The organism is Nonomuraea sp. NPDC049695 (assembly GCF_040674955.1).
In the GTDB taxonomy this organism is placed as follows: Bacteria; Actinomycetota; Actinomycetes; order Streptosporangiales; family Streptosporangiaceae; genus Nonomuraea; species Nonomuraea helvata.
This window is the reverse complement of sequence record NZ_JBFANV010000070.1, coordinates 1-55,071: the sequence shown is the minus strand read 5'-3', so window position 1 is coordinate 55,071 and position 55,071 is coordinate 1. Positions and strand designations below refer to the sequence as shown.

At 70.5% G+C, this 55,071-nt stretch carries 56 protein-coding genes and 1 pseudogene; 25 read left to right on the top strand and 32 right to left on the bottom strand.

Annotated elements, in window-relative coordinates; genetic code table 11:
• Positions 1–464: 464 nt before the first annotated feature.
• The 4 genes from AB0J64_RS41440 to AB0J64_RS41425 form a co-directional block, all read right to left on the bottom strand.
• The gene (locus tag AB0J64_RS41440) at positions 465–1,298 is read right to left on the bottom strand and encodes an alpha/beta hydrolase (protein ID WP_364040391.1); all 834 of its coding nucleotides are present in this window, start codon (positions 1,296–1,298) and stop codon (positions 465–467) included.
• Positions 1,299–1,345: 47 nt separating this feature from the next.
• Positions 1,346–1,684, bottom strand: coding sequence for a hypothetical protein (locus AB0J64_RS41435; RefSeq protein WP_364040388.1), 339 nt, complete (start codon positions 1,682–1,684; stop codon positions 1,346–1,348).
• Positions 1,685–1,730: 46 nt separating this feature from the next.
• The gene (locus AB0J64_RS41430; RefSeq protein WP_364040385.1) at positions 1,731–2,585 is read right to left on the bottom strand and encodes an NAD(P)H-binding protein; all 855 of its coding nucleotides are present in this window, start codon (positions 2,583–2,585) and stop codon (positions 1,731–1,733) included.
• A gap of 74 nt (positions 2,586–2,659) precedes the next feature.
• Positions 2,660–3,559, bottom strand: coding sequence for an AraC family transcriptional regulator (locus tag AB0J64_RS41425; RefSeq protein ID WP_364040382.1), 900 nt, complete (start codon positions 3,557–3,559; stop codon positions 2,660–2,662).
• Positions 3,560–3,632: 73 nt separating this feature from the next.
• Between AB0J64_RS41425 and AB0J64_RS41420 the strand changes: the two genes are divergently transcribed.
• Positions 3,633–4,175, top strand: coding sequence for an IS3 family transposase (locus AB0J64_RS41420; RefSeq protein ID WP_364040379.1), 543 nt, complete (start codon positions 3,633–3,635; stop codon positions 4,173–4,175).
• Positions 4,176–4,207: 32 nt separating this feature from the next.
• Here the strand turns inward: AB0J64_RS41420 and AB0J64_RS41415 are convergent, their stop codons facing one another.
• Positions 4,208–4,423, bottom strand: coding sequence for a hypothetical protein (locus AB0J64_RS41415; RefSeq protein WP_364040376.1), 216 nt, complete (start codon positions 4,421–4,423; stop codon positions 4,208–4,210).
• A gap of 1,154 nt (positions 4,424–5,577) precedes the next feature.
• Here AB0J64_RS41415 and AB0J64_RS41410 point away from each other — a divergent pair.
• Entirely contained in the window at positions 5,578–6,024 is a 447-nt protein-coding gene (locus AB0J64_RS41410; protein WP_364040373.1) for a hypothetical protein, read from the top strand.
• Positions 6,025–6,193: 169 nt separating this feature from the next.
• Here AB0J64_RS41410 and AB0J64_RS41405 read toward each other — a convergent pair whose 3' ends face one another.
• From AB0J64_RS41405 to AB0J64_RS41390, 4 genes are all read right to left on the bottom strand, one after another.
• Positions 6,194–6,538, bottom strand: coding sequence for a nuclear transport factor 2 family protein (locus AB0J64_RS41405; RefSeq protein WP_364040370.1), 345 nt, complete (start codon positions 6,536–6,538; stop codon positions 6,194–6,196).
• Positions 6,535–6,969: a MarR family winged helix-turn-helix transcriptional regulator gene (locus tag AB0J64_RS41400; RefSeq protein ID WP_364040367.1), complete on the bottom strand. Its 435-nt coding sequence runs from the start codon at positions 6,967–6,969 to the stop codon at positions 6,535–6,537. The genes AB0J64_RS41405 and AB0J64_RS41400 overlap by 4 nt, the downstream gene beginning before the upstream one ends.
• A gap of 160 nt (positions 6,970–7,129) precedes the next feature.
• Positions 7,130–7,723: a histidine phosphatase family protein gene (locus tag AB0J64_RS41395; protein WP_364040364.1), complete on the bottom strand. Its 594-nt coding sequence runs from the start codon at positions 7,721–7,723 to the stop codon at positions 7,130–7,132.
• Between the two features lie 51 nt (positions 7,724–7,774).
• Positions 7,775–8,986: a PEP/pyruvate-binding domain-containing protein gene (locus AB0J64_RS41390; RefSeq protein WP_364040361.1), complete on the bottom strand. Its 1,212-nt coding sequence runs from the start codon at positions 8,984–8,986 to the stop codon at positions 7,775–7,777.
• 60 nt (positions 8,987–9,046) lie between these two features.
• Here AB0J64_RS41390 and AB0J64_RS41385 point away from each other — a divergent pair, with 60 nt between their 5' ends.
• From AB0J64_RS41385 to AB0J64_RS41375, 3 genes are all read left to right on the top strand, one after another.
• On the top strand, positions 9,047–9,442 hold the full coding sequence (locus AB0J64_RS41385; RefSeq protein WP_364040358.1) for a DNA-binding protein: 396 nt from the start codon (positions 9,047–9,049) through the stop codon (positions 9,440–9,442).
• On the top strand, positions 9,439–10,074 hold the full coding sequence (locus AB0J64_RS41380) for a transcriptional regulator (protein ID WP_364040355.1): 636 nt from the start codon (positions 9,439–9,441) through the stop codon (positions 10,072–10,074). Before AB0J64_RS41385 ends, AB0J64_RS41380 begins: the two co-directional genes overlap by 4 nt.
• 154 nt (positions 10,075–10,228) lie before the next feature.
• Positions 10,229–10,780: an HAD domain-containing protein gene (locus AB0J64_RS41375; protein ID WP_364040352.1), complete on the top strand. Its 552-nt coding sequence runs from the start codon at positions 10,229–10,231 to the stop codon at positions 10,778–10,780.
• A 157-nt stretch (positions 10,781–10,937) separates the two neighbouring features.
• Here the strand turns inward: AB0J64_RS41375 and AB0J64_RS41370 are convergent, their stop codons facing one another.
• The 3 genes from AB0J64_RS41370 to AB0J64_RS41360 all read right to left on the bottom strand — a co-directional run bounded on the left by AB0J64_RS41370 (position 10,938) and on the right by AB0J64_RS41360 (position 14,234).
• Positions 10,938–11,708: a DeoR/GlpR family DNA-binding transcription regulator gene (locus tag AB0J64_RS41370; protein WP_364040349.1), complete on the bottom strand. Its 771-nt coding sequence runs from the start codon at positions 11,706–11,708 to the stop codon at positions 10,938–10,940.
• A 16-nt stretch (positions 11,709–11,724) separates the two neighbouring features.
• Positions 11,725–12,729: a 4-hydroxythreonine-4-phosphate dehydrogenase PdxA gene (gene pdxA, locus AB0J64_RS41365; RefSeq protein ID WP_364040346.1), complete on the bottom strand. Its 1,005-nt coding sequence runs from the start codon at positions 12,727–12,729 to the stop codon at positions 11,725–11,727.
• A 302-nt stretch (positions 12,730–13,031) separates the two neighbouring features.
• Complete coding sequence (locus tag AB0J64_RS41360) at positions 13,032–14,234, bottom strand: four-carbon acid sugar kinase family protein (protein ID WP_364040343.1); 1,203 nt, start codon at positions 14,232–14,234, stop codon at positions 13,032–13,034.
• Positions 14,235–14,358: 124 nt separating this feature from the next.
• Here AB0J64_RS41360 and AB0J64_RS41355 point away from each other — a divergent pair, with 124 nt between their 5' ends.
• A complete protein-coding gene (locus tag AB0J64_RS41355; protein ID WP_364040340.1) occupies positions 14,359–15,132 on the top strand; it encodes an aldolase/citrate lyase family protein in 774 nt (257 codons plus the stop codon).
• Positions 15,133–15,149: 17 nt separating this feature from the next.
• On the opposite strand, the gene AB0J64_RS41350 is transcribed toward AB0J64_RS41355, so the two are convergent.
• From AB0J64_RS41350 to AB0J64_RS41340, 3 genes are all read right to left on the bottom strand, one after another.
• Positions 15,150–15,506, bottom strand: coding sequence for a DoxX family protein (locus AB0J64_RS41350; protein ID WP_364040337.1), 357 nt, complete (start codon positions 15,504–15,506; stop codon positions 15,150–15,152).
• A 94-nt stretch (positions 15,507–15,600) separates the two neighbouring features.
• Positions 15,601–16,500, bottom strand: coding sequence for an RNA polymerase sigma-70 factor (locus tag AB0J64_RS41345; RefSeq protein ID WP_364040334.1), 900 nt, complete (start codon positions 16,498–16,500; stop codon positions 15,601–15,603).
• Between the two features lie 58 nt (positions 16,501–16,558).
• A complete protein-coding gene (locus AB0J64_RS41340) occupies positions 16,559–16,933 on the bottom strand; it encodes a VOC family protein (RefSeq protein ID WP_364040331.1) in 375 nt (124 codons plus the stop codon).
• 123 nt (positions 16,934–17,056) lie between these two features.
• On the opposite strand from AB0J64_RS41340, the gene AB0J64_RS41335 reads away from it, so the two are divergent.
• A complete protein-coding gene (locus AB0J64_RS41335) occupies positions 17,057–17,905 on the top strand; it encodes a hypothetical protein (protein ID WP_364040328.1) in 849 nt (282 codons plus the stop codon).
• Positions 17,906–17,960: 55 nt separating this feature from the next.
• Here AB0J64_RS41335 and AB0J64_RS41330 read toward each other — a convergent pair whose 3' ends face one another.
• The 4 genes from AB0J64_RS41330 to pobA are packed head-to-tail and all read right to left on the bottom strand — an operon-like array spanning position 17,961 to position 21,849.
• Positions 17,961–18,272, bottom strand: a complete 312-nt coding sequence (locus tag AB0J64_RS41330; RefSeq protein ID WP_364040325.1) for a DUF6401 family natural product biosynthesis protein — start codon at positions 18,270–18,272, stop codon at positions 17,961–17,963.
• Between the two features lie 27 nt (positions 18,273–18,299).
• Entirely contained in the window at positions 18,300–19,427 is a 1,128-nt protein-coding gene (gene pcaC / locus AB0J64_RS41325; RefSeq protein ID WP_364040322.1) for a 4-carboxymuconolactone decarboxylase, read from the bottom strand.
• Positions 19,424–20,683 carry a lyase family protein gene (locus AB0J64_RS41320; RefSeq protein WP_364040319.1) on the bottom strand — a complete coding sequence of 420 codons (1,260 nt, stop codon included), beginning with the start codon at positions 20,681–20,683 and terminating at the stop codon, positions 19,424–19,426. Before AB0J64_RS41320 ends, pcaC begins: the two co-directional genes overlap by 4 nt.
• Positions 20,684–20,694: 11 nt before the next feature.
• The gene (gene pobA / locus AB0J64_RS41315) at positions 20,695–21,849 is read right to left on the bottom strand and encodes a 4-hydroxybenzoate 3-monooxygenase (RefSeq protein ID WP_364040316.1); all 1,155 of its coding nucleotides are present in this window, start codon (positions 21,847–21,849) and stop codon (positions 20,695–20,697) included.
• 69 nt (positions 21,850–21,918) lie between these two features.
• On the opposite strand from pobA, the gene AB0J64_RS41310 reads away from it, so the two are divergent.
• Entirely contained in the window at positions 21,919–22,686 is a 768-nt protein-coding gene (locus tag AB0J64_RS41310; protein ID WP_364040313.1) for an IclR family transcriptional regulator, read from the top strand.
• Here the strand turns inward: AB0J64_RS41310 and AB0J64_RS41305 are convergent.
• On the bottom strand, positions 22,655–24,415 hold the full coding sequence (locus AB0J64_RS41305; protein WP_364040311.1) for a thiamine pyrophosphate-binding protein: 1,761 nt from the start codon (positions 24,413–24,415) through the stop codon (positions 22,655–22,657). The two genes, AB0J64_RS41310 and AB0J64_RS41305, sit on opposite strands and share 32 nt — an antisense overlap.
• Before the next feature lie 106 nt (positions 24,416–24,521).
• Here AB0J64_RS41305 and AB0J64_RS41300 point away from each other — a divergent pair, with 106 nt between their 5' ends.
• The 3 genes from AB0J64_RS41300 to AB0J64_RS41290 all read left to right on the top strand — a co-directional run bounded on the left by AB0J64_RS41300 (position 24,522) and on the right by AB0J64_RS41290 (position 27,543).
• The gene (locus AB0J64_RS41300; RefSeq protein ID WP_364040308.1) at positions 24,522–25,415 is read left to right on the top strand and encodes an NAD(P)H-binding protein; all 894 of its coding nucleotides are present in this window, start codon (positions 24,522–24,524) and stop codon (positions 25,413–25,415) included.
• 100 nt (positions 25,416–25,515) lie between these two features.
• Positions 25,516–26,094, top strand: coding sequence for a cupin domain-containing protein (locus tag AB0J64_RS41295; protein WP_364040305.1), 579 nt, complete (start codon positions 25,516–25,518; stop codon positions 26,092–26,094).
• A gap of 30 nt (positions 26,095–26,124) precedes the next feature.
• On the top strand, positions 26,125–27,543 hold the full coding sequence (locus AB0J64_RS41290) for an FAD-binding oxidoreductase (protein WP_364040302.1): 1,419 nt from the start codon (positions 26,125–26,127) through the stop codon (positions 27,541–27,543).
• A 9-nt stretch (positions 27,544–27,552) separates the two neighbouring features.
• Here the strand turns inward: AB0J64_RS41290 and AB0J64_RS41285 are convergent, their stop codons facing one another.
• Positions 27,553–28,440, bottom strand: coding sequence for an SDR family NAD(P)-dependent oxidoreductase (locus AB0J64_RS41285; RefSeq protein ID WP_364040299.1), 888 nt, complete (start codon positions 28,438–28,440; stop codon positions 27,553–27,555).
• Between the two features lie 71 nt (positions 28,441–28,511).
• On the opposite strand from AB0J64_RS41285, the gene AB0J64_RS41280 reads away from it, so the two are divergent.
• Positions 28,512–29,432: a LysR family transcriptional regulator gene (locus tag AB0J64_RS41280; protein ID WP_364040296.1), complete on the top strand. Its 921-nt coding sequence runs from the start codon at positions 28,512–28,514 to the stop codon at positions 29,430–29,432.
• 24 nt (positions 29,433–29,456) lie between these two features.
• Here AB0J64_RS41280 and AB0J64_RS41275 read toward each other — a convergent pair whose 3' ends face one another.
• Positions 29,457–30,107: a helix-turn-helix domain-containing protein gene (locus AB0J64_RS41275; protein WP_364040293.1), complete on the bottom strand. Its 651-nt coding sequence runs from the start codon at positions 30,105–30,107 to the stop codon at positions 29,457–29,459.
• A gap of 65 nt (positions 30,108–30,172) precedes the next feature.
• Here AB0J64_RS41275 and AB0J64_RS41270 point away from each other — a divergent pair, with 65 nt between their 5' ends.
• A complete protein-coding gene (locus AB0J64_RS41270; RefSeq protein WP_364040413.1) occupies positions 30,173–31,147 on the top strand; it encodes an NAD(P)-dependent alcohol dehydrogenase in 975 nt (324 codons plus the stop codon).
• Positions 31,148–31,206: 59 nt separating this feature from the next.
• The gene (locus AB0J64_RS41265; RefSeq protein ID WP_364040290.1) at positions 31,207–32,079 is read left to right on the top strand and encodes a class I SAM-dependent methyltransferase; all 873 of its coding nucleotides are present in this window, start codon (positions 31,207–31,209) and stop codon (positions 32,077–32,079) included.
• 7 nt (positions 32,080–32,086) lie between these two features.
• Here the strand turns inward: AB0J64_RS41265 and ligD are convergent, their stop codons facing one another.
• Both ligD and AB0J64_RS41255 read right to left on the bottom strand, forming a co-directional pair.
• Positions 32,087–33,286, bottom strand: coding sequence for a non-homologous end-joining DNA ligase (ligD, locus tag AB0J64_RS41260; protein WP_364040287.1), 1,200 nt, complete (start codon positions 33,284–33,286; stop codon positions 32,087–32,089).
• A 43-nt stretch (positions 33,287–33,329) separates the two neighbouring features.
• Positions 33,330–36,521: a BTAD domain-containing putative transcriptional regulator gene (locus tag AB0J64_RS41255; protein WP_364040284.1), complete on the bottom strand. Its 3,192-nt coding sequence runs from the start codon at positions 36,519–36,521 to the stop codon at positions 33,330–33,332.
• Positions 36,522–36,575: 54 nt separating this feature from the next.
• Between AB0J64_RS41255 and AB0J64_RS41250 the strand changes: the two genes are divergently transcribed.
• The 3 genes from AB0J64_RS41250 (at position 36,576) to AB0J64_RS41240 (ending at position 41,328) form a co-directional block, all read left to right on the top strand.
• Positions 36,576–37,856, top strand: a complete 1,281-nt coding sequence (locus AB0J64_RS41250) for an FAD-binding oxidoreductase (RefSeq protein WP_364040281.1) — start codon at positions 36,576–36,578, stop codon at positions 37,854–37,856.
• A gap of 102 nt (positions 37,857–37,958) precedes the next feature.
• A complete protein-coding gene (locus AB0J64_RS41245) occupies positions 37,959–40,256 on the top strand; it encodes a DUF4132 domain-containing protein (protein WP_364040278.1) in 2,298 nt (765 codons plus the stop codon).
• A 517-nt stretch (positions 40,257–40,773) separates the two neighbouring features.
• Positions 40,774–41,328 carry a hypothetical protein gene (locus tag AB0J64_RS41240; RefSeq protein ID WP_364040275.1) on the top strand — a complete coding sequence of 185 codons (555 nt, stop codon included), beginning with the start codon at positions 40,774–40,776 and terminating at the stop codon, positions 41,326–41,328.
• Between the two features lie 374 nt (positions 41,329–41,702).
• On the opposite strand, the gene AB0J64_RS41235 is transcribed toward AB0J64_RS41240, so the two are convergent.
• A complete protein-coding gene (locus AB0J64_RS41235; protein WP_364040272.1) occupies positions 41,703–42,167 on the bottom strand; it encodes an alcohol dehydrogenase catalytic domain-containing protein in 465 nt (154 codons plus the stop codon).
• Between the two features lie 311 nt (positions 42,168–42,478).
• Here AB0J64_RS41235 and AB0J64_RS41230 point away from each other — a divergent pair, with 311 nt between their 5' ends.
• The 5 genes from AB0J64_RS41230 to AB0J64_RS41210 all read left to right on the top strand — a co-directional run bounded on the left by AB0J64_RS41230 (position 42,479) and on the right by AB0J64_RS41210 (position 47,852).
• Complete coding sequence (locus AB0J64_RS41230) at positions 42,479–45,625, top strand: AAA family ATPase (RefSeq protein WP_364040269.1); 3,147 nt, start codon at positions 42,479–42,481, stop codon at positions 45,623–45,625.
• Between the two features lie 141 nt (positions 45,626–45,766).
• Positions 45,767–46,453, top strand: a complete 687-nt coding sequence (locus AB0J64_RS41225) for a type 1 glutamine amidotransferase domain-containing protein (RefSeq protein WP_364040266.1) — start codon at positions 45,767–45,769, stop codon at positions 46,451–46,453.
• Positions 46,454–46,495: 42 nt separating this feature from the next.
• Entirely contained in the window at positions 46,496–46,930 is a 435-nt protein-coding gene (locus AB0J64_RS41220) for a VOC family protein (protein ID WP_364040263.1), read from the top strand.
• A 103-nt stretch (positions 46,931–47,033) separates the two neighbouring features.
• Entirely contained in the window at positions 47,034–47,291 is a 258-nt protein-coding gene (locus tag AB0J64_RS41215; protein ID WP_364040260.1) for a hypothetical protein, read from the top strand.
• 33 nt (positions 47,292–47,324) lie between these two features.
• Positions 47,325–47,852 carry an N-acetyltransferase family protein gene (locus AB0J64_RS41210; protein WP_364040257.1) on the top strand — a complete coding sequence of 176 codons (528 nt, stop codon included), beginning with the start codon at positions 47,325–47,327 and terminating at the stop codon, positions 47,850–47,852.
• A 226-nt stretch (positions 47,853–48,078) separates the two neighbouring features.
• On the opposite strand, the gene AB0J64_RS41205 is transcribed toward AB0J64_RS41210, so the two are convergent.
• Positions 48,079–48,663, bottom strand: coding sequence for a site-specific integrase (locus AB0J64_RS41205; RefSeq protein WP_364040254.1), 585 nt, complete (start codon positions 48,661–48,663; stop codon positions 48,079–48,081).
• Positions 48,664–48,912: 249 nt separating this feature from the next.
• Positions 48,913–49,521, bottom strand: coding sequence for a TetR/AcrR family transcriptional regulator (locus AB0J64_RS41200; RefSeq protein ID WP_364040251.1), 609 nt, complete (start codon positions 49,519–49,521; stop codon positions 48,913–48,915).
• Between the two features lie 191 nt (positions 49,522–49,712).
• Between AB0J64_RS41200 and AB0J64_RS41195 the strand changes: the two genes are divergently transcribed.
• The 3 genes from AB0J64_RS41195 (at position 49,713) to AB0J64_RS41185 (ending at position 51,239) form a co-directional block, all read left to right on the top strand.
• Positions 49,713–50,273 (top strand): hypothetical protein, encoded by a 561-nt coding sequence (locus tag AB0J64_RS41195; protein WP_364040248.1) that lies wholly within the window; start codon positions 49,713–49,715, stop codon positions 50,271–50,273.
• A 1-nt stretch (position 50,274) separates the two neighbouring features.
• Positions 50,275–50,397, top strand: coding sequence for a hypothetical protein (locus AB0J64_RS41190; protein ID WP_364040245.1), 123 nt, complete (start codon positions 50,275–50,277; stop codon positions 50,395–50,397).
• Positions 50,398–50,852: 455 nt separating this feature from the next.
• Positions 50,853–51,239, top strand: coding sequence for a helix-turn-helix transcriptional regulator (locus AB0J64_RS41185; RefSeq protein ID WP_364040242.1), 387 nt, complete (start codon positions 50,853–50,855; stop codon positions 51,237–51,239).
• A gap of 25 nt (positions 51,240–51,264) precedes the next feature.
• On the opposite strand, the gene AB0J64_RS41180 is transcribed toward AB0J64_RS41185, so the two are convergent.
• The 5 genes and pseudogenes from AB0J64_RS41180 to AB0J64_RS41160 all read right to left on the bottom strand — a co-directional run.
• Complete coding sequence (locus AB0J64_RS41180) at positions 51,265–51,855, bottom strand: ATP-dependent Clp protease proteolytic subunit (protein ID WP_091081201.1); 591 nt, start codon at positions 51,853–51,855, stop codon at positions 51,265–51,267.
• A complete protein-coding gene (locus AB0J64_RS41175; RefSeq protein ID WP_364040238.1) occupies positions 51,852–52,478 on the bottom strand; it encodes an ATP-dependent Clp protease proteolytic subunit in 627 nt (208 codons plus the stop codon). The genes AB0J64_RS41180 and AB0J64_RS41175 overlap by 4 nt, the downstream gene beginning before the upstream one ends.
• 151 nt (positions 52,479–52,629) lie before the next feature.
• Positions 52,630–53,814 carry a sialidase family protein gene (locus AB0J64_RS41170; RefSeq protein WP_364040235.1) on the bottom strand — a complete coding sequence of 395 codons (1,185 nt, stop codon included), beginning with the start codon at positions 53,812–53,814 and terminating at the stop codon, positions 52,630–52,632.
• A 171-nt stretch (positions 53,815–53,985) separates the two neighbouring features.
• Positions 53,986–54,735, bottom strand: a complete 750-nt coding sequence (locus tag AB0J64_RS41165) for a crotonase/enoyl-CoA hydratase family protein (RefSeq protein ID WP_364040232.1) — start codon at positions 54,733–54,735, stop codon at positions 53,986–53,988.
• Positions 54,736–54,803: 68 nt separating this feature from the next.
• Positions 54,804–55,071, bottom strand: a pseudogene (locus AB0J64_RS41160) (ATP-dependent helicase); the annotation flags it as partial.

Here is a 55,071-nt window from a genome sequence, read left to right as displayed (position 1 = left end):
CCGGGCGGCCCGGCCGGGCCTCAAAGGTCGCGAGGTGTTTGATCAGGCCAGTCGAGGCTCGCTGAATCTCGATTCTGACAGTTTGAGGCTGAGTGCCCCCGATTTCAATATGTGCTGTCGTTCCTCCCCTGATCCAAGGGGTTCTCGAGGCACCCAAAGCGAACCGCATGTTCAGGCCGTTGTTACGTGACCTGTTGTGAGCAGCAATTGTTCCGGCCGCTTCGACCGACTGATCGACTGACGGTCCGGTCGATGCCGCTTGAGAGGGGGCGCTCATCACTCCCATTGTCCCCATGAGGACTACTACGGCAGCCAGGACGCCTGACAGGCGCCTAAGCGGTGATCTTTTAAGCATTTCATCTCCTCGTTCGGATGGATGGCAAGGCCAGGCGTCGGCCTCGACCACTTCGAAGGCCGCTCCTGGATCGGCTGGCAGCGGACAACAGCCCGGTGCCGATGTGGTCCTACTTGCTCAGGAAAGTGAGCAGGGCCTGGTTGACCTCGGCGGCGTGGGTCCAGAGCAGGCCGTGCGGGGCGCCCTCGATCTCGACGTAGTCGGCCTGCGGGACGCGCTTGTGGAACTCGCGGGCGGTGGCGTCGATCGGGAGGATCCGGTCGCCGGTGCCGTGCAGGATCAGCGCCGGGACGTCGATGGCGGCCAGGTCGCCGCGGAAGTCGGTGAGCCAGGTCGGCACGACGGCGCTGGAGGCGTACCAGGAGGCTCCGGCGGCGACGTTCCAGCTGTTGCGCAGCGCTTCCTCGGACAGGCGGCTGCCCAGGGTCTCGTCGGTGTTGTAGAAGTTGGTGTAGAAGTCGGTGAAGTAGGCGTACCGGTCGGCGGTGACCGCAGCCGTGATGCCGTCGAAGACCTCCTGCGGCACCCCGGTGGGGTTGTCGCCGGTCTGCAGCAGGAAGGGCTCGAGCGAGGCCAGGAAGGCGGCCTTGGCGACCCGGCCGGAGCCGTAGCGGCCGAGGTAGCGGCCGACCTCGCCGGTGCCCATGCTGAACCCGACGAGCACCACGTCGTTGAGGTCGAGGCTCTCGAGCACGGTGTTCAGGTCGGCGGCGAACGTGTCATAGTCGTAGCCGGTGGTGGGCTGGCTGGACCGGCCGAAGCCGCGGCGGTCGTAGGTGATGACGCGGTAGCCGGCCTTGAGCAGCGCCGCGCTCTGCCGCTCCCAGGAGTGGCCGTCGAGCGGGTAACCGTGGATGAGCACGACCGGCTGGCCCTCACCGTGATCCTCGTAGTACAGCTCGACATCGGTGCTGTTCTCGGTTCCGACCTTGATATACGACATGAGCAACTCCTGTCAGATGTGATGTTCGGTACGAGCGATTCCTGGATTCAGGCGGCGGCGTCCCAGGAGAGCAGCAATTCACCGACGGTGGCACTGAATCCGAAAGAACTGAATCGGGGTGACCACCACCGGGTGAAGTCGGATTCGTAGGTGAGCAGCCGTTGGGCAAGCGTCGGCAGATCGACGCCATCGTCGAGCTCGAGATGGACGATGAGCTGCGCGCTGCCGTCGGAGTTCGGCTGCAACCACATCCGCTCGCGGTGGTACCCCGCGTGCCGGGCCCGGTCGGCGAGACCGGAAAGATCGCCGTTCAGGTCCGCGAGAAGGTCACGAAACTCTTGCACTCGCTGCGCCGGAATCATGAGGGTCCACGCTGCGCTGGTCATACGATCTCCTTTCATAACGCGGCATACCTGTGCCACATGGGAACGATCACCGCAGGTCCGCCTTTGCCAGTGCTTCGTCCAACGTCTGAGTGGGACGGCCGATGAGACGCGACAGATCGCCGGTGTCCACGAACATCTCGCCGCGGGCGATGCCGAGCTGGGTGTCGGCGAAGAGCTCGGCCATCCGCTCGGGCACGCCCTGCCCGAGCAGCACGTCCTTGAACTCCCCGGCGGAGACGTCGCGGTACTCGACGGCCGTGCCGAAACGGTCGGCGATGGCGGCCGCCACCTCATCCATCGTGTACGAGCGTTGCCCTCCGAGCTCGTAGACAGCGCCGGCATGACCCTCCCCGGTCAGCACCTCGGCTGCCGCGTCGCCCAGATCGTCTCGGCTCGCGGGACTGATCCGGCCTTTGCCCGAGGCGCCGACGATCACGCCGCGGGTCACCGCTACCGGAACCGTCTGCTCGACGAACAGGTCCAGGTACATGGAATTGCGCAGGATCACGAACGGAATCCCGGAGTCGCGTAGCAATGCTTCGGTGGCGGCGTGGTCCTCGGCCATGCTCATCGCCGCACCGGTCGCGTTTGGCGTGCTCGTCAGCGCCAGCAGTCCCACGCCGGCCTGGTGAGCCGCGTCGATGGCCGCGGCGTGCTGCGTGACCCGGCGGCCGGGCTCGGTACCCGAGATGAGCAGCGCCCGATCGGCGCCGCGCAACGCCACGCGCAGCGAAGCAGGATCGTCATAGTCGACCCGCACCGCCCGCGAATCCTGATCGCTGAGTTTCGCCAGGTCCCGGCCGGCGGCGATGATCTCCGACCCGGCTGCGCCACGGTTCCAGAGCCGGCGAAGGACCTGCCGTCCCAGCTTGCCTGTAGCGCCCAGTACGACGATCGTCATGAGATGACTGAATCATCCGGCGGGCGACGCCACCATGATCAACTGTGCCCGGCCCATGCGCGATCGTGATGCGCTCAGGGCCGGGACACCACCTGAGGCTCCGACCGGAAGCGGCCGGGAGCGATGCCGTACTCACGGCGGAAGGCGTGCGCGAAGGCGAATCCCGTTGAATAGCCGACCTTGCGGGCGATTGCGTCCAGCGGCTCCTCGGTCTGCCGCAGCAGACGCGCGCCGGCGGCCAGCCGGAGCTGTCGCAGATAGGTCATCGGAGGCTCGCCGACCATGGACGCGAACCGGCGGCTGAACGCCTCACGCGACAGGTTGCAGACCGCGCCAAGCTGCTCGGCGGTCCAGGCCCGCTGGGGTGCCTCGTGCATGGCGCGCAGCGCCGGGCTCAGAAACGGATCGGCGGCAGCCGGCCAGGCAGTCATCCGCTGCTCCACCGCTACCTGACGGAGCAAGTGCACCACCATCAGGTCGACCAGGGCTGCCCGGCTCACCCTGCTGCCACCCCGGGACCGCCTGACGTCGTGGTCGAGGGCGCTCGCGAGTGCCCCGAGCTCGGCCCGGTCGTCGTCACCGCGCGGATGGACGACGACGACATCCGGCAGCTGGCCGAGAAACGGGTGGGGCGGCGTCTGGCTCAGCCGGTAAGCGCCGCACAGAAACTCGAAGTCGTACGGCTGATCATCGGTGTCGGCGACCGTCGTCACGTCGGAGAGTAGCGCGGCGTACCCCCGGGTGTGGGTCAGAGCGTGCCCGGCACCATGCGGGACCAGTACGACGTCGCCGGGACCGATCGGTATCGGATTCATGGCCCCGGCCGCGACCCAACCCGTACCGGCGAGCACGACATGAAAGCCGGCGCCGTCGAAACGAGAGAAACGCAGGCCCCACTCTCCACGCTGGCCGACCCGCCGCCCGTAGGCGTCTCCCACGCGCAGGCTGCCGACAACGGCGTCGATGACGTCCATGGGATGAACAATATCCACGAGCACCCCGAAAGCGGCTGGGGCAGGAACCGTCACCGTCGAGTGCGCTGAGGGCGTGTCGCGCTCGGGCTTCTACGAGTGGCGTGAGCGGCCGGCCTCGGCCACCGCGCAACGCCGGGCCCTGCTGGCCGCGTCGGTCGCTGAGATCTTCGCCGGCTCGCACGAGACTTATGGCTACCGGGGGGTGCATGCCGCCCTGGCCCGCCGTGGCGAGCATTGCTCGGCCGAGCTGGTGCGCGCCCTGATGCGCGAGCAGGGCCTGGTTCCGGCTCAGGTGCGGGCGTTTCGGCCGGCCACCACCATCCAGGGTGACTACCGTGGCATCCCCGACCTGGTCGGCCGCGACTTCACCGCCGAGCGGCCGGGCACCAAGCTGGTCGGCGACGTCACCTACATCCGCACGTGGGAGGGCTTCCTCTACCTGGCCACAGTGATCGACTGCCACAGCAAGGCGGTGCTGGGCTGGGCGATGGCCGACCACTACCGCACCGAGCTGGTCAAGGACGCGATCCTGATGGCCGCCGGCACCGGCCTGCTCCAGCCCGGCGCCGTGTTCCACACCGACCGTGGCTCGAACACCTCAGAGGGCGTTCTGTGAGCCTCCGTCCGGTCTGACTTGGGCAGCGGCTGCTATGCGTCGTGACCCGGTCTGGGCAGTATGAATAAGCCGGGTTCGGGTTCGGTGAGGACGCCACGGGCGACCATGCGTTTGAGCTTGGCGCGCAGGCTCTCGGTGTGGGTGTGATCGGTTCCGGTGTTCAACAGGCGGCAGATGTCCTTGACCCGCAGGCCGTCCGGCGCCTGCTTCGGCCTGGGCGGCGGCTTGGCGCTCGGCCAGGCGCTCAAGGAACTCCCGCATCGACGCCCCCGCTCGCTAGGCCGGCGCCGGGACGGGGTCGCGCCAGGTCGAGGTGGCCGTGCCGGTCAGCCGGCGGGTCATGTTGTCGGCCATCGACCAATAGCCTAGCAATTCATCCCGCATCGCCCTGTTCGACACGCGAAGCACCGCCCGGCGATCGCCCTGCGATGGCACAGCTCCCGACAGGGCTGGGGCGATCGGCGCCGCACGACCTCCTTCGTCGGCCGCACGGCAACGGTTTGCCTTTTCATCTCTCCTGATCAAGCCGAGGCAATCGAAGCCCCAAGCACAGTGCCGAACTCACAGGAATACCGTCACAACGGAAGATATTGGGCATCGGCTCCAAACGGGTCAGCGTCTTCAGTGGCTCAATTCCGTGATCGTTGCCCGGCTCAATTAGACGATCGCTGACAGCTGGACGCTCAGCTTCGAGTCGAGCGGGGTCTCGTCACCCTCTGGAACCTCGGATAGAAGCTGCGCGGCGTACGACGCGTCTTGCCTGGCGCGGGCGATCTGCTGTTCAGTGACACTTCGGAAGGTTGCTGTAACACCCACGAGGTGACCCCTTTTCGTATTTCGATGGGAACGCGCGCTAGGACGAATAGAAGATCAACTGATCGTACGGTACATCGCTTGCGTCCCGTCGCCCCGACCAGGAGCACTACACCCGTGCAGGGCTCTCGCGTCCTGCCGATGGCCGCGTACGTCTGCCAGTTCACGTACCAGTCTCCGGGATGCGGGATGCGTGCCGACGAACAGTCCCCAGCCCGAAAGCCCGGGGGCTGTTCTGGCCGATAGCTAGGCTGCTACCTCAGGCGTCGGGAAGAGCGTCGCAGCGTCGCTCTTAGCGCGGTTCCTGCGCTGAGTCTTGACCTTGGTCTGCCTTGTCCTCCTGGGGCACGCTGGCACGCGGAACACGCTGGCGCGGCTGGTCAGAGCCGCCGAGCGGGAACACGGCTGGCCGCGCCTATCACTGGTGATGCCGTCTCTCGGCTGACGGGCATGCCGCCAAGGCTCGGCACAACCGGCCCTCGCCACAGACTGAGGCGCCGTCAGCGATCTATGTGGTGTGACGTGAACGACTATCTTGGCTGCACCGAGCCCGCCGGCTCGGAGCGGCGACGGGAGCGTTGGTGTCCGGATGACAGAGCAGACGGCAAAGATCGAATCGCGTTGTGATGGTTGCGGGGGCACCTTGGTCCGCCAGGTGAACCAGTTCATCCACCGCAACCAACTGTGGTGGGATGCCGAGTTCTCCTGCGCGTCCTGCGGTGATGGCGGGTGTGAGCACTCGGGCCCAGGTCAGGCGCCGGAGGACGTCCGCAACGCCCTGCTGGCAAAGCATGGGCCGAGCCGACTGTGTGTGGTGGGTCAGGTGTCGAGCCTGGTCTCGGTTATGAAGGTTGTGCGGGAGGTCTCGCAGGTGTCGCTCCCCCGGGCTCGTGAACTGGCCGACGAGCTCACTGACACCGGCTTGGTCGGGACTCTGGCGGAGATGGAGTTTCTGAAGACCCGGCTGCGAAGCCGTGGCGTCACAGCCGAGGTGAGGTCCGATGTCGGCGCGGAGAGTAGGCCAATTCCTTCATAGCCAGTCTTTGATCAGTTTGCCAACAGTGTCAGACCGTGCGGTGGGGCCGTCTTCATGACCGCGCGGGCTGGTGCCCGCGTACGTCTCCAATGTCACGTACGCCTTGGGCAAGGGTGACGTACCAACGAACAGGCCCCGAGCTCCTGGGCATGCCGGCAGCGGCCTGGCCCTAAGAGTCGCGTCGCAGCGACGACAGCCCCCACAGCTCAGCGATACGCCCGTCGCGCACCCGGAACATCTCCAGCATGGTCGGCGGCTGCGTATCGGGAATGCCGTGCACACTCGTACGGACGGCGACCGTGTCCCCCTCGACGATCATGTCCTCGACCACGACTCGGGCCTCAGGGAACGTTTCGTGGAACCGCTGCCACGACCGGGTGACGCTTTCCGGCCCGGTCGTGTCCATGGGGTGGCTGTAGAAGTCCGCCGTGAAGATCTCCGCCGCGGCCGCGTGGTCGTGGGTGTTGAACGCGTCGTACATGCGCCGGGCAGCGGCCCGCAAGTCCTCGATCATGGCCTCTCCTGTTCGATGATGTTCGCGCGGACACGGCGTAGCACACTCAGCACGATCTCCCGCTGCTCCGGGGCGACGCCGTGCAGCAGCCGCTCCTGGTACACCTGGTGCGATCGCTCCAGATCGGCCGCGGCCCGCTCGCCCGCGGTGGTCAGCGCGGCCAGGGTGTAGCGGTTGTCCGCCGGGTCCAGACGCCGGCCGACCAGCCCTTCGGCCTCGAACTCCTTCACCAGCCGGGTGACGCTCGCACCGTCGATGCCCAGCGTCCGGCGCAGGTCGCTGTGGCTGGTCTCGCCGTCGCGCCACAGACGGATGAGGAGCTGTACCCGGTGGGGGCTCATACCCACATGCCTGGCGAATGCCTGCCGCAGCTCGGCGCAGGCGCCGCCGAGCTCGCGGAAGAACGCGTCCTCAGGGGTCTCCTCACGCACCACCATCTCTTTATATCTTCAACTCTTGACACAATCAAGAGATCGCCGTTACCGCTGCCGCCACGACGGTCTGGCCGCTCTGGTCGCACAGCAGCCAGGGTTGGGCGACAAGGTCGCCACCTACCGCAGGCCTCCGAAGCGACGGTGACGGCGACCTACCTCACGGCCTCCTGCTTTCGGGGAAGCCGGTCCAGCGCAGGTCGGCCGGGAGGTGGCTCATGTCGTTGAACATCACGACCGTGGGCGGCAGGCCGTCGCGGTACTCGATGACCGTCAGCGCGGTGTTGGCGCTGTTCAGCCCGAGCCACCGGGCGGGCGGCGCGTCGAGCGCGTGCCGCAGGAGCCACGCGATCGGGTAGGCGTGCGTCACCAGCACCTCATGGCTGTCGGCGTCGGGGACGTTCGCGAACCGGGCGACCAGCTCCTCGGCCTGCTTGTGGCCCGCGGCGGCCTCGGCGGGGTCGTAGCCGTCGAAGAAGCCGAGCCAGGACGGGGGCGTTTCCGCCGCGCCGGGAACGTAGGGCACGTGGTCGACGAGTTCGGCGGCCTCGGCCACGGGCACGTTCGGCAGCTGCCGGGCGAGTTCGCGCGCGCTTGCGACGGCGCGTGGCAGCGGGGAGTGCCACACGGCGTCGACGCGCCCGCCGGCGAGCCGTTCGCCCAGCAGGCTCGACTGCCGGTGCCCGACGTCGGTGAGGTTCCCGAACGCGTCGGCCGCGCCATGGCGTGCGAGGTAGAGGTATCGAGTTGCCATGAGTGATGAGGGACGAGGCGCCGTCCCATCTCCTTCCAGGGGTGTGATCGGTTACGCGTTCGCCGCCGTGACGGTGCCTGCGGCACCGTCGACGGTGATGACGGTGTCGTCGCGGAGCCTGGCGGTCGCGTTCGGGACGCCGAGGACCGCGGGGATGCCGTGCTCGCGGGCGACGATCGCGGCGTGGGAGAGCACGCCTCCGATCTCGGTGACGACGCCGGCGGCGATGCGCAGCAGCGGCGTCCAGGCGGGGTCGGTGAAGGGGCAGACGAGGATGTCGCCCGGACGCACGCGCGCGAAGTCGCCGGGACCGCGGACGATCCTCGCGGTGCCGGTCACGGTCCCGCGGCTGCCCGGTGTCCCGGTGAGCGCGCCGGCCGCGCCGTGCGCGGTGGCGGAAGGCGGTGGGGGCGCGGCGGTGACCGGCCGGGCCTGCAGGATCCAGACGTGGCCGTCGACGATCGACCACTCGATGTCCTGCGCTCCGCCGAATGCGGCGGCGATCTCCTTGCCCAGCCTGGCGAGCTGTACGGCGGTCGCGTCGTCGATCGCCGGCTGGTCCCGCGCGGGGGCGGGCACGTCGCGAGCGACGAGCTGCGTGCCGCGCCGGTCAAGGCGGATCCGTTTGTCGGCGATGGTGCGGGTGACCGACCCGTCCTCGGCGACGCGGTAGGCGTCAGGGGTGACCGTGCCCCCGACGACGCTGGGGCCGAGACCCCAGGACGCCTCGATCTCAGTCGGGTCGTCCGGGTCCGCGGGCGTGAACATCACCCCGGACACCTCGGCATCCAGATGGCGCTGGACGATGACGGCCATCGCGAGATCGTCGTGGCCGGAGGCGCCGTGGTAGTCGACGGCGCGGGGCGTGAACAGCGAGGCCCAGCAGGCGCGTACGGCATCGGCGACCTCGCCGACTCCGCGTACCGCGAGGAAGCTCTCGTGCTGACCGGCCGCCGACGCCTGACCGGTGTCCTCGTTCGCGGCCGACGATCTCACCGCCACGGGCGGATCGCCGAGCTCGTCGAGCGCGCGTCCCAGCGCGTCGACCACGGCGGCGTGGACCGGGCGGGCCTCGATCGCCCGCCGCGCCGCGTCAGGATCGTCCGGCCCGCCGAGGTCCAGGTCGCGAACGGCGGCGGCGTACACGGCGAACGGGAGGACGAAACCGTCGGGCACCGGCAGCCCCGCGCGGAGCAACGCGCCGAGTGCGCCGGCCTTGCCCCCGCAGGTGTCGGGGACGGCCTCCGCCAAGGCTACGATCACGTGCCCCTGCCTTTCAACATTTTATTGACAACGTTCTGTTGATTCTGCATCATGAGTGACATGCCACGCAAGCAGGAGATCTCACACGCAGCGCACGCTGAACATGACCAGGCTCACCGTGAGCGGCAGGCGCGCGAGCGTCTGCTGAGCCGAGGCGCGGATGCGCTCGACGCCCGCCCCTGGCGGCCCCCGCCCGTCCCACCGTCGGCGGTCGACCTCGTGCAGTTCGCCGTCTGGCGCCACGCCGACCTGGGTTCAGAGGATGTCCTGAGCGCGCTCGCCCTCCTGCCCGCCGCCCGCGCCGAGGTCGAAGGGCTCGAGTCCGGCCTGCTGTTCATGGCCCGCAGCGCGGGGCTGACCTGGGCGCAGATGGCGCAGGCGATGGGGTTCAACTCGCCGCAGGCGTGCCAGCAGCACTTCAACCGCCTCACGGCACGACAGGAGGCCGACTCGTGACGCGGGACTCCGCACTCGACCTCCTGGCCTTGCACGCCGTACGCATCACCGGGTTCGTGGACACCCCTGTGCTCGCCGATCGGTACGGGCTCGACCCGGCCGAGACGAAAGAGGCGCTGTACGACGCCGAGGCGCGCGGCTGGGTCCAGTACACGTCCTTCGCCGGCAGCGGAGGCTGGTCGTTGACCGAATCGGGCCGAGCCGAGAACGAGCGCCGGCTCGCGGCCGAGCTTGCCCTCGTCGGCGGTGCAGAGGAGGTCCGTGACGTCTACCGCGAGTTCCTCCCGCTGAACGCCGTCCTGCAACGGGCCTGCACCGACTGGCAGCTCCGGCCCACCGGCGGCGATCGGCTCGCCACCAACGACCACTCCGACCCCGCCTGGGACGCCAGGATCCTCTACGAGCTCGCCGGCGTCGGCCACGCGCTCACGCCACTCGCAGGCCGGCTCGCGAGCGTCCTCACCCGGTTCCGCGGATACGACACGCGGTTCGCCGCGGCTCTGGCGCGCGTACAGGACGGGGAGGGCGCCTGGGTCGACCGTACCGACGTCGACTCCTGCCATCGGGTCTGGTTCGAGCTGCACGAGGACCTCATCGCCACGCTCGGCATCGACCGGCGCACGGAACCCTGACCATTGGCGCTGACGCGATCGGATCTTCCCTCATAGCAGCGGGCTGTCGAGCTTGCCTGTCAATGGTCGTCAGTTCGGCGAGCCGGTCTGGCTGGCGGCGGCTGTGTTCGGTCACCTTGCCGCTTTCCTATGTGCTAGCCGCTATCGTGCAGCCGTGACCGGTCCTGCCCAGCGCCCGCTGCTCTTCCTCGATGTCGACGGACCACTCATTCCCTTCGGCGCCGCACCGGAGCAGTGCCCGGACGGGCACCCGACCTATCAGACGAGTCACGAACCACGAGGAACCGCCTCGAATCCGCTTCTGGCCAGGGTCGATCCCGCGCACGGGCCCCGATTGACGGCACTGCCGTGCGATCTGGTCTGGGCCACGACATGGATGAACGATGCCAACGAGTGCATCGCACCACGGCTCGGCCTGCCGCCGTTGCCAGTGGTGGTCTGGCCGGAGCCGTCCGACGTCGATGAAGAGGACGAGCGGCACGGGATGCACTGGAAGACCCGTGCTCTCGTCGGCTGGGCAGCGGGACGCTCATTCGCCTGGGTCGACGATGAGATCACCGACGTCGATCGAGTCTGGGTATCCGCACACCATCGAGGACATGCCCTACTCCATCGTGTCGACGCCCGTCGAGGTCTCGGCGACGCCGACTACGCCGCCCTGGCTGAATGGCTACAGAGGATGCACGGGAACCCCGTCGTCGCATGATGCGACGTGAAGGTGCCCAAGTCGTCGCCGGTCACTGAGTTCACCTGTGTGGATGTCTGAGGGCTGGCGAAAGCGTCTTGGGAAAGCGCCCGAGCCGGAGCGGGTGTCGGTCGCATGACCACCCAGTAGGGCAAGGGGTGGGTGGATTCTGGCCCGCCTACGGGGTGGCGAGGATGGTTTGCACGCCCATCGCCCTGAAGGGGGCCAAGGACTCAGGGGTGGCGGTGGCGTCCGTTACCAGGGTCCAGGTCTCGGGCATGCGGGCCCAGGCGTGGAAGGGGCGGCGGCCCAGTTTCGCGGCGTGGACCAGCAGGTAGACGTGGCGGGAGCGGGCCATCATCAGCTCCTTCAAGTGGGTCTGCTGCAGGCTCGCCTCGCAGATGCCGTCCTCCGCCGTCACCCCGTCGGCGCCCAGGAACACGCGGTCGAACGTCATCCTGCTCAGCGCCGCCTCCGTGAGCGGGCCGATGAAGCCCTGGCTCACGTGGCGCAGTGTGCCGCCCAGGCATTCGACGTGGACGCCCGTCGCCCCGGCCAGTTCCTGGAGGGCGTTCAGGCCCGTCGTGGCAACCGTCAGGTCCACGGCCTGTCTCAGCTCGTGGGCCAGGGCGCCCGTGGTCGAGCCGGCGTCCAGGAGGATCGTCTCGCCGGGGCGGATCTGGGTGGCGGCCCAGGCCGCGATGGCCCGCTTCGCCTCGAAGGCCTCGCCCACGCGCTGTCTGAGCGAGGCCTCCGGGTGGGTGACCACGGCCATGGCGCCGCCGTACGTGCGGGCCAGCAGACCCGCGGCCTTGAGGTGGGCCAGATCGCGGCGGATGGTGGAGGCCGTCACGCCCAGCTGGGCCGACAGCTCCTCGACGCTGGCCAGGCCCGTGGTGGTGGCCAGGCGGACGATCTCGTCCCGGCGAGCCTGTGCTGCGCGGCCCATCGACGGTCCCTCTCCCTCACACGCCCTGCGCGGACGACAGCTCTGCCGCCTGGCGGAGGGCCTCCATCATGCTACCGGCGTCCGCCACGCCCTTCCCCGCGATGTCGAACGCGGTGCCGTGGTCCACGGAGGTCCTGATCACCGGCAGGCCGACCGTGATGTTGACGCCCGCCTCCAGCCCCAGGATCTTCACCGGGCCGTGACCCTGGTCGTGGTACATCGCGACGATCAGGTCGTAGTCGCCGCGGCCCGCCAGGAAGAACGCCGTGTCGGCGGGCAGCGGGCCATGGACGTCCATGCCCTCGGCCTTGAGGCGCTCGACCGCGGGGACGATCTTCTCCTCCTCCTCGCCGTACCCGAACAGGCCGTTCTCCCCCGCGTGCGGGTTGATGCCGCAGACGCCGATCTTGGGGCGGGCGACGCCGGAGCCGCGCATGGCCGCCTCGCCCCGCCGGATCGTCCGCTCCACCAGCCCCGGCTCGATCCGGGCGACCGCGTCGATCAGGCCGACGTGGGTGGTGACGTGGATGACCTTGACCTTGGGGGTGGAGAGCATCATCGACACCTCCTCGGTCCCCGTGAGGTGGGCGAGCAGCTCGGTGTGGCCGGGGTAGACGTGCCCGGCCGCGTGCAGGGCCTCCTTGTTCAGCGGGGCCGTGCAGATCGCCTGTACGTCGCCGGACATCGCCAGCTCGCCGGCCAGCCGTACGTACTCGTAGGCCGCGTGGCCCGCGACCGGCGACACCGCGCCCCACGGCAGGTCGTCGGGGAGCAGGCCGGGGTCCATGACGTTGATGCGCCCCTTCCGGAACTCCGCGTCCCCCACCTCGGACACGGTGACCACCTCAGGTCGCACGCCGAGGAAACCGGCGGCCTTGCGCAGGCGCGCGGCGTCGCCGATGACCACCGGGCGGCAGAACGTGGCGGTCCCGGGGGCGAGGAGCGCGCCGACGATCACCTCCGGGCCCACGCCGGCGCCGTCCCCCATGGTGAGGGCGATGAGAGGGGTACTGCTGCTCATATCAGCGTCTTCAGCTCTCTGTGTTTACATGAGTAAAACGGACATCAGCGTGGCCTCGTCGCTTGCCGGCCGAGGCCAGGATGCGATCTGGTGGAAGCCGATGCCGCGTCCGTCCGGCGAGCCGGGCGGACCGTGGGTGAGAGCCGCGTTGTCGGGGCCTGACTCTGCATTCCTGGAGGGAGTGCGGCTCTTGGGCCACCGCCCCGCCGGACGCTGTCCCGTTGGTGCGAACACCAATGGGGGCGGGGACCGGGCGCCAGTCAGGCACCCGGCTGTTACTGAACATTACCATCTGATTACCTTCAGTCGCGGTCGATCGGCCCAGAAAACCAATAACAGTTCGTCGGGCAACCACAGGTACACGTAGCGAGCGCCGGCAACGGTTCATACCCTTTCGATTTCGGGTGGAGGAGGTGCGGGTCGAGATGGGCTGCTATGCGGAGGAGGCTGTCGACGTCCCCGAAGCTGCCCGGCCTGGTGACCACCGAGTGGCCCTCAGGAGTGCGGCTGTGAACGGCGCCGTGGTGGACCTGGTCCACGGGGATCAGCTCACGTACACCCAGCGCGTCCAGGACCCGCCTGGCCGTCTCCCCACCGGTCAGGACCAGATCGGCCGGGACTCCGCCGAGCGCCTCGCGCACGAGCTCGCCGAGCGTGCGGGTGAGGGTGGAGGGGGCCGGTCCTCGCACGGTCAGGACGGCCGGTCCTGCCGCCAGGGCATCTCGTACGCGTCTCGCCGCGGGGGTGAGCGCGGCTCCCGTGGCACCGTCGAGCGCGACGTTCCTGAAACCGTGTTCGATCAGCAATCCGACCTGCTCGGCCGCCGCCGGCTCCGCCGTGCCCACCACCGCCAGCAGCCGTCCGTCCCCACGCGGCACCTCACAACGACCGGGCCGCCCGCCCAGCGCGCGGCCGAGGGCGGCGGCGAGGCCGCCCGCCCCCACCAGGCGCGTACGGGCCGGGCCCCGGAGCGCGGCGGCCACGATGGCGTCCAGGTCGGCGTCCGTCTCCGCGTCGCACACGGCCACCCGCCCGGCCGCCACGACCCCCGACAGGTCGGCGCCCACGGGCACGTGGACCCATGGGACGTCGCCCAGCGCCTCGGCCACGGAGGCGGGTGCGGGGCGGCGTTCTGCGCGCCAGGCGCGCGTTTCGCGCAGGGGAACCCCTTGGATGTACGGCACTCCGTCCACGACGGTGCGACCGGCGGACGGCAGGGCCGGGGCGAGGACGACCGGGGCGTCGAGGCAGGCGGAGACCGTGGCGGCCACGTTGCCCCGCAGCAGCGAGTCGACCTTGACGAAGACCTGCCGGTCGCCCGCCTGCCGGAGCGCCTCCCGTACCAGGTCGAATGCCCTCGGGTGGTGGCGGCTGTCGAGGTCGGCGACCACGGCGGGAGCCGCCGGCGCCGGGCCGGACAGCGCGATGCGCGCGGGACGGGCGGGCGACATGAGGGCCGCCGCCGTCTCCGCCGCGCCGGTGAGGTCATCCGCCAGGACGAACACGCCGCTCACCATTGATTGCGCAGATCACGCGGCGAGTATTGCACGAATCACGCAGCATATGCCACAGTTGCCAGCAAGTAACGCGAACGTGTCGCACACCCTCTCAAGAGGAGATCGATCACGCATGACCGCGGCCGAGCTGGCCAGGAAGATCCGCAATCGCGAACAGTGCGTCGGCTACTGGGTGGTGCTCGACGCCCCGGTCGCCACCGAGCGCCTGGCCAGGCTGGGGTACGACTACGTCGCGCTGGACGCCCAGCACGGGCTGATCGGCAACGCGGGGCTGCTGTCCAACCTCATGGCGATCGACGCGGGCGGCCGCTCGGTCGGCCTGGTGCGCGTCGAGTCCGGCGCGCCGGCGGCCATCGGCCGGGCGCTCGACTTCGGCGCGGGCGGCGTGATCGTGCCACTGGTGGACAGCGCCGAGGACGCGGCCCGCGCCGTGTCCGCCGCCCGCTATCCCGCCGAGGGCCGCCGCTCGTACGGCCCCATGCGCTCCATGCTGAGGATCGGCCCCACCCCCGCGGAGGCCGACGAGAGCGTGCTGGTCCTGGCCATGATCGAGACGCCGGACGGGCTGGCGGACATCGAGGCGATCTGCGCCACGCCGGGCCTCGACGGCGTGTACGTGGGCCCGTCCGACCTGTGCCTGGCCGTGGGCGGCAGGTTCCCGAACGACCCCGAGGTCGCCGACGTGTTCGAGGCCGCGCTGGTGAAGATCGGCACGGCCGCCAGGGACGCCGGGATCGCGGCCGGGATCCACAACCCGTCCGGCGAACTGGCGGCCCGGCGGCTGGCCGAGGGGTTCACGTTCGCCACCGTCGCCTCCGACCTCGTCCATCTCGAGCAGGCCGCGGCCGCGCACCTGAAGGCCGCGAGGGGCGAACAAGGGTCCTGATCACGACGCCCGCGGAATCACCAGGGGCCGTGATAGGCCAGGTTCACGGCCAGGGCGGCCACCGCCGCGGAGAAGAACAGCGCCCAGGGGCCGAAGTGGTACTGGCGGGCCCGCAGGTGGGCGGCGAACGCCCCGATGAAGTACAGCACCAGGCCACCGGCGGCGAGCGTGCCCAGCGCCGGCACGGCGAACCCGGCCAGCAGCCCCAGCGCGCCCGCCCCCAGCAGCAGGCCCAACGGGAGCATCCAGGACCGGGGCACGCGCATGCTGTCCGCCTGGCGTCCGGGGTAGTCGTGGCCGATGAGGTTGGCGATGGCGGCCAGGCCGTTGATCGCCGAGGCGAGGAGCGTGACTGCAAGGTAGACGGCGAACACGAAGGTCTCCTTCTCCGTGAGGACGACGGCTGATCGGTCGCCTCACGGACGGGGCGGCGCCCCGGGGAGTGACAACGTGCTCATGTGACATAGGTCATGGCGCCACGCCGGCAAGCTTCTCCGGGTTGCTGACCACGTGCACCGTCTTGATCGCCCCGTCCAGCGACTGCAGAGTGATCGCCAATACCGGCGTGGGTCCCGAGCGGACGACGATCCCCGGGCCGCCGTTGACCTGGAGCACCTGAGCGTGCGAGTCGTCAGGCATGCGCTTGGAGAGAACGACGATCGCGCGGGCCACGTACTCATGTCCGTGGATCGCCTTTCGGGGCGCGCCGGTGAGGCCGCCGCCGTCGCTCAGCATCGTCACGTCCGGTGCCAGCACCTCGATCAGGGCCTTCAGGTCGCCGCCGAGGCAGGCGGCCAGGAACCGCTCGGTGGCCTCCTGCCTGGTCGCCTGGTCGGTGTCGTAGCGGTGGCGCCGTTCATCGACCGCCTTCTTGGCGCGGTGCGCGATCTGCCGCACCGCCGCGTGGCTACGCCCGACGAACCGCGCTATCTCGGCGTGGCTGTAGCCGAAGGCCTCGCTCAGCACGAACACCGCACGCTCCATCGGCGAAAGGATCTCCAGCACGAGCAGCATCGCCGTCGACACCGAGTCGGCGAGCACCACGTCCTCGGCGACATCCGGGCGCGTGAGCATCGGCTCGGGCAGCCACGGCCCGACATAGGACTCGCGCCGTACGCGTGCGCTGCGCAGCCGGTCGATCGCCAGCCGGATGACGACCCGCACCAGATAGCCTTCGGCGTCCGCGACGGCGGCCACGTCCACGCGGCTCCAGCGCAGCCAGGCGTCCTGCACCACGTCCTCGGCCTCGGTGACGCTGCCCAGCACCCGGTAGGCCACGGCATTCAGCAGAGCGCGGTGCTCGGTGAACGTCCGCTCGGCCTCATGAAGGGGAGCCGGCGGCCCGCCGCCTGGCCGAACGTTCGCCACCGTCGCCTCCGACCTTGTCCACCTCGAGCGGGCCTGAACCCGTGCTGACCTCCGGGGCTCAGGGCCAGGTCTTGGCCTCCGCCTCGAACCGGTCGCTCTCCGCGGGCAGCACGCAGAGCACGTGCCCGCCGGGCGCCCGCAGGATGCGGCACTCCTGCCACCGCGACACCTCCGCCGCCCCGAGCGCCACCAGCCGACGGGTCTCGGCCTCGACGTCGTCCGTCTCGATGTCGACGTGGAAGCGGGGCGCGTCGTCCACCGCCTGGACGGCCACGTCGAGGCCGGGAACGGCCCCGTGCAGGGAGGTGAACTGCTCATATCCGGTGAGCGGGCTCGCGGTGGCCCCGAGCGCCCCCGCCCAGAACGTCGCCGCCTGCTCGGCCTCGGCCGCGGGGGTGTCGATGAGGAGGGCGTACATCCGGCTGCGGTGCATGACGATCACCCTAGCGGCCGCCCCGGTGCGATGTCGCCTTGTGCGAAGTTTCGACTGCGCTGCGTGCATACACCGATTCGGTACGGGTAGCGCCGTTGCATTGGCTCCTCAGAGGAGGAAACCGTGGACATCAACATAGGCCAAGGCATTTCAGACGCCTGGCGGTCGATCGCGACGTTCGTTCCGAAGCTGGTCGCGATGCTGGTGATTCTCGTCATCGGCTACCTCGTGGCCAAGGCGCTGGAGAAGATCGTCGACAAGATCCTCGAACGTGTCGGCTTCGACCGGGCGGTGGAGCGCAGCGGTGTGCAGCGGTGGCTGGAGCGCAGTAAGTACGACGCCAGCAGCCTGCTCGCGAAGATCGTCTTCTACGCGATCCTGTTGGTCACCCTGCAGCTGGCTTTCAGCGTGTTCGGGCCCAACCCGATCTCGTCGTTGCTGAACGGCGTGGTCGCCTGGCTGCCGCTGGCACTGGTGGCCATCGTGATCATCGTGGTCGCGGGTGCGGTGGCCAAGGGCGTCAGGGACATCGTCGAGGGGATGCTCGGCGGGCTCTCGTACGGCCGCTGGCTGGCGTCGGCCGCCGCGGTCTTCATCTGGGCGCTGGGCATCATCGCGGCGCTCAACCAGATCGGCGTGGCCACGACCGTCACGACGCCGGTGCTGATCACGGTGCTCGCCACCCTCGGCGCGATCGCGGCGATCGGCTTCGGCGGCGGGCTCGTCCGGCCGATGCAGCAGCGCTGGGAGCGCTGGCTGGGCCGCATCGAGCGGGAGGCGCCGCAGGCGAGGGCGCACGCGGAGGCGTACCAGCGGGGCCGCGAGGACGCGCGGGCGATGTCGGAGGAGACCACCCCCATCCGCACGGGCCCGGCGGCCACGACCACCCCGCCGCGCACGGACATGCCGCCGCGCTCCGAGATGCCGCCGCGTACGGACATGCCGCCGCGTTCGGAGATGCCTCCGGAGTGACCGCGTCCGGCGGGCGCCCCGCTCGGGGAGGACGGCGTCCGCCGTGCCGTGCGGATCAGGCGGGGAGGCCGTCTTCCAGGAAGCCCTGTTCGCGCGCCAGCCAGCAGACGGCCGTCAGCCGGAGCGCGGCCGCGTCCGGCTCGCCGGTGAAGATCCAGCCGCGCTGCCGCAGCTCGTCGAGGAAGCCGAGCAGGTAGTCGCCCAGCGTCTCCCGGTCGAGCGGGATCGCGTCACGCAGCACGGCGGCGTGCTGGTCGACCGCGGCCACCAGCCCCGGGTCGCGGTCCATCCGGGCGAACTGTGCGTCGCCCAGCGTGTTCATCAGCCAGCGCAGGGGCGTAGCCGCCCACCCTTCCTCAAAGACCACCAACCAACTGTAAAGCATCTCCCAAGGTCAACGGCCCTCCGCGTCGATTTCCGCGAGGGTGCGGCGGGCCACCGCGAAGGCGGCGTTGGCGGCCGGGACCCCGCAGTAGACGGCCGTCTGGAGCAGCACCTCCTTGATCTCGTCCCGCGTGAGCCCGTTGCGTAAAGCCGCGCGGACGTGCATGGCGAGCTCGTCCAGGTGGCCCCGCGCCACCAGCGCGGTGAGCGTGACGCAGCTGCGGGTGCGCCGGTCGAGGCCGGGCCGGTTCCAGATCTCGTTCCACGCGTAGCGGGTGATCAGCTCCTGGAAGTCCTGGGTGAAGTCCGTGGTGGCGGCGACCGCCCGATCGACGTGTGCGTCCCCGAGCACCTCGCGCCTGGTACGCATTCCCGCCGCCAGGCCGTCCTCCGCGGGAGGCGGTTGGTCGCCGGACAGATGGCCGACGATGGCGGCGGTGACCGCCTTGGGGCGTTCCACGTTGGCCAGGTGCGAGGCACGCGGCACCACCGTCAGGGACGCTCCCGGGATGCTGTTGGCCAGCGTGAGCGCCTGGTCGAGCGGCGTGGCCGGGTCCTGGGCGCCGGCGATGACCAGCGTGTGCGCGGTGATCTCCCCCAGGCGGCGCGTCAGGTCGAAGGCGGCGATGGCCTCGCAGCAGGCGGCGTACGACTTGGCGTCCACCCCCACCAGCTGGTCGAACACCCACTGTCCTTCGAAGTCGGGCGTGAACCAGCGGGCCTTGAGCGTCGGCACGAGGGCCGCCACCCCCTTGCCGCGCACCAGCGCCGCCCGCCCCAGCCACGGCCCCGGCTCGCCGAACCTGGCCGACGTGCAGCAGAGCACCAGCTTGCGCACCCGGTGCCGGGCGCGCGTCGCGATGGTCGTGGCGATCGCGCCGCCGACCGAGATGCCGCCGACCGCGAACCGCTCGGGCTCTACGAGATCGAGTACGGCCCGCGCCAGGTCGTCGATCGTGAACCCGGCCGCGACCGCCGGCGAGCCGCCATGGCCCGGCAGGTCGTACCTGAGGACCCGCCAGGAGTCGGTGAGCGCGGGCAGCTGGGGCTCCCAGACCTCCATCGTGGTGCCGAGCGAGGGCCCGAGCACCAGCAGCGGCGCGTCGGACGGGCCGTCGATGCGGTGGTGGAGTTTCACGGTTGCTCCCGATAGGTGGCGAGAATGCGGTCAACCAGCTCAGCAGCCGCGCCGAGGTAGGCCTCCGGATCGAGCAGCTCATCGGGGAGAGGAAGCCGTGAGTCCTCCGTGGCCAGGACCTGCTTGAGTGTCCGCGGGTCGAGGTGGGCGGAGAGGCGTTCGGCGACCAGGCGGCCGCCGGTCAGCTCGGCGTTGGCGCGCATCCGGTCGGGGAACACCCGCAGCCCGGCCACCAGCTCCGCCGCGGTCTCGGCCGCGCCGCCCGTGAGCCGGAGCGCCTCGCGCAGCGGCAGCCACTCCGCCTGCCAGGCCCCCGCTGCCCGCTCATGCTCGCCGACCTGTCCCAGCACCTGCGCGTACGCGGGCACCTGGAGCGCGGCCGACCGCACGAGAACGGAGAGCGCCGGGTTGCGCTTCTGCGGCATGGCCGACGAACCGCCGGTGGACGACTCTGCCACCTCCCCGACCTCGGTCTGCGCCATGAGCACGATGTCGGTGGCCGGCTTGCCGAGCGCCCTGGCCGTGCCGGCGAGCGCGGCGCCCAGTTCGGTGACGGCGGAGCGCTCGGCGTGCCACGGGATCGCGGGCGCCGCCAGCCCGATCTCCTCGGCGAACACCTCGACGAGCATCAGAGCGGTGACGGGACCGGCCTGCGCCCGTTCGGCGACGGCGGCCAGGGTGCCGGCCGCGCCGCCCAGCTGGGCCGGCAGGCGCAGCTCGCGGAGCCGGGCACGGGCGCGCAGGAGCCCGGCCAGCCACCCCGCCGCCTTCAGCCCGAACGTGGTCGGCACCGCCTGCTGCCCCAGCGTCCGCGCGGCCATCACCGTGCCCCTGTGCCGCTCGGCCAGCTCGCACAGCTCCCGCATGATCGCGCTCAGATCGCCCACGATGGCGCGTACCGCCCGCGTGGCCACGAGCATGGCCGCGCTGTCCAGGATGTCCTGGCTGGTCGCCCCCAGGTGCGCGTACGAGGCCGCCCCCGGCACGGCCCGCCGCAGGTCCGAGACCAGCGGCACGACCGGGTTGGCCGACTGGCGGGCGCGTCTGGCCAGGTCGGCGGGGTCGAGGACGAGCGCGGCCGCCGTCCTGTCGATGGCCGCGGCCGCCTCGGCGGGGATGAGCTCCAGCCGGGCCTGCGCGCGGGCGAGCGCCGCCTCGGCCTCCAGCATGGCCCGCAGCCAGGCCGCGTCCGAGGTGATCTCCTCCGCTCGAGTGCCTGCCCAGACCGGGGCGAGCAGGCCGCCGTCAGAACTCACGGAACCATCCTTCATGGCAGTCCGACGTAATTCTCCGCCAGGGTGGTCGCCGCCGCCTCCGACGAGGTGACGTAGTCGAGGTACGACAGCTGCAGCCGCCGCGCGTACGGGTCGTCGTCCTCGAACGTGTGCAGCAGCGTCGTCATCCACCACGAGAAGTGCTGTGCCCGCCACACCCGCTTCAGGCACGCGGCGGAGTAGCCGTCGAGCAGCTCGGTCGAGCCGTCCGCGAAGTACGCGGCCAGCGCCTCGGTCAGCACGCGGACGTCCGCGACGGCCAGGTTGAGCCCCTTGGCGCCGGTCGGCGGCACGATGTGCGCGGCGTCCCCGGCCAGGTAGAGCCGCCCGTACTGCATGGGCTCGGCCACGAACGCCCGCATCGGCGTGACGCCCTTCTCCATGATCTCGCCGGTCGCCAGCGTGAAGCCGGGCACGCTCTCCAGCCGCGCCTTCAGCTCGGCCCAGATCCGCTCGTCCGGCCAGTCTTCTACGTGGGCGTCGGCCGGCACCTGGAGGTAGAAGCGGCTGACGGTGGGCGAGCGCATGCTGTGCAGCGCGAAGCCGCGCTCGGTCCTGGTGTAGATGAGCTCCTCCGACGAGGGCGCGACCCTGGCCAGGATGCCCAGCCAGGCGAAGGGATAGTCCCGCTCGAAAACGCTCAGAACCCCCTCGGGGACGGCCGGCCTGGACACGCCGTGGAAGCCGTCGCAGCCGGCGATCACGTCGCAGTCGAGCCGCTCGCCGCCGAAGGTGAGGTAAGGCTCCGACTCCAGCGAGTGCAGGGCCACGTCCTCGACCTCGAAGCGCACGTCGCCGCCCGCCGCGAGCCTGGCCGCGATCAGGTCCTTGACCACTTCCTGCTGGCCGTACACGGTGATGGACCTGCCCGGCACGAGCTTCTCGAACGCGATGCGGTGGCCCGCGCCGCCGTACCTGAGCTCGATGCCGTGGTGCGGCAGCCCCTCGCGCAGCATCCGCTCGCCGACACCCGCCTCGACCAGCGTGTCCACCGTGCCCTGCTCGAGCACCCCGGCCCGCACCCGCCGCTCGACGTACTCGCGGCTGCGCTTCTCCAGCACCACGGAGGAGATGCCGCGCAGGTGGAGCAGATGAGACAGGAGCAGGCCGGCGGGCCCCGCGCCGATGATTCCGACCTGAGTTCGCATGAGGGAAGCATCCTGCCTCGACCGCGCTTTGGCCGAGATCTCCCTTCCGCTCAGTGGAAGAATGGCGCCATGGCAGGCGGATCGCGCGACCCCGGGCGTTCGGTGACGTCCAAGGTGCTGAGCGTCCTGGGCGCGTTCGACCCGGCGCATCCGCAGCTCACGCTGACCGAGGTGGCCAGGCGCAGCGGGCTGCCGCTGAGCACGGCGCACCGGCTGGTCGCCGAGCTGGAGGGCTGGCAGGCGCTGAGCCGCGCGCCCGACGGGCGGCTGCGGGTGGGCCTGCGGCTGTGGGAGCTGGGCCAGCTCGCGCCCCCGCCGCTCCACGAGCTGGCGCATCCGTGGCTGCAGGAGCTGTTCACGAGCACGGGCGAGAACGTGCACCTGGCCGTGCGCGACGGGCTCGAGGTGCTGTACGTGGACAAGGTGTACGGCAGGCGGGCGGTGCCCATCGTCTCCAGGACCGGCGGCCGGCTGCCGATGCACCCGACGGGCGTGGGCAGGGCGCTGCTGGCGTACGAGCCGGACTGGTTCGTGAAGTCCTACCTCGCGCGGCGGCTCGAACGCCCGACCCCGCACACGATCACCGAGCCGGGGCGGCTGGCCAGGGAGCTGGCGGCGGTGCGCGCCCAGGGGTACGCGCTGACGTACGAGGAGATGACCTTGGGCACCTGCTCGGCCGCGGCGCCGATCCTCGTGGAGGGGCGGCCCGTGGCGGCCGTGGGCATCGTGGTGTCGTCCCGGCGCGCCCGCGAGCTGCCCCGCCTGATCGATCCGCTGCTGAACGCGGCGACGGGCATCGCGAAGACTAGTCCCCCATCTTCTGGATCCGGTCCTTGAACAGGGTGGTGGCGATGGCGGCCTTGTGCGGCTGCCCCTTGAGGAACGCCTGCGCGAAGTTCTTCGCCTGCTCGTAGGAGACCTTGCCGGGCATGGGCGGCTCGTTCGGGTTGACGTCCACGTCCACCAGCGCCGGGCCGTCGTACGCGAGCGCCTGCCCGATCGTCAGGGCCACGTCCTCCGCCTTGACGACCTTGGCCGCGAACCCGCCGCACGACCGGGCCCAGGCCGAGAAGTCGGCTTCGGGCTCTCCGAAGCGCACGCCGTGCTCCGGATAGCCGAGCACCATCTGCTCCCACAGGATCTGGCCGAGCGAGTTGTTGTTGTTGATGATCACCTTGACCGGCAGCCGGTGCTGCACCGCCGTCAGGAACTCGGCCATCAGCATCGAGAAGCCGCCGTCGCCGACGTACGCGATGACCTGGCGGCCCGGGAAGGCGTGCTGCATGGCGATGGCGTACGGCAGCCCCGGCGCCATCGTGGCGAGCGTGCCCGACAGGTAGAACTGGCGCCCGCCCCGGATCGTCCAGTGCCTGGCGGCCCAGGTGGCGATGGTGCCGCTGTCGCAGGTCAGGATGGCGTCGTCGGTCGCGAGCTCGTCGAGGACCGACACGACGTACTGCGGCGCGATGGGATCCCGGTCCGGGTTCTCCAGCGTGTCCATCTCGGCCCGCCACTTGCCCATCTTCGTCTGATATTTCGACAGATGAGCGTGACGGTCCCGGTGCGTCAGCAGCGGCAGCAGCGCCTGCAGCCCCTCCTTGGCGTCGCACACGACGGGCACGTCGGTCGCGATCCGGGCCCCCGCCCTGGTGGGCTCCGCCTCGAACTGCACCACGCGCGCCGCCTCCGGCAGGAACTTCGTGTACGGGAAGTTCGTCCCCACCATGAACAGCACGTCGGTCTCGTCCATCAGCTCCTCGCTCGGCCGGGTGCCGAGCAGCCCGATCCCGCCGGTCGTGTACGGCGAGTCGTCCGGGATGACCGCCTTGCCGGGCAGCGTCTTGACCACGGGCGCCCCGAGTGCCTCGGCCACGGCCAGCACCTCCGGCCCGGCGTGCAGCGCTCCCTGCCCGACGAGCATGGCGGGGCGCTCGGCCTCGTTGAGCACGTCGGCCGCGCGCCGGAGGTCCTCGTGCCGCGGGATGCCCGCCGGCTGCAGGTAGATGGGCGCGGTCTCGGGCGCACGCGTGGGCGCCACGGTCTTGTACGGCTCCGCTCCCGCCTCGGCCACCTGGATGTCGTTGGGCACCGTGAGATGGGAGACCCCGCGCCGCGCGTAGGAGGTCCTGATCGCCAGGTCCACCAGCGAGGGCAGCTGCGCCGGGTTGGTGATCATCATGTTGTACTCGGTCACGTCGGCGAAGAGCCGGTCCAGGTGCACCTCCTGCTGGTAGCCGGTGCCCAGCACGGACGTCTCCTGCATGCCGGTGATCGCCAGCACCGGGACGTGGTCCAGCTTGGCGTCGTACAGGCCGTTGAGCAGGTGGATGCCGCCGGGCCCCGAGGTGGCCAGGCACACGCCGATCCGCCCGGTGGCCTTGGCGTAACCGGTGGCCATGAAGGCGGCCGCCTCCTCATGGTGGACGAGGACGAAGCGCACCCGGTCACGGTGGCGCCGCAGCCCCTCCATGATGCCGTTGATGCCGTCGCCCGGCAGGCCGAAGACGGTGTCGACGCCCCACTCGGCGAGCCGTTCTATCAGGGATTCCGCTGCGATTCGAGCCATGTGAGGCGCACTACCCTGCTCGCCCACTGACAGACGCTTTTACCAGATTCCTTGTCATTTCCAGAGATTCTTGTCATTTCCTGAGATTCACGGGTAGGGGGGCGGCATGCGCATTCTGGTCACGGGAGCCACGGGCACGCTGGGCGGCGCGCTGGTGCCCGCCCTGCTCAGAGCGGGCCATCAGGTGCGGGCGCTGAGCCGTACGAAGCGGGAGAGCCGCGGGAACGTCGAGTGGAGGTGGGGCGACCTCGTCTCCGGCAACGGCGTCGCGGACGCCGTGCGGGACGTCGACGTGATCGCGCACCTCGCCACGGGCGGCCGCAAGGGCCGCGGCGCCGTGGACGTGACCGGCACGCGCAAGCTGATCGCCGCCGCCCGCGAGTCGGGGTACGCGCACCTGCTCTACACCTCGGTCGTCGGCGCCGACCGCGTCGCCATCGGCCATCTCCGGCACAAGCTGGAGGCCGAGCGCCTGGTCTGCGAGAGCGACCTGGGCTGGACGATTCTCCGCGCCACCCCCTTCCATCAGTCGCTCGACCGGCGGCTGAGCGACTTCGAGTCGCTCCCCGTGCTCACCGTGGACCGCACGGTGCCCTGGCAGCCGGTCCACGCCGGCGAGGTGGCCACCCGCATCACCGAGCTGATCGCCGCGGGCCCCGCGCTGGACGAGATCGAGTACGGCGGCCCCCAGGTGCTCAGCACGGAGGAACTGGTCAAGACGTGGCTGCAGGCCAGGAACCTGCACCGCCCCTGCCTGCCCGTCCGCTTCCCCGGCAGCCTGTACGCGGCCCAGCGCGCCGGCGACCTCCTGACGGATGCCGAGCCCAAGGGGCGGATCACCTGGCAGGGCTACCTCTTCCCGCCGCCGCCCGAGCCCTCCGACGACTTCGCCGCCGAGCACACCGCCTCGCCCACCAGCCCGGCCAACCAGCCGGAGCAGGACCCGGACCTGCACGTCTACGGGGGCGACGAAGGCTACGAGCGCCCGACCCGCGGCTGAGCCCCTTTACGCACTCGTTACTTGATGGGATTCCCGCGCCTCTGTACGGTGCTTCAGTGCGACTTAACAACCTGTTCAGTAGCGCCACGGGAACGATGTGATGACGGAGCCGGAGAACGCCCGCTTGGGCGCCCGGATCCGGGCCTACCGGACCATGCGCCACATGACCGTGCGTGCTCTCGCGGTCCAGGCCAAGGCGAGCGCAAGCTTCATCAGCCAATTGGAGCGCGGGCAGACCAGCTCAAGCATCGGTATGCTCCGGCGCATCGCCTCGGCGCTCGGGCTCACTGTCGCGGATCTTTTCAACGAGGAGGACGAGATCGGCCACCGCGTGGTGCGCCGAGAAGCACGTCCGGAGTTGCACACCGCCCCCGGCACACGCAAGTTTCTGATCTCCCAGCGTCCGCTCCAGAACGTGGAAGTCTACGCCGCGGAGTTCGATCCGGGCTCGTCCACCGGGGACGAACCGTACACCCACGGCGACGCCCAGGAGATCCTCCTGGTGCTTCGCGGGCAGGTCACGCTCTGGCTCGGTTCAGACGGCTCCGCCACCGCGCACTTACTGAAGCCTGGGGACAGCGTGGAGTACCGCACCTCGGTCCCCCATCGGGTCGCCAACGAGTGTGACGAAACCGCCGAGGTCCTCTGGGTTGTCTCCCCGCCCACCACATCCGCCTGAACAGGCTTCACCCCTCCTCAAGGAAGTTCGATGAGAGATATCCCGCTGACCGGGGACTTCGCCAACGGCGGGGTCTCCTTCTGGTACCGCCAGATCGGCCTGCCGGAAAGGCGTCCCGCGCTGCCGGGGCCGCGCTCGTACGACGTGGCCATCGTCGGCGGCGGCTACACCGGCCTCTGGACCGCGTACTACCTGAAGAAGGCCGAGCCGGGGCTGCGGATCGCGATCCTGGAGAAGGAGTTCGCCGGGTTCGGGGCGTCGGGGCGGAACGGCGGCTGGCTGTCGGCCGAGTTCGCCGGGTCGCGCAAGCGGCACGCCAAGGCGCGCGGGCGGCAGGCCATGATCGACCTCCAGCACGCCATGTTCAGCTCCGTGGACGAGGTCATCGAGGTGACCCGCCAGGAGGGCATCGACGCCGACATCCACAAGGGCGGGCTCATCCACGTCGCGACGAACCCGGCCCAGCGGCGCAGGCTCCGCGCGGAGCTCGAGGACCTGCGCGCCTGGGGGTACGGCGAGGAGGACATGCGCCTGCTGGACCGCGACGAGCAGCGCGAACGCGTGCAGGTCGCGGGCGCGCTCGAGGCCACCTACTCGCCGCACTGCGCCCGCATCCAGCCCGCCAAGCTGGCCGTCGGCCTGGCCGAGGCGGTGGCCCGGCTGGGCGTGGACATCTTCGAGAACACCACGGTGACCGCGATCCGGCCGCGGCGCGACAACGCCCAGGCGGCGGCGATCACCCCGCGCGGGGCGGTCTCGGCGGACTACGTCATCCGCGCCACCGAGGGCTTCACCGCCTCGCTGGCGGGGCAGCACCGCCAGTGGCTGCCGATGAACAGCTCCATGATCGTCACCGAGCCGCTGCCCTCCGAGGTGTGGAAGCACATCGGGTGGCAGGGCAACGAACTGCTCGGGGACGAGGCGCACGCCTACATCTACGCGCAGCGCACGGCCGACGACCGCATCGCGATCGGCGGGCGCGGGGTGCCCTACCGGTACGGCTCGCGTACCGACGTCCGGGGCGCCACGCAGCCGCAGACGGTGGCGCTGCTCTGGCGGATGCTGGTCAAGCTCTTCCCCGCGGCCGCGGACGCGCGCATCCAGCACTCCTGGTGCGGCGTGCTGGGCGTGCCGCGCGACTGGTGCTCGACGGTCCACCTCGACCACGCGACGGGGCTCGGCTGGGCGGGCGGCTACGTCGGCAGCGGCGTCACGACGACCAACCTGGCCGGGCGTACGCTCCGCGACCTGGTGCTGCGCCACGACACCGAGCTCACGGCCCTGCCGTGGGTGGGCCGCCAGGTGCGCCAGTGGGAGCCGGAGCCGCTGCGGTGGACGGGGGTCCAGCTGATCTACGCGCTGTTCCGGGCCGCCGACCGCCGGGAGAACGACCACGGCACCACGACGTCGCCGTACGCCCGCCTGGCGAACCTGATCTCGGGCCGCTGAGCCGGGGCGTCAGGGGACGACGATGCGCTCCTGCTCTGTCGGCGGCGTCCCGCCGTACCAGGGCAGGGGTTTGCCGAAGCGGACCAGCTCCCCGTACAGGGCGGGGTCGGCGCCCTCGCCGAGCACCAGGTCGAGCACGGCCCACGCGGCCTGGGCCGGCGTCTGAGCGTGGCCGTACTCGCTGAACCAGGGCCGCGAGGCCCGGGTGTCGACCATGCCGGGGCAGACGGCGGCGATCAACGTGCCGGTGGCGAGGTCGCGCTCGCGGCGCCCGGCCGCGAGCGCCCGCACGGCGGCCACCTGCGCCACCTTGGAGGGCACGTTCAGCCAGCGCGGCCAGCCGGCTTCGTCGAGCGTCCCGGCGTGAATGGCGTCGCGCCAGGATTCGACGGCCTGCTCGACCTGGTCGAGCGAGGCGCCGTCGAACAGGTGGTGCAGCCGGGGATCGAGGTGGCCGAGGGTGCCCAGGCTGCTGGCCACGACGATGAGCCGCCCGCCGGGCCTCAGTATCGGGCTGTACGCGCGCAGGATCGTGTGGGTGGCGACGTTGGCGACGTCGATGAACTCGTCGGCCTGCTCGGCCTGTGACCTGTCGGGAAGGTTCGGGGCGATGGCGTTGGAGATCACCACGTCCACCCCTCCGTGGCGCTCGCGCAGCTCATCGGCGAGCCCGGTCACGGCGCCGGCGTCGGCGACGTCGAGGACCCGGCCCTCCACCCGGCTGCGCGTGCCGGGTGAGCGCATGACCTCGCGGGCGGCGTCCGAGACCCGCCGGGCGTCGCGGCCGGTGAGCAGGACCAGGTCGTCCGGGGCCATCCGGGCGGCCAGCCCTTCGACGAGGGCGCGGCCGAGGCCCTGGTTCGCCCCGGTCACCAAGGCGATGCGTGGATCGTTCATGCCGCCACGCTAGGAGGCGGCTCGATCATGAGTCCAACGAAAGTTACGCACACCTGGTATGCGTAGACGTCATGGATTTCAGCGACGTGTCGCTGACCGCGCTGCGGGTCTTTCGCACCGTGGCCGAGCAGGGCACCTTCACCGCCGCCGCGTCCGCGCTGGGCTACACGCAGTCGGCGGTGTCCCGGCAGATCGCTTCCCTGGAACGGGCCGCGGGGGCGGACCTGCTGGAGAGGCGGCGCGACGGCGCCCGGCTGACCGCCGCCGGCCGCGTCGTGCTGCGCCGGGCCACCATCGTGCTGGACGAGATCGACGCGACCGCGCGGGAGCTGTCCGGCCTGCCGGCCCGGGCCGGGGTCGTGCGGGTGGGCTGGTTCCCCAGCGCGGGCGCCGTCCTGCTGACCAGGGCTCTCGTCGAGCTGCGCCGTACGGACCCCGCCATCACGGTCGTCACCCGGGAAGGCAGCACCCCGGCGCTCGTCCGCGCGCTGCGCGCCGGCAGCCTGGACCTGGCCGTGCTGGCGTCGGCGCCACCGTTCCGGCCGCCGGACGCCGAGTCGCCGCCGCTGGCCGTCCAGACGCTCGCCGAACGTGGCCTGCGCCTGGCCGTGCCCGCCGCCCACCCGCTCGCCCACGGCGACTACATCGACGTCGCCGACCTGCGCGGGCAGCGCTGGATCGCCGGCCCGGCGGGTGACGACCTGGTGATGGGAGTGTGGCCCGGCCTGGACGAGAAGCCCGAGATCGCCCATACCGCCCGCGACTGGCTCGCCAAGCTTCACCTCGTCGCGTCCGGCTGCGGGCTGACCACCGTCTCCGCCCTGCTGGTCCCGGCCGCGCCGCCGGGCGTACGCATCCTGCCGGTGAGGGGCGGCCCGCAGGAGCACCGCCGCCTGCTCCTCGCCCGCCTGCCGCACCCGCCGGCGGAGCCGGTCGCCCGCGTCGCGGACGCCCTGCGCACCGCCGCACTCAACACCGAGACGCCGCCGTAACTCCTGCGACCCAGGCCGCGGGAGTCAGCTTGCCGGCCCGTGCAGGGAGCCGAGGGTGAGCGGCGGCGCCGGCGGCAGGGGCTCGGCGTGCTCGGCCCGGAAGGACTGCAGCAGGTAGGCCACCAGCCGCCGCGACGACGCCGCCGCGGCCTGGCTCGTTCCGGTGGCGACGCCGAAGTTGGCCTTGAGCACCAGCGTCAGGTCGGCCAGGTCGAAGTCGGCCCGCAGCCGCCCCGCGGCCTTGGCCCGCCGCATCACCTCGGCGAGGCCCCGCTCGGCCCGCACCCGCGTACGCTCGTAGTCGATCGCGTCGGGGAACGCCGTCAGGAACGCGTCGGTGAACCCCCGATCGGCGGCCTGCATCGCGCACACCTTCTCGATCAACGAGCAGAACCCCCGCCACGGGTCCGGATCGGCCAGCGCCTCGTCCACGACCGACGCGCACGTGGCCAGCTCGTCGCCGAACACCTCCGTGATCAGCGACTCCCGCGACGGGAACCGCCGATAGAGCGTGGCCACACCCACCCCGGCGCGCCGCGCGATGGCCGCCATGGGCACGTCCAGCCCGCGCGTGGCGAACGAGTCCCGCGCGGCCTCGAGGATGCGCACGCGGTTGTGCCGCGCGTCGGCCCGCAGCGCCTGCGCGGGCTCCATCTGAGAGGGATGACCAGGCATATTTCTCACATTAACGTAAATGGAGGGCCCCATCCGGTTAGCCGATTAACGTCACTCACGTGGAGATGAATGCGACTGAGATGCGCGCGGCCCTGTTCGACCGGTACGGGCCACCGGAGGTGCTGTATGTGGGCACGGTGCCGAAGCCGGTCCCCGGACCCGGCGAGGTGCTGGTGCGCGTGCACGCCGCCAGCGTGAACGGCGGCGAGCTGCACGGCCGGGCGGGCAAGATGCGGCCCGTGACCGCGCTGATGCAGCGGGGCTTCCCGAAACGCATGGGGCTCGACTTCACCGGCGAGGTCGTCGCCCTGGGCCCCGACCCGGCCGAACCCGGCCCCCGCCTGGGCGACCGGGTGTGGGGTGTGCTGGACCGCACGTTCGGCAGCGTCGCCGAGTACCTGGCCGTCCGCCCCCGTCACCTGTCCCTCGTCCCGGCGGGCCTCGACCTGGTGGAGGCCGCGGCGCTCCCGGTGGGCACGACGGCGATCACGGCACTGCGCGACAAGGCGCGACTGCGGCCGGGCGAGCGCCTGCTCGTACGCGGCGGCAGCGGCGGCGTCGGGGTCACGGCGGTGCAGCTCGGCAGGGCGCTCGGCGCCCACGTCACCGCCCTGGCCGGGGCACGCCACCTCGACCTCGTCCGCGACCTCGGCGCCCACGAGGTCTATGACTACGCCACCACGCGGCCTGCGGATCTGCCGCAGTTCGACGTGGTCATGGACACCGTCGGCTCCCACCACCCCGCCTACCGGCGCCTCCTGACGCCGTCGGGTCGCATGGTGGCGATCGCCTTCGACGTCGACCGGATCGCCGCGTCCCTGTCGTACATCGCCGCCTCCACCGTGTACGGCCGGCGGCGCGTGCGCTTCTTCAGCGGCCGGCCCACCCACCGCCTCTTCGCCGACCTCACCCGGTACGTGGAGACCGGCGCCCTCCGCCCGGTCGTGGACACCGTGTTCCCCCTGGAAGAGATCGCCAAGGCGCACCGGACCCTGGAGGCGGGCGGCGTGAGCGGCAAGATCATCGTCCGCGTCGTCTGAGACCCGGGGCCGCCGAAAACCGGTCGCTTCCGCGCGGCGGTCGTCGTTAGCGTGTCACGGTGATCTACGAGCATCCTCTGGCGTACGTGCTGGGCCTGGAGGGCATCGCTCTGATGCGCTCCTTCACCGGCGAGCACGACCGCGCGTTCGTCGAGGCCCGCCTGGCCGAGATCCGCAAGTTCCTCGACGACGACTCCCTGGCCGACGCCGCCGTCGAGGTGGCTCGCGTGGACACCGTGGAGGGTTACCGGATCTGGTCGCGGACCTACGACGGGCCCAACAGCGCGTTCGACCTCGACGAGCCGTTCATCAGGGAGATCGTCGACGCGTTACCGGCCGGCGACGCGCTGGACGTGGCGTGCGGCACCGGCAGGATGGCGGCCTACCTGGCCGGTCGCGGCCATCGGGTGCGCGGCGTGGACAGCTCGCCCGACATGCTGGAGCGGGCGCGCCGGCGGGTGCCGCAGGCGGAGTTCCTGGCGGGCGAGCTGTCCTCGCTGCCGGTGCCCGGCGAGTCCGTCGACCTGGTGGTCTGCTCGCTGGCGTTGACGCATGTGCCCGTGCTGGACCCGGTGCTGGCCGAGTTCGCCCGGGTGTTGCGGCCCGGCGGGCATGTGGTGATCGCCGACATCCATCCCGAGGGCGTGGCGCAGGGGGTGGTCCCGCCCGTACGGCTGCCGGACGGCCGGCCGGCGAGGGTGGCCACCTACCGTCACCTGGTCGGGGACTACGTACGAGCCGCGCTGGCGGCGGGGCTCCAGGTGCGGCGCTGCGAGGAGCCCCGGCACCCGGCAGGGGAGCCACGCGAGCGAACCGACGTCCTGGAGGCGTGGGACGTGTGGCCGTGGGCCCTGTGCGACCTCGCGCCCGAGGCGGCGCACGCGGCCATCGCCGGGAGGCCGTCCATGCTGTTCTGGCACTTTCAGCGCTAGCCGATCCTCAGCCGGGGCCTCCGGCGCCGCGCCAGGGGTCGTAGTCGACCTCCAGCGGCTCCTGCTCCGGCCGCTGCTCCTCCGGCACGTGCTGGAGGTTGACCCGGACGCGATACCACACGCTGCTGCGCCCCCGCATGCCGTCGACCAGCACGTCGGCGGGCTCCAGCCGGGCCGCGACCTCCGGATGGCGGCCCTTCCACCGCTCGAACCCGGCCAGCGCCTCGTCCTTGTGCTCAGCCCGCGCGATCTCGATGACGGGCATGGTCTGCTGCCGGCGCCCCGCGCCCTTGGGCGGCTTGGGCGCGGGCCCGAGCTCGTCGGCCAGCCGCAGCAGCCCGTCGAGCGAGCCCGGGTGCAGGTCCATGTCCTCCCACGGGTCGCCGGCCGCGGCCAGGCGCTTGGGCACGGTGTCGATCGTGTACGCCTCGGGGTGGCAGCCCGGCACCTCGTCCCAGGTCAGAGGGGTCGAGACGCGCGCATCGGGGACGGCGCGCACGGAGTAGGAGGAGGCCACCGTGCGGTCGTAGGCGTTCTGGTTGAAGTCGACGAAGACGCCGTGCCGCTCCTCCTTCCACCACCGGCTGGTGGCCAGGTCGGGAGCCCGCCGCTCCACCTCGCGGGCCACCGTCTCGGCGGCCTTGCGCACCTTGGCGAACGGCCAGCGCCGCTCGATCCGGGCGTACACATGGAACCCTCGCGACCCGGACGTCTTGGGCCAGGCGACCAGCCCGTGGTCGGCCAGCACCTCGCGCGCCACCTGCGCGGTCGCCAGCACGTCGGACCACGGGACGCCGGGCACCGGGTCGAGGTCGATGCGGAGCTCGTCGGGCCTGGACAGGTCGTCGGAGCGCACCGGATGGGGGTTGAGGTCGACGCACCCCAGATTGACCACCCAGAGCAGCTGGGCCAGGTCGGTGCAGACGACCTCCTCGGCGCCGAGCCCCGAGCGGTATTTCAGCTCTGCCACCTCGATCCAGTCGGGCCGCTTGGCCGGGGCGCGCTTCTGGAAGAAGGCCTCCTGCTCGATGCCGTGCACGAACCGCTTGAGCACCATCGGCCGCCCGTGGACGCCCCGCAGCGCCGCCTCACCCACGGCCTGGTAGTAGCGGACCAGGTCGAGCTTGGTGTGGCCGCTCTGCGGGAAGACCACCTTGTCTGGGCTGGTGATGCTGACCTCGCGCCCCACGACCTCGATGACAGGCATAGGGTCACCCTACGCGGGGCCACCGACAAGAACCCCTGGCAGCTCAGCGCGTCAGCTCGGCGCGGCGGGCGAGGCTGCGTGACTCCCAGTACGCCAGCCCGAGCCGCCGATGCGTGGCGATGGCGGCCTCGTTGTGCTCGAGTGCCTTGTCCCCGCGCCCGAGCCGGAGCGCGAGCTCGGCCAGCACGTCCTGCACGGAGCCCAGGGCGGCGCTGCCCATGCCCATGATGACCGGCTGCCCGGCGATCGGCAGCAGCCGCTCGTACATGTCCCCGGGGTCGGGCGTGCCGAGCTGGGCGGCCACAAGCCCCCAGACCGGGAAGAAGAAGTCCGCCGACCAGTCCTCCTGCAGGTCCACGCCCCACCGTTCGACGAGCTCGCGCGCCTGGTCGGTGCGCCCCACGTCCAGGGAGGCCAGGATGGCGAGCGGGCGTACCAGGGTCATGCGCGGACGGTCGCCCGCGGCCACCAGCTCGTCCACCAGCTCCGCCACCCGGCCCTGGCCACGCCGGCACGCGTAGAGGCCGGACAGGCGGCGGACGTCCAGGCCCCACAGGCTCGCCCCGAAGGCGATCGTGGGGAAGCGTTCGAGCAGCGCCTCCACCTCCGCCCACCGACCGTGCAGCACGTGGTCGGCGGACTGGGAGACGCGGACCATGGCCTCCAGCTCGGGCCGGTCCACCTCGTGGAGCAGCTGCTCACAGCGGGCCAGGTCTCTCCTCCACTCGTCCAGGTCGCCGGCGCGCAGCAGGCACGACATGCGCAGCACCCGCCCCACCACCTTGGCCTCCCTGGGCAGGCCGGGCACGGCCAGCATCTCCTCGGCCGCCGCCAGCCGTTCGCGGTTGCGGCCCGGTACGAAGCTCGTGATCAGGTAGTTGTTGAGCGCCCTGGCCAGCAGCATGGACTCGCCCGAGCGGCGGGCCAGGTCGATCGCGTCGAGCGCCAGCCGCTCGCCCTCGGCCCGCCGGGGGCCGTAGTACAGCTCGATGCCGAGCGTGCCCAGGAGCGCGGCCCTGGACCGGTCGTCGAGATCGCCCGCCAGGAGGTCCTCCAGGATCACGACCATGTCCTCGTCCACGATGCCGTACGGGCGCCAGTTCCACACCGACAGGCCGCCGAAGACGGAGACCGCCGCCACCAGCGCGTCCCTGTCGCCGAGCCGCTGGGCCTGGGCGACCGCCTCGCTCAGGTCGCGGTAGGCGCCCTGGGCGTCGCCCATGGTGCGGCGGGCCTGGCCCAGCTCGGTCAGCACGTGGCAGCGTCCGGGCGAGTCGCCGGGCGGGAGGTGGTCGAGCGCCAGCTCCCACAGCTGGACGGCCTCCTGGTAGCCGTGCCGCCGCGCGGCCTGCCCGGCGGCCCGCGTCGCGTACGTGGCGGCCTTGGGTGCGCCGCCCAGCCTGGCCGCCGCGGCGAAGTGCCCCGCCAGGATCGCGGGGTCGGCGCCGGGCACGGTCTCCAGGTGCTCGGCGGCCCGCAGGTGCAGGCGGGCGCGGCCCAGCCTGGTGAGCCCCGCGTCGAGGGCCTGCCGTACGAGGGCGTGGGAGAAGCGGTAGTCGGCGGCCCCGTTGAACGTCTCGGTGAGCAGCCCGGCGGCCAGCGCGGGCTCCAGCTGCGACATGACCTCCTCGACCGGGCGGTCCGCCAGGGCGGTCAGCAGGTCCAGCTCCACCTCTCGGCCCGCGACCGCGGCGGCTCTGAGCAGCTCCTGGGTGGGCTCGGGGAGGCGGGTCAGCCGGCGTTCGATGACGTCGCGGGCGCCGGGAGGGACGAGGTGGCGCTCGCGTTCCGGCAGGCGGAGCAGCTCGGTGAGGTAGAACGGGTTGCCGCCCGAGCGGTCGAGCAGCTCCTGCGGGTCGGCCGCCACGTCGTGCAGGCGCAGGTAGTCGCGAATGCCCGAGGCGTCGAACGGTTTCAGCGGCACCCTGCCGCCCTCCCTGGCCAGCACGCCGAGGGTCTCGCGCAGCTGCTCCGGATGGTCGCCGGGCTCGGGCCTGAGCGTGGCGACGATGAGCGCGGAGGTCCGCGCCAGCTCGCCCGCGACGTGGCCGAGCAGCCTCAGCGAGGAGGCGTCGGCCCAGTGCAGGTCCTCGAGCACCACCAGCAGGGGGCCCTTGCGCAGCTCGGTCAGCACGGCGTCGTACAGGTCGAACAGCTCGGCGTGCGGGGACGCAGGGATCAGGCCCGCCTTGGTCCAGGGCCAGAACGCCGGAGCCGTGCCGCCGTCGAGGCAGCGCCCCCACTCCACCCTGAAGCCCCGGGCGGCGGCGAGGTCGGCGGCGGCCCTGGCCAGGCTCGTCTTCCCGATGCCTGCCTCGCCGGTGACCAGGACCAGCCCGCCCCTGCCGCGCCGGGCCTCGGACAGCAGCTCCTCCAGGACCCGCAGCTCGCCCTCCCTGGCCACGAGCCGGTCCCCGTCGAAGGCGGACGCGGGTCTCGGGCTGTCCGCGGGCGCCTCCTCGGCTCTCGCGGGTGTTCCGGCGTCGAGCTCGGGCGCCTGCTCGAACACGGCCTGCTCCAGCCGCCTCAGCTCCGGCCCCGGCTCGATGCCCAGCTCGTCGGCGAGCAGGGCGCGCACCCTGCGCAGCGCCGCGAGCGCGTCGGCCTGGCGTCCCGCCCGGTACAGCCCGAGCACCAGCAGCCCCCACGCCCGCTCGCGGTAGGGATGCGCCTCGGTCAGCGCCTCCAGGTCGGCCACGCTGGCCTCTCCCAGCGACAGCCGGGCCTCCAGCCGGTCCTCCTCGGCCGCCAGTCGCAGCTCGCCCAGCCGCGCGGCGGCCGCCGGCGCCAGATCGGGGAACTCGGCCAGCGGCTGCCCGCGCCACAGCGCGAGCGCCCGGTCCAGCGTCCGGCCCGCCTCCGCGTGCCGCCCCTGTCTCACCAGGCGCGCGCCGTCGGCGGCCCACGCGGCGAAGCGGCCCACGTCGGTCTGGCCAGGTGTGATGTTCAGCAGGTAGCCGGGTTCGCGGGTGAGCAGCACCTGGGGCGGCGTGCGCGGCCTGCGGTCCGGCTCGAGCACCCGCCGCAGGTGTGAGACGTACGCCTGCAGCGTCGCCGTGGCCTTGGCCGGCGCCTCGCCCGCCCACAGCTCCTCGATCAGCAGGTCGAGCGGGACGACCCGGCCGGGCTCGAGCGCCAGCCTGGCGAGGACCGCCCGCTGCTTGCGGGTGCCGGGGTCGAGCCGGTTGCCCTCGTCGTCGTCCACCTCAAGTGGGCCGAACAGTCTGAACTCCACGAAGCTCAAGTCAACCCCAAATTTTTCTCAAGTCCTAAACCGCACGCTGGACACATGAACGAACTGAGGAACCTGATGAACGGCCGCGTGCTCCTCCCCGGCGACGAGGGCTTCGACGAGGCGCGCAGACCGTGGAACCTGGCCGTCGACCAGCCGGTGCGCGCGGTGGTCGAGGTGGCCGACGCGGACGACGTGGCGGCCGCGGTCGGTTTCGCCCGCCTGCACGGGCTGGCGGTGACCGCGCAGCCGAGCGGCCACGGCCCCTCGGGCGACACCGAGGGCACGATCCTGCTGCGTACCCGCGGGCTCGGCGGCGTGGAGATCGGCAACGGGGTGGCCCGCGTCGGCGCGGGCGTGAAGTGGGGCGAGGTGCTGTCGGCGGCGAGCCCGCTCGGCCTGACCGGCCTCGCCGGCAGCTCCCCCGTGGTCAGCGTGGTCGGGTACACGCTGGGCGGCGGGCTGAGCTGGTTCAGCAGGAAGTACGGCTTCGCGTCCGACAGCGTGCGCGCCTTCGACGCGGTGGACGCCGAGGGCAGGCAGGTCAGGGTGACGGCCGATCGGGACCCCGAGCTGTTCTGGGCGCTGCGGGGCGGCGGCGGCGACTTCGCGGTCGTGACGGCGGTGGAGTTCGAGCTGAGCCCCGCGCCCTTCCTGTACGGCGGGCGGATCATGTGGCCGATCGAGCGGGCGCCCGAGGTGCTGGCCGCCTTCCGCGAGGTCACCGCGTCGGCGCCGGACGAGCTGACGGTCTGGTTCGACCTGCTGCAGATCCCCGGCGGTCCCGGCTTCGTCATGATCGACTGCACGTACCTGGGCCGGGACCCGGGCGCGCTGCTGCGGCCCTTCGACCTGATCGGCGGGGCCGTCAGCGACAATCGGAGGCTGCTGCCGGTGGCCGAGCTGGGCTCCATCTGCGACGAGCCCACGGACCCCTCTCCGGGGGTGAGCCGGGGCGAGCTGCTGACCGGGCTGGACGACGAGGTGGCCGGCGTGCTGCTGGGCGAGCCGATCGACCCGATGATCAGCGTGCAGATCCGGCATCTGGGCGGTGCGCTCGCCAGGCCCGCGGACGGTGGCGGCGCCGCGGGGCACCTGGACGAGCCGTACCTGGTCTACGCGATCGGCCAGCCCACCGAGGCCACGGCCGAGCGCCTCGGGCGGCTGGGCAAGGCGCTGGTGCCGTTCAGCAGCGGGCGCAAGCCGTACACGATGCTGCACGGCGGGGAGCAGGCCGCGGCCGCGTTCCCGCGCGAGACGCTGGCCAGGCTGCGCGATCTCAAGCGCTCCCGCGACCCGCACGGCGTGATCAGGGCGAACTTCCCCGTGCTGGGGTAGGGCTCGGGGGCTGGTTTCTGTCGGGGGCGTGCGGCATTCTCCTGCGGTGAAGGCGAGGATCAGCGTCGACGGTCCTCATGGCAGACCGAGGGAACACATCACATGCGGCTCTCCCCCGCGGCGCAGCGGCTCCACCGCCGGCTCACCGAGCCAGGTGCCGATCATCCGTTCTCGTGGGAGGACGGGGCCGAGTTGAGCGCGGCCGAGCTGGGCGCGCTCCTGCCCCTCGCCTACCGCGTGACCGGCGGCGGCCCGGCGTTCTCGGCGAGGTCCATCGTCGAGGACGAGGTGCGGCAGCGGCAGCCGTCCTTCAGCCCCGAGTCGTGCGTGGCGCTGTACGAGGCCCTGGTCGACGGCCTGCCCCACCGTAAGTGGGCCGACCTGTGCCTGGCGGCGGCCGCGCTGCTGCGCTGCCCCGGCGGTGCGCCGACGGCCGCCCTCGCCGAGCTGTCGCGCACCCTGGTCGAGTTCATGGCCCGCGAAAGGCGGCTCGAGCACCCGGACGCGTTCCTGGCGGTGGCGGGCCTGGCCGGGATGGATGAGGTGGCAGTGATCGTGGATGGACGGCAGGAGTCGCTGGCGGCTGCCGAGCGCGACCTGGTCATGAGCTTGGACTCGGCGGGCCGGGCGTTGCTGGCCGAGATCGGGCCCCGGTCGTTCGGGTCGCCGCCGGAGCTGCCCGACGTCTGGGAGCGGCTGGCCGCGATGCCGGCGTACGTGGACTTCGCGCGCTCGACGCTGGAGGCCGCCGACGATCGGCTGGCGGCGATCCACGCGGGCGAGATCCCCTACCGGGCGGACAAGGCCTTCGGGGCGGCCGAGACGGCGGCGATCGGGCGGGCCGCGCGGCTGGCGCTCTTCCGCGACGAGCCGTGGCTGCCCGACCTGCTCGACAGGCTGATCTCCCGGGTCGCCGTCGCCCCCACGACGGCGAAGACCCTGCCCTCGCAGGCGCTGCTGTACGAAGTGGCGCGGGCGGTCGAACGGTTCCCGACGCCGGAGGCGATCACGGCGCTGCGCACCGCCCGCACGGTCACCCGGCACGCCGGCGTGGTCAAGCAGCTCGACCGCATGATCAGGAAGGCCGAGCCGGGGCTCGCGGACCGGGTCGAGGTGGCCTTCCGCATGCCGGATCTCGGGTTCGGCCCGGGCGGGCGGCTGGAGGTGGCGATGGGCGAGCACCGGGCGGTCGTGGCGGCCGGCGAGGACGGCGAGTTCGCGCTGTCCTGGTGGCACGGGGACCGGCGGCTCAAGGCCGTGCCCGCGGCGTTGCGCAAGGAGCGTCCCGACGAGGTCAAGCGGCTGCGTGAGCTGGTCAAGCAGGTGCAGCGGCAGGTGCGGACCCTGGTCAGGGCGCTCGAGGCGGGCTTCGCCGGCGAGGCCGCGCAGCCGTACGACACCTGGCGCGAGCAGATCGCGGCGCATCCGATCGCCTCCACCGTGGCCGCGCGGCTGATCTGGGAGGCCGAGGTCGCGCCCGGGGAGTGGCGGGCCGCTCTCGGCGGGCTGGAGGGCCGGCGGGTACGCCTGTGGCATCCCGCCCGCGCGACGCTCGCGGAGGTGACCGGCTGGCGGGAGTCGGTGGCGGAAGGGCGCGTCAGGCAGCCGTTCAAGCAGGCGTTCCGCGAGGTCTACCTGCTGACGCCCGCGGAGGAGCGGACCGCCGTCTACTCCAATCGGTTCGCCGGGCACATCGTGGACTACCGGCGGCTGTACGCGATGTTCAAGGCCCGGGGGTGGCGGGCCGACCTGCTCGGCCCATGGGACGGCGGCGACGCGGGTCAGGCCACGCGGGTGCTGGCCGAGGGGCAGTGGCGGGCGTCGTTCTTCCACGACTACCTGTACGACGATCCGGGCGAGCACGCCACCACCGACCAGGTGCGCTTCCACCGCAGGACGGGCGGCGAGTGGCAGGAAGCACCGCTGGCCGAGGTGCCGGCGCTGGTGTTCAGCGAGGCCATGCGGGATGTCGACCTGTTCGTGGCGGTGACCTCGATCGCGGCCGACCCGGAGTGGGCCGACCGCGGGCACGACCGCCATCTCGGCTACTGGCACGCGGCGTCCTTCGGCGAGCTGCCGCCTTCGGCCGAGGTGCGCCGCGACGCGCTGGCCCGCCTGCTGCCTCGTCTGGCGATCGCCGACCGCTGCACCCTCACCGATCGCTACCTCGTCGTACGCGGCGACCTGCGGACCTACAAGATCCACCTGGGCAGCGCCAACATCCTCATGGAGCCCGGCGACGTGTACCTGTGCATCGTGTCCGCGCCCGGCCGCGACGCGAAGGTGTTCCTGCCGTTCGAGGACGACGGGCGCCTCGCGCTCATCCTCAGCAAGGCCCTCCTGCTGGCCGAGGACAGCCGGATCACCGACGAGACCATCGTCCGGCAGATCAAGGGCTGACGGCGGTCGCCGACCAGCAGCAGGAATCCGTTGCGGGCGAACGCGGCCTCGGCGGCGTCGGCCTGCTTCTCCCAGTCCAGCCTGCGGGCGGTGCGCATCCGGTAGCCGTTCAGCTCGGCCTCGGCGTCGCTCGGCCTGACCAGGCCGCGGGAATGATGCGACGGGGACGCGTTGTGGCGGGCCACCTCCTCACGCACACGCAGTCGTACCAGCTCCCGGGCCGAGATCCGCTCGGGAAGGCCGGGCAGGGAGAACTCCTCCAGCACCCGACCGGTCGCAGTCTCATCGCGAAACGTCACTGATGCCATCGAACGCCCTGTTTCTCGAAATGTCAGGTGATGGCGCCATCTATAGCATCGCGGGGCGACAAAACTTCCGCGACGGCGACCCCGGGCGACCAGGTCGCTGTCCTGCGGGGGCAGCGCGTCAGGAAATTCAGTGAAAATCCACTCTTTCCTGGCAGCATTCGTTGGACAGGGCGCGATCGATGCGCCACCAAACCGCAGAAAGCAGGGAAATGAACTTCGGGAATGTCTTCCGCAGGTTCGGCATGACGCTAGCGGTGGGGACGGTCGTGCTGACCGCAACGCCTGCGGCGATCGCCGACACGGCCTCCACCCTCGCCGCCGGCCAATGTGAGTGGGTAGGCATCATCTCCCAGGAAAGAAGCCGGGCCTGGAGTGCCCGAAACAGCGAAGTGGGATACAAGGAGGGCATGGTCACCGCTACAGCCGCGCTGCTGGGATCTTGGGAGACTTTTAAGATCTGCAACCTCGACAATACGAACTACACCATCGCTGCGTTGACGACGAAAAAGTATGTGAGCGCCGAGCTCGACTACACGGGCGCCGACTACGGCATGCTCCGAGCGCGCTCGACCGGCGTCGGAGACTGGGAGAAGTTCCGTTTCGAGTGCACCGGAAGTCTCTGCGCCATCAAGTCTGCCAAGAACAACAAATACGTGAGTGCCGAGTATGCCTATGAGGGCAGCGGGTACGGCATGCTCCGGGCGCGCGCGGACACCGTCGGGGCGTGGGAGAAGTTCTACGTCCGACAGTCCCCGAACGCCTGACCCCTGTGGCGGCAAGTCATGAACCAGGTGACCTGAGATACGGCTGCACAGAAGGCGAGCAAGGGGTGAGGTCTTCTCACCTCCTGCTCGCCGTGGACGCGCTGATGGCCCGGATCGCCGGCCACTTCGGCCGCGCCGAACAACACCGCACCGCCACAGCCGATGCGACTGGCTTCGTCAAGAAGGGCACCGGTTCGGCCGGGGTGCGGCGAGCTTGTCGTCACTGCGCGCGAAGGCCACCACAGTGGCTCCGCCGCCAAGCGGCTTCGCGTACTGCACGCTGTAGCTGCCAAGTCCGCCGATCCCGCTGACGACGACCGTGCACCCAACTCCGACCTTGCCCGCGGCCTGGCGTTTCTTCCTGCGGTACGGGGTCAGCCCTGCATCCACCAGAGGCGCGAGGTACTGAGGCTGGAGATCCGCACTCGGGTTGATGCGGACGAGGTGGCGGCTGGAAGCCGTGGCGTACTCCGCGAAGCCTCCGGGCGGCCCGAAGCCGATCCACCCCTCCGCTCCCCCGTGCAGAGTTGCTCGTTGCCCTCATGGCACTGCCGGCAGGTTCCGTCACCCCAGGCCGGATCCACGGCCTCCGAATCGCCCTCCGGCAAGCCGGCAGACTCGGGAACGTCGGCGCCCAGTTGAGTGACGTGGCCCGCGATTTCGTGGCCGGGAATGTACGGAATTCGATCCCCAGGGGAAGTAGCCGTCAAGGAGCCGGTAGTCGCTGCGGCACATTCCCGTGGCCCCGACCTTAATGAGAACCTCGTCCGGACCCGGTTCAGGAACAGGAACCTCTTCGGCCGGCAACGGCTGCTTGTACCCGTGCATTTGCGCTGCACGCATTCTCATGGCGCCTCCCGGTTTTCGCTCCCTGAAAGGCCTTGTCGCCGTCAGGTAAGGTAATCGCGGCAAGTGGAAGACCTGTTGACGACGACTGAACCGTTTTGCGGGCCTCAACCCCACACCGTCGCACGTGTGGATTCAGGTCGTAAACTGATCCCGCGCAGGGTGTGTGCGTGCGACCCACACGGTCGACGATCCGTCACATCACTCCAGGGGGTCGACAGGCGTGGCTGTGCCAATCCGTCCGATTGGAGGCGAGGCCGGCTCGGCATCCGGCAGCCCCCTGCGTCTGCAGATCCTGGGTCCGTTGCGGCTGTGGCGGAACGGTGTCGAGCTGGATGCGGGCCCCCGGCAGCAGGCGTACCTGCTGGCTCTGCTCCTGGCCCGTGAGGGCCGGCTGATCAGCACAAACGAGCTGGTCGACCTGATCTGGGACGACGGCGCCCCCGCCAGCGCTGTCAACGTCATCCACAAGTATGTCGGCGCGCTGCGACGATTGCTGGAGCCGGCGCTGCCGATCCGCGGGACCGGCGCATACTTGCACCGCCGGGGCAACGGCTATCTGTTCACGGCCGGGACCGGAATGCTCGATCTGGCCGACTTCCGTGAGCGCGTACAGGCGGCCGAGACAGCCCTCGCGGCGCAGCGGCGCGAGTCGGCGCTGGACAGTTACCTGGAGGCGTTAGGGCTCTGGGAGGGCTCCGCGGGCGAGGGACTGACCTACGGACCGGCCGCGATGTCGATCTTCGCCGGGCTGGACGGCGAGTTCTTCGCCGTGTGCGCGATGGCGGCCGAGCTCGCGGTGTCGCTGAGCCGGCCGGAGCGAGTGCTGCCGCCCTTGCAGCTGGCCGCCTCGATGGCGCCGTTGCACGAGCCCGTGCAGGCCAGCCTCATCGCCACGCTGAGCGCCGCCGGGCAGCAGGCGCAGGCACTGACGGTGTTCCAGATGGTCCGTACCCGTCTGGCCGAGGAGCTCGGCATCGATCCCGGCCCGGCGTTGCGGGCCGCGCATCAGCGGGCGTTGAGTGAGAGCTTGACGGCGGCGGCAGATGGGCCACCCGCCTGGCAACCGGCGGCACCGCGGATCGCTTCGGCACCCGCGAGGCCGCCTGCTGGTGGATTCGTCGGGCGAGCCGAGGAACTCGCGATGTTGCGTCAGGCGGCCGAATCGGCGCTCTCCGGCGGCAAAGGGCTCGTCGTCATCGACGGCGAGCCGGGGGTGGGCAAGACCCGCCTGCTGGAGGAGATCGCCGCCGAAGTGGATCGGCGCGGTGCGCTCGTCGTCTGGGGCCGCTGTCTGGAGGGCGACGGGACGCCGTCGATGTGGCCATGGGTGCAGGCGGTCGGCACGGTTCTGGACGCACTGCCCGCTGCGGCACGGGAGAAGTGGCTCGCCGGCGAGCTCGGCCGCCTCCTCGACCCACGCGAGCACGGCATCGCCGCACCGGCGTTGTCGGAGGGCGGCGCGCAGTTCCGGCTGTTCGAACGGGTCGTGGCCGCCATCGGCGAGGTCTCGGCGCTGCACCCGGTGCTGCTTGTCATCGACGACCTGCAGTGGGCCGACGTCGCCTCGTTGCAGTTGTTCAGTCATCTGGCGGCCCGGCTGTCGAGCGGCATCCTGATCATCGGCGCGCTCCGCGACCGAGCGCCCATGCCCGGCACGGAGCTGTCGCGGGTGCTTGCCGCGGCGAGCCGGGTGTCCGGCCAGCGCCGCTTCCACCTGGGCCCGCTCAATCTGGCCGAGGTGGCCGAGATCGTGCACGGCGAGACCGGCCAGTTTCCCGGCCCCGACGCCGCCCGCGGCATCCACGCCCGTACCGGGGGCAATCCGTTCTTCGTCCGGGAGCTGTCCCGGCTGCTGGCAGACGCGGGCATGCTCACCCAGGACGTGGTGGCCCGGGCAGGGGTGCCGTCCACCGTTCGGGACGTCGTCCGTGACCGGATGGCCGGCCTCGACGAAGGTACCCGGAACCTGCTTCAGGTCGCCGCGCTCATCGGCCGCGACGTCGGCCTCGGCCTGCTCGCCAGCGCCGCCGGTCTTGACGTGCCGACCTGCCTGGACCGCCTGGAACCGTTGGAGGCGCTCGGCCTGCTCGGCCCGGCCCCCGACGACCCTTACTTGTTGCGTTTCCCGCATGACCTGGTCCGCGAGTCGGTCGCCGGAACCACGCCGCGACGGCGCACGCCCCGGCTGCACCTGCGCATCGCCGATGCCCTCGAGCGCGTCGACCCACAGGGCGAGTCCGGCCCCGAGCGCCTGTCCTACCACCTGCTGGCTGCCGGCCCGCTGGCCGACCCGGCCAGGATCGCGGAGGCACTGGTGCGCGCGGGCAGCCGCGCGGCGGCCAAGTCCGCGTTTGAGGCCGCGGAGCAGCGGCTGCGGCTGGCCGCGCAGGTGGCCCGGACAGCGGGCCTGGCAGAGCTGGAGTTGTCCGCGCTGGCGCAGCTCACCGCGGTCGTCGGGATGCGTTCGATGTACGGGGCCGCCGCAGTCGACCTGCTCGAACGTGCCGAGCAGCTGGCCCGTGACCTCGGCAGGGAGATGGAGGCCGCCGACTTCCTCTTCTCCCGCTGGGTCGTGCACGCCCAGGGTATCGAGCTCGACCGCAGCGGTCTGCTGGCGCGCCGGCTGCTCGATCAGGGTAAGGCGTCCAGCGACCCGATCGTCTACGCGTACGGCCTGGAAGCGTGGGGTCTGCACCAGTGGGACTTGGGCAACGTCGGAGAGGCCTTCCGGTTCCTGACCGAGGCCGACCAGATCATGCTCCGCGACCTGGCCCGGCGCGAGGACAACCCGGTCCGGCACGACCTGCAACTGCTCATGGCCGGCATGCTGGCGGAGGTCTCTGCGCTGCACGGTGAGACCGAATCAGCACGGGCGCTCCTCGACACGCTGGAGGCCGACGCGGGCGACGACCCCTACGCGGTCACGATCTGGTCCGCCATCGCCGTACGGACCGCGGTGATCGTCGGCGACCCGGCTTGGGCGTTGCGCGCCGCGGAGCGTGGGATCGCCGTGGACCCCGAGTTCTCCTACGTGTTCCTCGGCACCTACCAGCGGCTGGCCCGCTACTGGGCGCTGGCCATGACCGGCCAGGATCCGGCCGGCGCGGCCGCGGAGGCCGAGCGGCTCATCGCCACGAACCTCCTCGACCCGCCGCGCTCGTGTGTGGCCACCTGGCATGGGCTGCTGGGTGAGATGCGGCTCGCGGCCGGGGCGCCGGCCGAGGCCGCCGCGGCCCTGGACCTGGCCGACCACTACCTCAACGCCTATGGCCAGCGCTACCCCGAAGGCCTGATCCTGCTGCTGCGAGCGCGGCTGCTGCAGGCCCTCGGCGAGCCTGTCGCGGTTGTCCGGGCCGCCGCGGAAAAGGCCCGGGCGCTGTCGGCCGAGCGCGAGGCCCGCCTGTTCGCCCGCCGCGCCGCGACGTTTCTGGCAGAACTCGGCGAGTAGCCGGCCGGCCACTGATCCAGTAAGGCGTTCCACTTTCCGTCCAGTACTTGTCAACTACGCACCCGTACGTTTTGCGAGGCGATGCACCTGTCCGCACCCGGTGCTCACCGCAGTCAACGAACGAGACGAGGAGGCGGGACTATGAGGGTTCTGATCGTGCTGACCTCGCACGACCAACTGGGTGACACCGGACGCAAAACCGGGTTCTGGCTCGAGGAACTTGCCGCACCGTACTACCACTTCAAGGACGCCGGATGGGAGATCACCCTGGCCTCCCCGAAGGGCGGGCGCGCCCCTTTGGACCCGAAGAGCAACGAGGAGCAGTTCAAGACCGACCAGACCCGCCGGTTTGAGGCCGACATCGAGGCCGAGGGTCGGCTGGACGAGACCGTACGACTGGACTCGGCGTCCGCCGACGACTTCGACACCGTCTTCTACCCGGGCGGGCACGGCCCGCTGTGGGACCTCGCCGAGGACCAGGCGTCCATCAAGCTGATCGAACGAATCGTCGCTTCAGGAAAGCCCCTCGCGCTGGTCTGCCACGCGCCGGGCGTGCTGCGTCACGCCAAGAATCCCGACGGCACCGCGCTGGTGGCAGGCCGGAGGGTGACCGGCTTCACCGACAGCGAAGAAGAAATCATGGGCCTGACCAAGGTCGTGCCCTTCCTGGTGGAAGACGAGCTCATCGCCAAGGGCGCCGACTTCTCCAATGCCGGCGACTTCGCGCCGTACGTGGTGATCGACGGACCACTCATCACCGGTCAGAACCCCGCCTCCTCCGGACCGGCTGCGATCGAGCTGATCTCACTGACCGGCAAGACGGCCTGAGCCCCCGCACGCCAACAACGATCCATGAATGAGGAACCACAGATGAGCGCAGCTGGCGCACCCTCCTTCACCGGCCTGCACCATTTCGCCTTCACCGTCAGGGACCTGCAGGCCAGTGTGGCGTGGTACCAGAAGGTCTTCCAGGCCAAGCTCGTGGACGGAACGCTTCCGCACTACGGCCGCGAATGGACCGGATACGCGGAGCTCGTCATCGAGCCCCACACCGGCCTGGCCATCGGCCTGCACCACAACGCCGGCAACAAGGGTGAAGAGTTCGACGAGTCCCGCACCGGCCTCGACCACATCTCCCTGAACGTCGAGGGCCGCGAAGGTCTCATCGCCTGGTCGGAGTGGCTGGACAGCCTCGGCGTCGCGCACTCCGGCATCCAGAGCGTGAAGGAGCCCTTCGTCTACTCGGTGGTCATCTTCAGGGACATCGACAACATTCAACTGGAGGTCATGGCCGTCGGCGTCTGACGCTGTTGCGCACCAGCGGAAGAGGCACATCATGGCGATTGCCACGATCAATCCTGCGGCTGGCGAGACGCTCAAGACCTTCGAATAGCTGAGCGATGCCGAGGTGCAGCAGAAGCTCGGCCTGGCGCATGATCAGTGGCGGGCGTACCGCGCCACCAGCTTCGAAGAGCGGGCCGAGCGCATGCACACCACCGCCGACCTGTTCGAGCAGAAGGCTGGCTTCACGGCGCGGCTGATGACCACCGAGATGGACAACGCCCGTGGGTACGGAACCGTGCTCCCACCAGGTCGCGGCCGCTCGGGCATAGCCGGACGATGCGGGGAGCGCGGTGATCGGTTTGCGCTTCTGCTTGAGCGGTAGCGGGGCGGTGGCTAGTCAGACATGATGTGACGAATGACCACTGTGCGCATGATTGCGGATCAAGAGCCCGTTGAGATCGTCATTGCGGATGAGACCGATCTCTCCGGGATTGTCGACATCTTGAACGACGTGGCGGCAAGCTCGATCGCAACCTTCGATACCCGACCGACCAGCGTGGCCGAGCGGCACGCCTGGTTCGAGCAGTTCTCCTCAACAGGCCCCTACCGGCTGCTGGTCGCTCGGCGTCACGGTCGGATAATCGGCTACGCCTGTAGTCAGCCCTACCGGAATCACGAGGCGTTCCGGGACACTGTTGAGCTCAGCGTTTCTCTCGACGCTGGTTGCCGAAGCCGGGGCGTGGGAACGTCGCTGTATCGAGCCCTATTCGAAAGCATCGCCGACGAGCCGATCCACGCCATCGTCGTGGGAATCGCCATGCCAAACGACGCGTCGGTCGCCCTCCATCGCAAGTTCGGCTTCACAGAAGTCGGTACCTTCCGCGAGTACGCCACCAAGAACGGCCAGTACATCAGTTCGCTGTGGATGCAGCGGCTCCTCTGACCGTCGACTGCCCGCGTCTCAAAGGATGAGTTGTCGGCCAGGTCGGTACTACCAAGGCTCTGGCGATGGGATGGGGCCGATGAGGGTCAGCCGGCGGCATGTTCAGCTCGGGCACGGGTCTGGGCGAGGCGGTAGGAGTCGGTGCCGGTCTCGATGATGTTGCCGCCGAAGGTGAGGCGGTCGACGATGGCGGCCCGGATCTCCTATAGCTCCGGCAAGCCGCCACTCAGTTGATCAGTGGGTACGGCGACGTGGTGCCAGCACCTCGGTGACCTTGGCGATGGCTTCGGCGCCGGGCTTGACGTTGCGCATGACGGTGCGGGAGTTCTTGTGCCGGGTCTTGCCCATAATGAGCTGCAGCGGGACGTCGGCTTCGCCGAGGTGGGGTGGCGGCGCTGTGTCGTAGCTGGTGCAGGTCGAGTCCGACGTAGGTGTCGAGCAGGACGCGGGCGCGATCGTAGCCGAGGCGTTCGCGGCCGGTGTGCGGGCAGATGCCGGCGGCGGGGCGCCGGGCGGGGACAAGGCAGCGTTCGGACAGGAACAGCGGGCCGTGCGTTCGCGTGCTGCCGTCGGGCAGACGGAGTCGCCGAGGCAGCAGGTGAGCGGTGCCGCTGTCCCAGTACTCCCATTCGATGGCGACGCCCTTGGAACGGACGGGGGCGCGCCGGTGCTCCAGGTCGAGGTCTTCGACGTTCAGTGCCAGGATCTCAGCGGCTCGAGCGGCGGTCTCGTAGAGCATCCGCCAGAGCGTCTTCTCCCGCAGCGGGATGTCACGGCGCGACAGCAGCCGGTGGATCGTGGTCTTGGCCACCGCGCGGGTCTCGTCGGCGGTCTCCTTGCGGCGTTCGGCGTCGGCCGGGACCGACGGCGTCGCCCAGTGCTTCTTGGCCTAGCGTTTCAGGCGCGCGAAGTAGTCCGGAGCGGGCTTTCGCGGCCGGCCGTCATGCCAGGTCCGCCAGAACGGCTGTGAGGAAAATACCGCTGCCGCGCCGTGGGATCCTGCCGGCGATCGCCGGCAGGGGCTCGACCGCTTCATTCCTGAGCGGAGGCGCCTGCGGCTTCAGGCGCCCGCCGGTCCGCTGTAGTCGGTGGCGGCATAAACCTGCAGGAGCCTCTCGACTCCGTGTAGGAAGGTCTCGCAGACCAGCACCGGGTCGAACAGGCAGCCGGCGGCCATGGCGCCGTCGCGCATCATCACGAAGTGGCGGGCGGCGGGCTCGGCGCCGGGCTCATGGATCTTGGTCAGCAGTTCCGTGATGGTTTCCAGGAACCATTGGCGGTGGGCGAGCACGGCCTTGTGCACTGGGGACTCGGGGTCGGGATGCTCGGCGGCAGCGTTGAGGAAGGCGCATCCCCGGAAGCCGGGGGACTGGATGCTTTGGGCGATGGATGTGCTGAGGGCCCGGATGGTGTCGGCGGGCGGTAGTCCGGCGCCGATGACCTCGTCAGCCTGACCCCGCATGGCTCGGTCGACCTCGTTCAAGTAGGCGAGGACGAGGTCTTCCTTGCCGGGGAAGTGCCGGTAGAGGGTGGCCCGTGTCACCTGCGCTTCGGCGACGATGCGATCGATGCCGACGGCGTGGATGCCCTCCGTGTAGAAGAGCCGGGTGGCCGTGTGGAGCAGCCGGGACCGCGCTTCGGACGGCCGGCCTTCGGATTCGCTACGCATGAGACCCATTCTAGTAGATAGAACGTTCGGTCTTGACAGTTTGCGCTGTAGATTGCAACCTATGCGAGGTAGAACGTTCTGTCTGGCGTTCTGCCGCGGCCATGGCCGTCAGCAGCGCCCGTGCGCCGGGGGTGCCTTCCCGGAACGAGCGAGGCGGTCTCCTCGTCACTCAAACTCCGAGAAGGATCATCATGAGCTCCATCGCTGCTTCGCCCGGCATTTCCGGGACCGCGTCCGCGCTGCGGCGGCTGTACTTCGTCCGGTTCGCGTTCGCCATCGTCTGGGCCCTCGCGATGTTCACGACCGCCTCGAACCTGGGTCCGCTCGCGGTCACCCTGCTCGTGCTCTACCCGCTGTTCGACGTGGCCGCCGCCGTCATCGACGCCCGCGCGTCGCGCGCCACCGGATCACCTGCCCTGCTGTACGTCAACATCGCGGTCAGCCTGATCACCGCCATCGGCGTGGCCATCGCCTGCGCGTCCGGCATCCCGGCGGTGCTGCGCGTGTGGGGCGCCTGGGCGGTCGTGGCCGGGCTGGTCCAGCTGATCGTGGGGGTCACCCGCCGCAAGATGGGCGGCCAGTGGCCGATGATCATCAGCGGCGGCATCTCCGTCCTCGCCGGCGCGTCGTTCATCCTCGGTGCCTCCGCGGCCAACCCGACGCTGACCAGCGCGGCCGGCTACGCCATCCCCGGCGGCATCTTCTTCCTCATCTCGGCAATCCGCCTCGGCCGCGCCGCGAAGGGAAACTGACATGGACAGCAACACTTACGACGTCGTCGTCATCGGGGCCGGTCCGGTCGGGGAGAACGTCCCGTTGACGTCGCGCGAGCTGAGTTGGTGGAGCAGGGTCCGTCCCAACTGCGGGATGAGGTAGAGACGGACGTGCGTGGCGTAGCCTTGCCGGGTCGACGGACGCAGGGCGTCCTTGGTGGCCGGCCAGCGTGCCAGCCACTGCCCGAGCGTGCTTCCGGCCCCGCGCCGTCGCGGTCGGCAGCGGCCAGGGCACGGCCTGCCGCCTGTGCTTCGTCGGGGTCGTCGTAACCGCCCTGGCGGACGCGCTGTCGCTGCCCGCCCAGGCCACGTACCTGTACCGCGAAGAAACGAGACGTCAGAGAGGCGCGACGTGTCCGCGTCTGCCGGTGGATGACGATCACGGCAGCTGGTACGGTGCGCGCCCTGCTCGTGTGGCTGGTCACCAACGTCACCCGAGCGCTCGCCGCCGTGGTGACCACGTGGTGAGCGCGCAGGTGCGCCTGAGGCCGAACGGAGGAGGCAGGGACTGGTTCCGCTCTGCGCGAAGCCGGCGGAACTCGACAGCGCTGTCTGCCTATGGTGTGGAGTATGGCCTCTTCCATCCCGCAGCCATCTTCCATCTCGCCGCTACGTCCAGCGATCGATCGGACCGCCCTCAAGCCCTCTCCGGCTCGCGAGCCGCTGTGGCGGCAGGTGCTCGGTGAGTGTCTGAGGGACCTTCGTCAACAGCGGGGCGAGAAGTTGAGTGAGACGGCGGGTCGCGCCGGAGTCTCACCGCAATATCTCTCCGAGATGGAACGAGGCGTCAAAGAGCCGTCGAGTGAAATGATCGCCGCGGTCGCCGGCGCGCTGGATGTGACCCTGGTCGATCTGACTCTTGCTGTCGCAGAGAGTTTGCGGTCTGCTCAGCCCAGCGGGTCGAGGGGTGCTGTCTGCTCGGCGGCGTATGCTCTGGCCGCGTAGCGGCTTGCCGGGGTTGTTCTCGGGCCTATGAGTGCTCCTCGATGATCTGATCGAGGAGCCCGTACTCCAAGGCCGCGGTCGCGGTGAACACGCGATCGTGATCGGTGTCGGCACGTAGGGTCTCGATCGTCTGGCCGGTGTGCCGTGACAGGATGCGCTCGATGTCTGCCCGGACTCGTACAACCTCGTCGGCCTGCAAGATGAGGTCGGGGATCGTTCCGCGCCCCTGAGCGGCTGGTTGGTGCAGGATCACGCGTGCGTGGGGAAGAGCGGCACGTTTTCCTTCGGCACCCGCGGCGAGAAGGACGGCACCGACCGCGACGGCTTGTCCGACGCAGGTTGTCGAAACCCGCGGGCGGATATGGCGCATGGTGTCGTATATCGCGAGCATCGCACTCGGGTCCCCGCCTTCGCAGTTGATATAGAACTGTATTTCGGCATCGGGGTTGTCCGACTCCAGAAAAATCAGCTGCGCGATGAGCGCGTTGGCGACGCCCGCGTCGATCGCGGTGCCCAGATAAACGATGCGCTCGGTGAGCAGGTGCGAGTAGACGTCCATGATCCGCTCGCCACGGGGATTCTGCGCGATGACGTTCGGTATCGTATATGAGGTCACTTGCCGACTCCTTCGGTGACGCCGAATCCGGGGCGCGGGCGATTGTGCGGCGCGACTTCGTCGAAGGTCTGCACGATCGCATCTATGAAACCGTAGTCGAGCGCCTCTTGCGCTGTGTACCAACGATCGTGCAGAGAATCCTCGAATATGCGCTCGACGGACTGGCCCGTGTCCTCGGCGATAAGACCGAGCACCGTGTCGCGAGTATGCCGGAGGTCGCCGGCCTGCAGTTCGATGTCGACTGCGGTGCCACCGATTCCCGCCGAGCCCTGGTGCATCAGGACGCGGGCGTGCGGCAGGGCGCGGCGCTTGCCTCGGGCCCCCGACGACAGCAGGAATTGCCCGGCGCTGTAAGCGATGCCCAGCACGAGGGTCGATACGTCACAGGGAATGAGGCGAATGATGTCGCGAATCGCCAGCATCGAGGGGACCGAGCCGCCCGGGGAGTGAATCCACAATGCGATATCGGTCGACGCGTCCTGGGTGGCGAGTGCCATCAGTTGCGTGGCCAGCAGTGTCCCGTTGTCGTCGTCGAGAGGGCCGTCGAGAACGAGAACACGCTGCTCGTAAAGCTCGCGTCTCATCCGCTGGTTGAACAGAGGAAGTTCCGATTCTTTGCTCATGCGTCCATCATGTGAGGCGATTCGGATCGGCGTCGACACGATCCGCCTGCGGCAGATCTGCTCTGAGCAGCGTGCAGGGCCGAAGCGTTCTCATGTGGTGAGACCAAACCTCGCAGGGCCCGAAACAGTGCTGCGGCAGTCAAGGGGACAGCTATCCCGGCGGCGGTTCTGGACGGCCGTTGGCGACCCAGGTGGGGTGGAAGCGGCGGAAGATGATGCTCATGTTCTTGTCGCTGCCCGAGCTGTTCTGCTCGCCCCACTCGACAGCCGCGCCGACCTGATTGTCGGCGGTCTGCACCATGCTGGAGTAGCCGCCTTCGACCCCGTTCACGTTCGGCCTGCCGTCCCGGCCCTTCGGCTGGGGCGCGGGAAAGTCGCCGAGCAGGCGGGTGTACGGCCAGCCGACGCCGTCGTCGTAGCTCATCCAGACGCGCATGGGGGTCCGGCTACGGGAGACGCCGCCCGGGTGAGGGCCGAGGAACAGGATCCGGTTCGGCGACCCGGCGAAGCGCAGCGTCGAGGCCTGGCAGTCGGGATCGGGCAGGACCCGGCCGTCCGGCTCGAGGTGATCGGCGTAGTCGGAGAAGCCGCCGTCGAGGGTGCCGGTGGCGACCAGCCGCCTGAGCAGCGGCGGATCGCCGGCGTTGGCGAACCTGGCACGATCGTTGCGATAGAGGTCGCCGCCGAACCGCTGCAGGATCGTGGCCTCGTCGGTCTTGGTGACGCCGGTGTTCGTCAACTCCTGGTAGCGCCAGTCAGCATCCCCTGGCCGCTTGTAGATGTTGCGCCACTTGGCGGGGATGACCAAGGTTCCGTCGGTCATCTTGATGCCGGCGCCGGGGCCGATCGAGTCGTTGAACCATTTCCTGTTCAACGGATCGCTCGGGTCCTTGTGCGGTTTGAGCGTGTCGGTCTTCTCTGTGAGGGTCCAGCCGCCGGTGGGCAGGCCGTTGGCGTCGGTGGCTGACGAGGCCAACCACACCTCGCGGTCGTCCCAGCTGTCGAAGTCGCCGACGCTCTTCCAACTGGCCGCCATCCGGTTGAAGAACAGGTAGACGGTCTGCCCGTCGAAGACCGCGGTGGGGTTGCCGACGGCGTCCGGCCACCCGGTGGCCACCGCCTTGATCCCGGACCAGGTGCCGGGTTTGCCGGAGTCCCTGGAGATCTTGTAGATGAGGTCGATGTTGCCGTAGTCGTCGTTGTCGCCGACCCGGCCTTCGGCGAAGGCGATGACCGTGTTCCCCTTGGTACGGATCACGGCCGGCGCGCGGAAGGAGTGGTAGTCGACGCGGTAGGCGCCGTTGACGTAGGCCTCGTTGCCTCCGTCGAAGAGCACTTCTGCGGAGGGCGTGGATGCCGCATCGGCCGGAGTCGTTACAAGGAGGCTCGCGGCAACCAGCGCGACGGCCGCGAGCGATCGGCCACGTAAAGGTCTCACCGTCCGAAAAGTACAACTATCTGTTGACCATGGGAACTCCGGAACAGAAGGGACTATCCCTGAACGCCCTTAGAGGTCGCCGAAGTCGCCGTGGCGGCCGGCGCCCGCGGCGAAGCGGGCGGCGCCGCCCACGGCGTCGGGCAACGAGACGAGCCCGTGCCGGAGCTCGTTCCGCATCGCCTCCTCCTCGCTCACGCCATGCTGCTCGAGCGCCGACAGCCGGTCGCCACGCAGGCAGGTCTGCGGGAAGCGGGCGATCTCGCGGGCCAGCTCCTCGGCGCGCACCCTGGCGGTGCCGTCGGGCACGAGCCGGTTGGCCAGCCCCCACTCGTACGCCTCGCGCCCCTCGACGGCGCGGCCGGTGAGAATCATGTCCATGGCTCGGGAGGCGCCGATGAGGCGGGGCAGGCGCACCGTGCCGCCGTCGATCAGCGGCACCCCCCACCTCCGGCAGAACACCCCGAACACCGCCCCCTCCTCGGCCACCCGCAGGTCGCACCAGAGAGCGAGCTCGAGCCCGCCCGCGACGGCGTGCCCGGCCACGGCGGCGATGACCGGCTTGGTCAGGCGCAGCCTGGTCGGGCCCATCGGCCCGTCGCCCTCCTCGCCGACGTGGTTGTCGAGCGCCTTGAGGTCGGCGCCCGCGCAGAACGTGCCGCCCTCGCCCCACAGCACCGCCACGGCGGAGTCGGAGCCCTCGAAGTCACGGAACGCGTCCGTCAGCGCGTCGGCGGTCTTGCGATCGACGGCGTTGCGCGCCTCCGGCCTGCTGACCACCACGGTGGTGACCGGTCCCTCGCGCTCCACGCGTACGGTCATGCCACCCCTCCTCTCGGGGATCGTGCCGAGCGTACGCTCATGCGATGGCTCCGGCCAGCAACTCACCGTCAGTGGCCGCCGAGATGCTGCGGACGGACGGGTTCCATCAGAGCGGTCTTGGCGCTCTCGAAGTCCGCAAGCCGGATGGCGACGGTCGCCACCGCCAGCCGTTCGGGGAGCACGGTCGCGAATTTGAGCCCTGTGACGGCTCGACGGTCGACGTCCGGGAGAACGAGGAGTTCTCCGTCAGCGGCGCTCTCTTTCGCCTCCCTCCATACAGCCAGGGTGAGGTCCTGGCGGAGCCGTACCGCGAAATCGGTCGGCCGTTGCACCGGG

Bases quoted from the DNA above. Each gene is read 5' to 3' on its own strand.
- AB0J64_RS41245 (WP_364040278.1), top strand. From the start codon at position 37,959: ATGCGGCTCTCCCCCGCGGCGCAGCGGCTCCACCGCCGGCTCACCGAG.
- AB0J64_RS41305 (WP_364040311.1), bottom strand. From the start codon at position 24,415: ATGGCTCGAATCGCAGCGGAATCCCTGATAGAACGGCTCGCCGAGTGG.
- AB0J64_RS41435 (WP_364040388.1), bottom strand. From the start codon at position 1,684: ATGACCAGCGCAGCGTGGACCCTCATGATTCCGGCGCAGCGAGTGCAA.
- AB0J64_RS41300 (WP_364040308.1), top strand. From the start codon at position 24,522: ATGCGCATTCTGGTCACGGGAGCCACGGGCACGCTGGGCGGCGCGCTG.
- AB0J64_RS41275 (WP_364040293.1), bottom strand. From the start codon at position 30,107: ATGCCTGGTCATCCCTCTCAGATGGAGCCCGCGCAGGCGCTGCGGGCC.
- AB0J64_RS41280 (WP_364040296.1), top strand. From the start codon at position 28,512: ATGGATTTCAGCGACGTGTCGCTGACCGCGCTGCGGGTCTTTCGCACC.
- AB0J64_RS41310 (WP_364040313.1), top strand. From the start codon at position 21,919: ATGGCAGGCGGATCGCGCGACCCCGGGCGTTCGGTGACGTCCAAGGTG.
- AB0J64_RS41340 (WP_364040331.1), bottom strand. From the start codon at position 16,933: ATGCACCGCAGCCGGATGTACGCCCTCCTCATCGACACCCCCGCGGCC.
- AB0J64_RS41225 (WP_364040266.1), top strand. From the start codon at position 45,767: ATGAGGGTTCTGATCGTGCTGACCTCGCACGACCAACTGGGTGACACC.
- AB0J64_RS41290 (WP_364040302.1), top strand. From the start codon at position 26,125: ATGAGAGATATCCCGCTGACCGGGGACTTCGCCAACGGCGGGGTCTCC.
- AB0J64_RS41250 (WP_364040281.1), top strand. From the start codon at position 36,576: ATGAACGAACTGAGGAACCTGATGAACGGCCGCGTGCTCCTCCCCGGC.
- AB0J64_RS41240 (WP_364040275.1), top strand. From the start codon at position 40,774: ATGAACTTCGGGAATGTCTTCCGCAGGTTCGGCATGACGCTAGCGGTG.
- AB0J64_RS41285 (WP_364040299.1), bottom strand. From the start codon at position 28,440: ATGAACGATCCACGCATCGCCTTGGTGACCGGGGCGAACCAGGGCCTC.
- AB0J64_RS41355 (WP_364040340.1), top strand. From the start codon at position 14,359: ATGACCGCGGCCGAGCTGGCCAGGAAGATCCGCAATCGCGAACAGTGC.
- AB0J64_RS41405 (WP_364040370.1), bottom strand. From the start codon at position 6,538: ATGATCGAGGACTTGCGGGCCGCTGCCCGGCGCATGTACGACGCGTTC.
- AB0J64_RS41410 (WP_364040373.1), top strand. From the start codon at position 5,578: ATGACAGAGCAGACGGCAAAGATCGAATCGCGTTGTGATGGTTGCGGG.
- AB0J64_RS41370 (WP_364040349.1), bottom strand. From the start codon at position 11,708: ATGGGCCGCGCAGCACAGGCTCGCCGGGACGAGATCGTCCGCCTGGCC.
- AB0J64_RS41185 (WP_364040242.1), top strand. From the start codon at position 50,853: ATGGTGTGGAGTATGGCCTCTTCCATCCCGCAGCCATCTTCCATCTCG.
- AB0J64_RS41200 (WP_364040251.1), bottom strand. From the start codon at position 49,521: ATGCGTAGCGAATCCGAAGGCCGGCCGTCCGAAGCGCGGTCCCGGCTG.
- AB0J64_RS41395 (WP_364040364.1), bottom strand. From the start codon at position 7,723: ATGGCAACTCGATACCTCTACCTCGCACGCCATGGCGCGGCCGACGCG.
- AB0J64_RS41220 (WP_364040263.1), top strand. From the start codon at position 46,496: ATGAGCGCAGCTGGCGCACCCTCCTTCACCGGCCTGCACCATTTCGCC.
- AB0J64_RS41385 (WP_364040358.1), top strand. From the start codon at position 9,047: ATGCCACGCAAGCAGGAGATCTCACACGCAGCGCACGCTGAACATGAC.
- AB0J64_RS41430 (WP_364040385.1), bottom strand. From the start codon at position 2,585: ATGACGATCGTCGTACTGGGCGCTACAGGCAAGCTGGGACGGCAGGTC.
- ligD (WP_364040287.1), bottom strand. From the start codon at position 33,286: ATGCCTGTCATCGAGGTCGTGGGGCGCGAGGTCAGCATCACCAGCCCA.
- AB0J64_RS41195 (WP_364040248.1), top strand. From the start codon at position 49,713: ATGAGCTCCATCGCTGCTTCGCCCGGCATTTCCGGGACCGCGTCCGCG.
- pdxA (WP_364040346.1), bottom strand. From the start codon at position 12,729: ATGAGCAGCAGTACCCCTCTCATCGCCCTCACCATGGGGGACGGCGCC.
- AB0J64_RS41190 (WP_364040245.1), top strand. From the start codon at position 50,275: ATGGACAGCAACACTTACGACGTCGTCGTCATCGGGGCCGGTCCGGTC.
- AB0J64_RS41440 (WP_364040391.1), bottom strand. From the start codon at position 1,298: ATGTCGTATATCAAGGTCGGAACCGAGAACAGCACCGATGTCGAGCTG.
- AB0J64_RS41270 (WP_364040413.1), top strand. From the start codon at position 30,173: ATGAATGCGACTGAGATGCGCGCGGCCCTGTTCGACCGGTACGGGCCA.
- AB0J64_RS41165 (WP_364040232.1), bottom strand. From the start codon at position 54,735: ATGACCGTACGCGTGGAGCGCGAGGGACCGGTCACCACCGTGGTGGTC.
- AB0J64_RS41175 (WP_364040238.1), bottom strand. From the start codon at position 52,478: ATGAGCAAAGAATCGGAACTTCCTCTGTTCAACCAGCGGATGAGACGC.
- AB0J64_RS41295 (WP_364040305.1), top strand. From the start codon at position 25,516: ATGACGGAGCCGGAGAACGCCCGCTTGGGCGCCCGGATCCGGGCCTAC.
- AB0J64_RS41425 (WP_364040382.1), bottom strand. From the start codon at position 3,559: ATGGACGTCATCGACGCCGTTGTCGGCAGCCTGCGCGTGGGAGACGCC.
- pobA (WP_364040316.1), bottom strand. From the start codon at position 21,849: ATGCGAACTCAGGTCGGAATCATCGGCGCGGGGCCCGCCGGCCTGCTC.
- AB0J64_RS41210 (WP_364040257.1), top strand. From the start codon at position 47,325: ATGACCACTGTGCGCATGATTGCGGATCAAGAGCCCGTTGAGATCGTC.